The following is a 57265-nucleotide window of genomic DNA, read 5'->3' as shown; positions in this document are numbered from 1 at the left end:
TTCAAACTTTTCTTTTGCCATCTTAAAAATTTCCTATAAAAGAAATTAAAGTCCGATCCAGTATGAATCGGACCGAACTAAAATTATCTTACAGCGCGAGCTGCAATTATTGCCTCTGTAACGTTTTTGGCTGCTTCAGCATACTTGGAGAACTCCATAGAGTATGATGCGCGACCCTGCGTTGCAGAGCGAAGATCAGTTGCATAACCGAACATTTCAGAAAGTGGTACTTGAGCATTAACTTGCTTCAAGCCGCCAAACGCTTCTTCCATACCTTCGATCATACCACGACGACGGTTTAAGTCGCCTACTACATCACCCATGTTCTCTTCAGGGGTGATTACTTCAACTTTCATAACAGGTTCTAGGATAACTGGATCTGCGTCTAGCGCACCATCACGGAAACCGATTGAACCTGCAATCTTAAAGGCCATTTCGTTAGAGTCAACATCGTGGAAAGAACCATCGAATAACGTTGCTTTAACACCAAGTAACGGATAGCCAGCCAAGACACCTTGGCGCATCTGCTCTTGAATACCTTTATCAACCGCTGGAATATATTCTTTCGGAACAGCGCCACCTACGATTTCGTTCACGAATTCGTAAGTTGGAGATTCGTCGTCCGTAATTTCCATTGGTTCAAGTTTAAGCCAAACATGACCGTATTGACCACGACCACCTGATTGACGTACAAATTTACCTTCAGCTTCCACTGAAGCACGAATTGTTTCGCGGTATGCAACTTGAGGTTTACCTACGTTACACACAACACCAAACTCGCGTTTCATACGGTCAACAATGATATCAAGGTGAAGCTCACCCATACCAGAGATGATGGTTTGGCCAGACTCTTCATCTGTTTCAACACGGAAAGATGGGTCTTCTGCAGCTAGTTTACCTAGTGCTATACCCATTTTATCTTGGTCAGCTACAGTTTTCGGTTCAACCGCTACAGAAATTACCGGCTCTGGAAACTCCATACGCTCTAAGGTAATCACTGAATCACTCGAACAAAGCGTGTCACCCGTAGTCACATCTTTCAAACCGATTGCAGCTGCAATGTCACCCGCGCGAACTTCTTTAATTTCTTCGCGAGAATTAGCATGCATTTGTACAATACGGCCTAAACGCTCTTTTTTCGATTTAACAGGGTTATAAACTGCATCGCCCTGCTTCACTGTACCTGAATAAACTCTAAAGAAAGTCAATGTACCAACAAACGGGTCAGTTGCAATTTTAAATGCTAATGCAGAAAAAGGTGCATTGTCGTCAGCTGGTCGAGTTCCTTCGGTTTCGTCTTCGAGGATACCTTGGATCTCTTTTACTTCTGTAGGCGAAGGCATGTATTCAACAACCGAGTCAAGCACTGCTTGAACCCCTTTGTTCTTGAATGCACTTCCGCAAGTCATTGGCACGATTTCATTGGCCAGTGTGCGTTGACGTAGCGCAGCTTTAATCTCAGCCTCGCTTAAGTCACCTTCTTCAAGATATTTGTCCATTAGCTCTTCAGACGCTTCAGCAGCAGACTCAAGCATTTCTGCTCGCCATTCTTCTGCTAGGTCTTGAAGGTCTGCTGGGATCTCTTCATAAGTGAAAGTCGTCCCCTGGTCCGATTCGTTCCAGTTGATTGCTTTCATTTTGATTAGATCGATAACACCTTTAAATTCGTCTTCAGCACCAATTGGTAACTGAATTGGCACAGGTGTCGCACCTAAACGGTTCTTCACCTGATCCACAACTGCTAGGAAGTCAGCGCCTGTACGGTCCATTTTATTTACGAAGATCATACGAGGAACTTCGTATTTATTGGCCTGACGCCAGACTGTTTCCGTTTGTGGTTGTACACCTGATGAAGCACATAAAACCACGACAGCACCATCAAGTACACGTAATGAACGCTCTACTTCGATAGTGAAATCTACGTGTCCTGGTGTATCGATGATGTTAATACGATGCTCATCAAACTGAGCATCCATCCCTTTCCAGAAACACGTTGTGGCAGCAGAAGTAATGGTAATACCACGCTCCTGCTCCTGCTCCATCCAGTCCATAGTTGCAGCACCATCATGAACTTCACCGATCTTATGAGAAAGACCCGTGTAGAACAGAACTCGTTCTGTTGTGGTGGTTTTGCCTGCATCTACGTGAGCACAAATACCGATGTTACGGTAACGCTCAATAGGAGTTGTACGTGCCATAATATCCTCTTAAAAGGTGTTAGCAGACTACCAACGGTAGTGAGCGAATGCTTTGTTCGCTTCAGCCATACGGTGAACGTCTTCACGTTTCTTAACCGCAGTGCCTTTGTTGTCAGCTGCATCAAGCATCTCTTGAGCAAGACGAAGGCCCATTGACTTTTCGCCACGCTTACGAGAAGCATCAACTAACCAACGCATACCTAATGCGTTACGACGTACTGGACGTACTTCAACTGGAACTTGGTATGTAGAACCACCAACACGGCGAGATTTAACCTCAACCGCTGGACGTACATTTTCAAGTGCAGCTTCAAAGATTTCTAGGTGCGACTTGCCTGATTTCTCAGCAGCCACGTCTAACGCACCGTAAACGATTTTTTCAGCAGTAGATTTCTTGCCGTCTAACATTACTACGTTAACGAATTTAGCAAGAAGTTCTGATCCGAACTTAGGATCTGGAAGAATTTTACGTTGACCTATAACGCGTCTTCTAGGCATTTTATTTCTCCGGTATCTTCAGGTTCGCTTTACTTCAGCGACTCCCAAAACAAAATATAAAAATTAAAAATTTAAGTGCTTGGCCTTACTAACGGAGAACCATTAGCCCTTAGGGCGTTTAGCACCGTACTTAGAACGACCTTGTTTACGGTCATTTACGCCTGCACAGTCAAGTGCACCACGAACAGTGTGGAAACGTACACCCGGTAAGTCTTTAACACGACCACCACGGATTAGGATAACACTGTGTTCTTGAAGGTTGTGACCTTCACCACCGATGTATGAAGTTACTTCGAAACCGTTAGTTAAACGTACACGCGCTACTTTACGTAATGCAGAGTTTGGTTTCTTAGGTGTTGTTGTATATACACGAGTACATACACCACGTTTCTGTGGACAAGCTTTAAGAGCAGCAGAGTTGCTCTTTGTAACCTTGCTACGACGTGGCTTACGCACTAGCTGGTTAATAGTTGCCATTAAATAGCTCCTGATTAATTACTACTGAAAAATGAAAAATCTGCCCTATTTAAACATTCTTTTATTCGAACGAATAAATGGGTGGCGGAATTTTAATGAGCAAAGATTGAGCTGTCAACCAAAAAATAACGGGCAAGCCTGATTTCTCAGACTTGCCCGTTATTTTTAGCTATTTAGTGGGAAGAATTACTCTTCGCCACCTAATAGATCAGCGTTCAGTGCATCAGTTAGTGCTTGAGTTGCCTCTTCAGCGCTTACTGTTTGCTCTTCAACTGGAAGCTCAGCTTGCTTACGACGATTCATACGTTCTTGGTGATACGCGAAACCTGTACCGGCTGGGATCAGACGGCCTACGATTACGTTCTCTTTCAAGCCACGTAGCTCATCGCTCTTACCATTTACTGCTGCTTCCGTAAGAACACGAGTTGTTTCTTGGAATGATGCTGCAGAAATGAAAGATTCTGTTGCAAGAGACGCTTTAGTAATACCCATCAGCTGAATTTCATACTTAGCTGGGATCTTACCTTGCTTCTCTAAGTCACGGTTTGCAATACTAACGCGTGCCACTTCAACTTGTTCACCTGCTAAGAACTCAGTATCACCACCGTCTAAGATGATGCACTTACGTAGCATTTGGCGAATAATCGTTTCGATGTGCTTATCGTTAATCTTTACACCCTGTAAGCGGTAAACTTCTTGTACTTCGTTAACAATGTAGTTAGATACATCTGTTACACCACGAAGACGAAGGATATCGTGCGGAGACTCTGGACCATCGGCGATAACTTCACCTTTAGAAACCTGCTCACCTTCGAATACGTTAAGCTGACGCCATTTCGGGATCATCTCTTCGTATGCATCACCCTCTTCTGGAGTGATAACAAGACGTTTCTTGCCTTTTGTCTCTTTACCGAAACTCACAGCACCTGTGATTTCTGCAAGGATTGCAGGATCTTTTGGCTTACGCGCTTCGAATAAGTCAGCAACTCGAGGTAGACCACCCGTGATGTCACGAGTCTTCGAACCTTCTTGTGGAATACGCGCTAGAACCTGACCAGGTGCCGCTGTTGCGCCATCTGTGATTTCAATCGTTGTGAATGAAGGTAGACGGATCTCTTGAAGACCACGTTCTTCGTTTTCAATGATTAGCTTAGGCTCTTTCGCATTAACCTTAGATAGGTCTTTAACAACAACACGTGTTAAACCTGTAAGGTCATCAGTCTGCGCTTCTGTGTTGCTATCATCAATGTCAGAGAATGACACTTTTGATTCATGCTCAAGAATGATTGGGTGACTGTGCGGATCCCATGTTGCAACGATATCGTTACCTTTAACTTCTGCACCATCTTGTACAGAAAGTACAGCACCGTAAGGTACCTTATAACGCTCTTTCTCACGACCGTGATCATCAATGATTGTGATCTCAGTTGAACGTGAAGTGATAACAATCTTACCGTCAGTGTTTAATACGTATTTTGCATTGTGTAACTTCAGGCTACCGTTGTTTTTAACTTGTACGCTGTTTTCTGCTGAGGCTCTTGATGCCGCACCACCAATGTGGAACGTACGCATCGTAAGCTGTGTACCCGGCTCACCGATTGATTGAGCAGCGATTACACCTACAGATTCACCCGCGTTAATGATGTGACCACGTGCTAGGTCACGACCGTAACAGTTAGCACATACACCATAGTCATTATCACATGTGATAACTGAACGTACGCGTACTTCATCTACCGAGTGCTCTTCTAAAAGGTCACACAGTTTTTCGTCAAGCATAATGTTACGTTCAACAAGTACTTCGTCAGTACCTGGCTTTAGGATATCTTCAGCAACAACACGACCCAATACACGTTCGCGAAGCGGCTCAACAACATCACCACCTTCAATTAATGGCTTCATTGTTAGACCGTCTAACGTGCCGCAGTCCGCATTAGTGATAACTAAGTCTTGTGCAACATCTACTAGACGACGAGTTAGGTAACCCGAGTTCGCTGTCTTAAGTGCTGTATCGGCTAGACCTTTACGCGCACCGTGCGTCGAGATAAAGTACTGTAGTACGTTTAGACCTTCACGGAAGTTCGCCGTGATTGGTGTTTCGATGATTGAACCATCTGGACGAGCCATTAGGCCACGCATACCCGCTAACTGACGGATCTGAGCAGCACTACCACGAGCACCTGAGTCGGCCATCATGAATACCGAGTTGAAAGAAGGCTGTTCTTCCTCTTCACCCTGTGCATTCACAACGGTATCTTTCGATAAGTTCGCCATCATTTCACGTGAAAGGTTTTCGTTAACACGTGACCAGATATCGATTACTTTGTTGTACTTCTCACCCGCAGTTACAAGACCTGATTGGAACTGTTGGTTGATTTCAGATACTTCCGCTTCAGCTGCTTCAATGATGCCTGCTTTCGTCGGTGGGATTACCATATCGTTAATACCGATAGATACACCTGACTTCATAGCGTAATGGAAACCTGTATACATTACTTGGTCAGCAAACACGACTGTGTCTTTTAGGCCTAGACGACGGTAACACTCATTTAGAAGTGCAGAAATCTGCTTCTTACCTAATGCACGGTTGATAAGCTCAAATGGTAAGCCTTCAGGTGTGCTTAGAGAAAGGATCGCACGACCAACAGTTGTCTCTACAACAGAAGTCTGTTGTGAACGCTCACCAGTCTCTTCGTCGATAACAGTTTCTGTAATACGAACTTTAACGCGAGCATGAAGTTCAGCAACACCTGTACGGTAAGCTTTTTCAGCTTCTTTCGCATCTTTAAATACAATGCCTTCACCTTTGGCATTGATGCGATCACGCGTCATGTAGTAAAGACCTAATACAACGTCCTGTGAAGGAACGATAATAGGCTCACCGTTCGCTGGTGATAGAATGTTGTTCGTTGACATCATTAGGGCACGTGCTTCTAGCTGTGCTTCTAATGTTAACGGTACGTGTACCGCCATTTGGTCACCATCGAAGTCAGCGTTATATGCCGCACACACTAGTGGGTGTAGGTGGATTGCTTTACCTTCGATTAGAACAGGTTCAAACGCTTGGATACCAAGACGGTGAAGTGTTGGTGCACGGTTAAGTAGAACCGGGTGCTCACGGATTACTTCGTCTAGTACGTCCCATACCTCTGGTACTTCACGCTCAACCATCTTCTTCGCAGCTTTGATGGTTGTCGCCATGCCACGACGCTCTAGCTTACCGTAGATGAATGGCTTGAATAGCTCAAGTGCCATCTTCTTAGGAAGACCACACTGGTGAAGTTTAAGCGTAGGACCAACTGTGATTACAGAACGGCCTGAGTAGTCAACACGCTTACCTAGAAGGTTTTGACGGAAACGACCTTGCTTACCTTTGATCATGTCTGCAAGCGACTTAAGTGGACGCTTGTTAGAACCTGTGATCGCACGACCGCGACGACCATTATCAAGTAGCGCATCAACCGCTTCTTGTAACATACGCTTTTCGTTACGTACGATGATGTCTGGTGCAGCTAAGTCAAGTAGACGCTTAAGACGGTTGTTACGGTTAATAACACGACGGTAAAGGTCGTTCAGATCAGACGTTGCAAAACGACCGCCATCTAGTGGTACTAGAGGACGAAGATCTGGTGGAAGAACCGGAAGCACGCTCATGATCATCCACTCAGGGTTATTACCTGACTGGTGGAAAGATTCCATCAGCTTAAGGCGCTTAGTGATCTTCTTACGCTTAGTTTCAGAGTTGATAGTTGGTAACTCTTCACGCATTTCTGCGATAAGCTGACCTAGGTCTAGTTCTTTAAGTAGATCAAGTACAGCTTCTGCACCCATCTTAGCTTCGAACTCATCACCGTGCTCTTCAAGTGCATCTAGGTACTCTTCTTCGCCTAATAGCTGACCGCGCTCTAGCGTAGTCATACCTGGCTCAGTTACTACGAATGATTCGAAGTAAAGTACGCGCTCGATGTCACGAAGTGTCATATCTAGCATTAGGCCGATACGAGACGGTAATGACTTAAGGAACCAAATGTGTGCAACTGGGCTAGCTAGCTCAATGTGACCCATACGGTCACGACGTACTTTAGTTAAAGTAACTTCTACGCCACACTTTTCACAAATAACACCACGGTGCTTTAAGCGCTTATATTTACCACATAAACACTCATAATCTTTTACTGGGCCGAAAATACGGGCACAGAATAAGCCGTCACGCTCAGGCTTGAACGTACGATAGTTAATTGTCTCAGGCTTTTTAACTTCGCCGTAAGACCAAGAACGTACCATGTCTGGTGAAGCAAGACCGATGCGGATCGCATCAAATTCTTCGGTCTTATTTTGTTGCTTCAAAAACTTAAGTAAGTCTTTCACCTTAGCTCTCCTGTCGGAGTTAATCTCGAGGGCAAGCAATGCTTGCCCCTACATTCTTTCAGTCCGGGGAGCCGCAGCTTAGCTGCGGCTGTCGGATTAATTTTCTTCCAACTCGATGTTGATACCTAGTGAGCGGATTTCTTTCAACAATACGTTGAATGACTCTGGCATACCCGGTTCCATCTTGTGGTTACCGTCAACGATGTTCTTATACATCTTAGTACGACCATTTACGTCATCTGACTTAACCGTCAGCATCTCTTGAAGTGTATAAGCAGCACCGTATGCTTCTAATGCCCATACCTCCATCTCACCGAATCTCTGACCACCGAACTGTGCCTTACCACCCAGCGGCTGCTGAGTTACTAGGCTGTAAGAACCAGTAGAACGCGCGTGCATCTTGTCGTCTACTAAGTGGTTTAGTTTCAGCATGTACATGTAACCAACAGTTACTTGACGCTCAAACGCATCACCAGTACGACCATCATATAGCGTTACCTGACCGCTACGTGGGTAACCACCTAGCTCAAGAAGGTCTTTGATCTCTGACTCACGTGCACCATCGAATGCAGGAGTCGCGATAGGTAGACCACCTTTCAGGTTGTTCGCAAGACGACGAACTTCATCATCAGAGAAGCTAGCAATATCAACTTTCTGACGGCAATCACCTACTGCGTAAGCTTTTGCAATGAAATCGCGCATTTCGTGAATTTCACGCTGCTCTTTCATCATCTCTTCTAGCGTTTCACCGATACCACGTGCAGCCAGACCCATGTGTGTTTCTAAGATCTGACCGATGTTCATACGAGATGGTACACCCAGCGGGTTAAGTACGATATCTACAGTACGACCTTTGTCATCGTATGGCATATCTTCTACTGGTACGATTGTCGAGATAACACCTTTGTTACCGTGACGACCAGCCATCTTATCACCTGGTTGGATACGACGTTTAACAGCTAGGTATACTTTAACAATCTTAAGTACGCCTGGTGCTAAGTCATCACCTTGAGTGATCTTGCGACGTTTGTTTTCAAACTTCTTGTCGTATTCTGCTTTAAGCTCATCGTACTGTGCAGCAAGTTGCTCAAGATCAGCTTGTTGCTGTTCATCAGCTAGGCTTTGAGTTAGTAGCTTGTCAGTGCTTAATTCAGCTACTTTCTCTTCACTTAGACCCGCTTGTACAAGTAATGTACGTACGCGTGTTAAGATACCGCCTTCAAGGATTCTGAACTCTTCGTTGAAGTCTTTCTTCGCTTCACGAAGCTGCATTTCTTCAACTTCTAACGCTCGCTTGTCTTTTTCAACGCCGTCACGAGTGAATACTTGTACGTCGATCACTGTACCAGTTACAGAGTTTGGTACGCGTAGTGAGCTGTCTTTAACATCAGATGCTTTTTCACCGAAGATAGCACGTAGTAGCTTTTCTTCTGGAGTAAGTTGCGTTTCGCCTTTAGGTGTTACTTTACCTACAAGGATGTCGCCACCTTTTACTTCAGCACCGATGTAAACAACACCAGACTCATCCAGTTTTCCAAGTGCAGACTCACCTACATTCGGAATATCAGCCGTGATCTCTTCAGGACCAAGCTTAGTATCACGTGCGATACACTGAAGTTCTTGGATGTGGATTGTTGTTAGACGATCTTCTTTTACAACGTTCTCAGATAGTAAGATTGAATCCTCGAAGTTGTAACCATTCCATGGCATGAATGCCACGCGAAGGTTTTGACCTAGTGCTAAGTCACCTAAGTCAGTCGAAGGACCATCTGCTAATACGTCACCACGTACAACCGGCTCACCAACCATACAAGTTGGTTTCTGGTTGATACACGTATTTTGGTTAGAACGTGTGTATTTAGTTAAGTTGTAAATGTCGATGCCCGCTTCACCTGGGATGCGCTCTTCTTCATTTACGTTAACTACGATACGGCTTGCGTCAGCATACTTTACAACACCGCCACGCTTAGCAACGATTGTTACACCAGAATCTTTTGCTAGTGTACGCTCGATACCTGTACCTACTAACGGCTTATCAGCGCGTAGTGTTGGTACTGCTTGACGTTGCATGTTCGATCCCATTAGTGCACGGTTAGCATCATCGTGTTCTAGGAATGGGATTAGTGCTGCTGCAACTGAGATAACCTGCTGAGGTGATACGTCCATATATTGGATGTCATCACGACCCATAAATGTCGATTCACCTTTGTGACGACATGGGATTAACTCATCAATAAATTCATTGCTGTCGTTCAGGTTCGTGTTCGCCTGAGCGATTACGAATTGACCTTCTTCGATAGCTGATAGGTAATCAACTTCGTCGCTTACTACGCCATCAACAACTTTACGGTATGGTGTTTCTAAGAAACCATAGTCGTTAGTACGTGCGTATGTAGAAAGTGAGTTGATCAGACCGATGTTTGGACCTTCAGGCGTTTCGATAGGACAAACACGACCGTAGTGCGTTACGTGTACGTCTCGAACTTCGAAGCCTGCACGTTCACGTGTAAGACCACCCGGACCTAATGCAGAAATACGACGCTTGTGCGTTACTTCTGAAAGCGGGTTGTTTTGGTCCATGAACTGTGACAGCTGTGAAGAGCCAAAGAATTCTTTAACTGCTGCTGAAATAGGTTTCGCGTTGATTAGGTCTTGAGGCATTACATTGTCAAGATCACCTAAGCTTAAACGCTCACGAACAGCACGTTCAACACGTACTAAACCAACACGGAATTGGTTTTCAGCCATTTCACCTACAGAACGGATACGACGGTTGCCTAGGTGGTCAATATCATCCACTTCGCCTTTACCGTTACGAATATCGATCAATACTTTCATTACTGATACGATATCTTCTTTGCTCAGTGTACCTGGGCCTGTATCTGAATCATAACCTACACGGCTATTGAACTTCATACGACCTACAGTTGATAGGTCATAACGCTCTTCAGTAAAGAATAAGTTTTCGAATAAAGCTTCTGCAGCGTCTTTCGTTGGTGGCTCACCAGGGCGCATCATACGGTAGATTTCTACAAGCGCTTCTAAACGGTTTGTAGAAGAATCGATACGTAATGTATCTGAAATGTATGCACCACTGTCTACATCATTGATGTAAAGTGTGTCGATTTGCGCGTGACCTGCTTTAACAAGCTCAGCCATTAGCTCTAGTGAAAGTTCAGCATTCGCTTCTGCGATGATTTCACCAGTAGACTCATCGATGTAGTTCTTCGCTACTACACGACCAATGATGTACTCGTGTGGTACTTCAAGTTGTGTAATTTCTTTCTTTTCAAGAGTCTTGATATGACGAGCAGTAACACGACGACCGGCTTCAACGATCACGTCACCGTCTTTGTCTTTAATATCAAATGCTGCTGTTTCACCACGAAGACGTGAAGGAACAAGCTCCATTAATACTTTACCGTTAGCAACTTCGAACGTTGTCGTTTCGAAGAACATTGCTAAGATCTCTTCAGATGTAAACTCTAAAGCACGTAAAATGATAGACGCCGGTAACTTACGACGGCGGTCGATACGTACATAAAGGTTATCTTTTACATCAAATTCAAAGTCTAACCATGAACCACGGTAAGGGATAACACGTGCGTTATAAAGTACTTTACCTGAAGAGTGTGACTTACCACGGTCGTTATCAAAGAATACACCAGGTGAACGGTGTAGCTGAGAAACGATAACACGCTCTGTACCATTGATTACAAAAGTACCGGTATCGGTCATGAGCGGGATTTCGCCCATGTAAACTTCTTGCTCTTTAATGTCTTTAACTGTGCCTGGTGCTTCTTTATCCATTAGCACAAGACGTAATTTTACGCGAAGTGGAGCAGAATAAGTCACGCCGCGAATTTGACATTCTTTTACATCGAATACTGGCTCGCCAATACGGTAACTTACGTATTGGAGCTCAGAATTACCCGAGTAGCTTTTAATAGGGAAAACAGAGCGGAATGCAGCTTCCAGTCCATAGTCGCCTACAGCGTCAGGATTCAAGAATTTTTTGAACGATTCTAACTGTGTAGACAGTAAGAAAGGTATATCCAAAACTTGTGGACGTTTACCAAAATCCTTACGGATACGTTTCTTTTCAGAATAAGAGTAAGCCATGGGGTTCCTCAGCTTGCTGATCTTTGACCCAACCTGTTCTTGTAAGAACAGCATTACTGGCATCTAAGCCATGATAACAACATCTCATTGTTGCACTAAATGCCACTGCTATTAGCAAAAACTTAAGTTATTGAAATAAAAGTGAAATTTAGAGTTTTTTGCGTCTAGTAAATATGATCATACTAGAGCGCAAAAGGGCCGGTGATTAAATAATCACCAGCCCTTGCCTGATTGCTCAGGCAGCGAACCTAGCCGTAGCTAGATTACTTGATCTCAACTTCAGCACCAGCTTCTTCAAGATCTTTCTTAAGTGCTTCAGCTTCTTCTTTAGAAACAGCTTCTTTGATTGGCGCAGGAGCAGACTCAACAAGAGCTTTTGCTTCTTTAAGGCCAAGACCAGTTGCACCACGTACAGCTTTGATTGAAGCAACTTTGTTCGCGCCAGCAGCAGCTAGGATTACGTCGAACTCAGTCTTTTCTTCAGCAGCTTCAGCAGGACCTGCAGCAACAACAGCAGCAGCTGCAGTTACGCCGAACTTTTCTTCCATTGCTTCAACTAGTTCAACAACTTCCATTACTGACATTTCAGCAATCGCGTCAAGGATTTGGTCTTTAGTTACAGACATTGTAAATTTCCTAATTAATTACGAACCCATGAGGTTCAAAAAAATTTTTAAATGAGAAAGTGAATAAAGGCTTAAAATTAAGCAGCTTCTTCTTCTTTCTTAACGCGAACTGCTTCAATTGTTTTACACAATTTGCCAGCAGACGCTTCTTTCATAGCGCTCATTAAGCGTGCAACAGCTTCGTCGTAAGTAGGTAGCTTAGCAAGCATATCTACGTCAACGATATTGCCTTCGAATGCAGCAGACTTAAGCTCGAATAGCTCATTCTTTTTCGCGAAATCTGAGAAGATACGCGCAGCAGCACCTGGGTGCTCTGAAGAAAAAGCGATTAGGCTTGGGCCTACTAGAGACTCGTTAAGACACTCATAATCAGTACCTTCAACAGCACGTTTAGCTAGGGTGTTACGAACAACCTTCATCCAAACGCCTGCTTCACGAGCTTCTTTACGAAGAGCAGTGATAGCATCAACTGTCACACCACGAGAATCTGCAACTACTGCAGATAGAGCACCTTTGGCAACTTCATTAACTTCAGCAACAATTGCTTTCTTGTCTTGAAGGTTTAAAGCCATGGGTGTTACTCCTGGTTAATTAAAAACCTAATGGTTTTCAGTTCTACTCTTACCTCAACAAAATTGCTGAGGTGCTTTTTACGGCGAGAGCCAGAAGATTAGGAAAATCTAGCTGGGATTCACACCGTCTACGTAGGAATTATTAAGGCTTTCACCACCTACGGTCTTGGACGGAAACGCAATTTATCGTTTGATTGTAGACCAACTGGTTAACAATACACGAAATTATGCGCTTCAACCCGAATTCTTTACTTCGCTAGAGAACAAGTTCTCAACGAAATGGCGCAAAATTATAGTTCAAATTTTACGCCATGTAAATGCTAATTTCTAAATTACGCTACTTGCGTGTTTAGAGTAGCTTGGTCAACAGCAACACCTGCGCCCATAGTTGTTGAGATGCTTACTTTCTTCAAGTAAGTACCTTTCGCTTGAGAAGGCTTAGCCTTCTTAAGAGCAACAAGTAGTGCTTCAAGGTTTTGTTGTAGCTGTTCAGCAGTGAAGTCAACTTTACCGATAGTCGTGTGAACGATACCGTTCTTGTCGTTACGGTAACGAACCTGACCAGCTTTAGCATTTTTAACTGCTTCTGCAACGTTAGGTGTTACAGTACCAGTTTTAGGGTTAGGCATAAGACCACGTGGACCTAGGATTTGACCTAGTTGACCAACAACGCGCATTGCATCTGGAGAAGCAACAACAACGTCAAAGTTCATTTCGCCTTTCTTAACTTGCTCAGCAAGTTCTTCCATACCTACTAAATCAGCACCCGCTTCTTTAGCAGCTTCAGCGTTTGCGCCAGCTGTGAATACAGCAACGCGAACGTCACGGCCAGTACCGTTTGGAAGTACAGTTGCACCACGAACGTTTTGGTCAGATTTACGTGCATCGATACCAAGGTTAACAGCAACGTCAACACTTTCAGTGAATTTAGCAGTAGCTAGTTCTTTAAGAAGAGCAACAGCTTCGTTGATTTCGTACTCTTTAGTTACGTCAACTTTTTCGCGGATTACGCGCATACGCTTAGTTAATTTAGCCATTCTCAATTACCCTTCTACATTCAAGCCCATTGCACGTGCAGAACCTGCAATCGTGCGTACAGCTGCATCCATATCAGCAGCAGTAAGATCAGGACGTTTAGTCTCAACGATCTCTTCTAGTTGAGCACGTGTTACTGTACCCACTTTTTCTGTGTTAGGACGGCCAGAACCAGACTTGATGCCAGCTGCTTTCTTAAGAAGGTAAGAAGCAGGTGGAGTTTTCATGTCGAAAGTGAATGAACGGTCGTTGTAAACAGAGATGATTACAGGAACCGGAGCGCCTTTCTCGATAGACTCTGTACGTGCGTTGAACGCTTTACAGAATTCCATGATGTTTACACCGTGTTGACCTAGTGCAGGACCTACTGGAGGACTAGGATTAGCCATACCAGCAGCAACTTGTAGCTTGATTAGAGCTTCAACTTTCTTTGCCATTTTAAATAACCTCGTTAGTTGGGTCTTTGCCTTGTGCGCGCGAGGACGTGTACTCAAGCGGCTTCCCAAATTAAAAAAATCTGTGCTTTTGTTATACCAGATAACAAAAGGCCGCTGATTATAGATTAACCAGCGGCCTTTTTCAATCTCTTCGAAAAGAAATTATTTGTCTTTTTCTACCTGACCAAATTCAAGGTCAACTGGCGTAGAACGACCGAAGATAAGAACAGACACTTTTAGGCGGCTCTTCTCATAATCAACCTCTTCAACTACACCACTGAAGTCTGCGAATGGACCATCGTTTACACGTACCACTTCACCCACTTCAAACAATGTTGCAGGCTTAGGCGCTTCAGCATTTTCTTGAATACGGTTAAGAATACGGTCAGCTTCTTTCTTGCTGATTGGTGCTGGACGATCAGACGTACCACCAATGAAACCCATTACACGTGGCGTGCTGTTTACTAAGTGCCAGCTCGCATCGTTCATGTCCATTTCAACTAGAACATAACCTGGGAAGAACTTACGCTCAGATTTGCGCTTTTGACCAGCACGCATTTCAACTACTTCTTCAGTAGGGACTAGTACTTCACCAAAGCTATCTTCTAAGCCTTCGATCTTAATGTGCTCAATAATTGTTTGAGCAACGCGCTTTTCGAAACCCGAAAACGCTTGAATTACGTACCAGCGTAATTTCTTTTCTTTGTTCTCATCCGACATGGGATCAGATCTCCAATCCAGTTAAAAAGCCAACAATACGGAATAAAATGCCGTCTAAACCCCAAAGGATTAACGCCATTACCACTGTTGCTAGCATTACGATAAAAGTTGTATGCGTTGTTTCTTGACGCGTTGGCCAAACAACCTTGCGTACTTCAATTCTAGCCTCTTTTGCAAAAGCAATAAAAGTACGACCTTTTTCAGTAGTTGCTAGTAGACCTAAAGCGGCCGCCACTGCAACAACAACACCTACCGCACGCACTAACACAGATAGGTCAGCGTACATGTAATTACCTACCACTGCACCTAATAGCAATGCAATTGATACTAGCCACTTAACCGTATCCATCGAGTTTGACGGAGTTTCTACATTCGTGCTCATAAAAAATTTACCTTAAATACAGACACAACGACCCTGCATATGGCAGGGTAAATCCATTAATCCAAATCTACAAATAAGCGAGAGGTTCATCGAACGGCCACATTATTTTAGGTTTAGACTAGCTGTATGAATTGGCAGGGGCGGCAGGACTCGAACCCGCAACCATCGGTTTTGGAGACCGCTGTTCTACCAATTGGAACTACGCCCCTGCAAAGTGGATGCCCATTATACTGACGAACAAAGCGAAAACAAGAGTAAAAGATGCGCAAATTTTAATTTTGTCAAATCTTACGCTATTCTCACGCCAGCAATGGTTATAAATCAAACAAAAACATTCGCGCATTTTAACGATTATGCCAGCTGTAACAAGTCACCATGATGAAAATCACACAATAACCAGATTTGCTCAAATGGGTGGGTATCTGGAAAGCTTAATTGTGCCTGCACGTTTTTAAAATCATCGTAATGCCAAATCGGACTGGCGTTACGGATCAACAACCATGTCCGCTCTGATTGATAGCTTTTCTTGGCTTTTTGATTCAATAACCGTCCTAATGCCACTTTGAGCTGCTGTTCAGACGATGCCTGAGACATCACAGCCAATTCTCGTTGCATCGATAACGATAGCGGTCTGCCAAGTACAGCCATAGCTTCGGTTTCACTGGCATACAAATGCGCCACTTCAATGTCGAGTTTCTGATCACCTTGGTAACAGCTGACATCGGGTTTTCGTGGTTCATTATGCCAGATATGGCGCATAGGGGTGCCATACGCCTTTTCGTAACATTTTAAAAATAACTTGGCAGCTTGATGCTCAAGTTCTATTTTTTCTTGCTCGCTGTATCTATGCATCTAAGGTGTTATGAATATCTTTTAATAAGCCTGATGCACCGAACCTGAATTGCGCTGGCGTCAAACTACTGCATTCTAGTTTTTGTTCAGCAAGTCGTAAGTAAGCACTCGCATCTTCCACTATTCTTACTCCACCCGCCGCTTTAAAGCCCACTTCTCGGCCTGATGAATTAATTGCATCAAGCATAATTTCAGTTGCTTCTAAAGTGGCATTAACAGGCACTTTTCCGGTGCTGGTTTTAATAAAGTCTGCACCCGCTTCAATCGCTAAGCTACTTACTTTACAAATAAGCTCAGGCGCTTTTAGCTCACCACTTTCTATGATTACTTTGAGACAAGCATCATATTCTGTGCATAACAGCTTGCTCTTATGAACATACAGTTTGGTATTCTCTAGCTCGCCCTGTATCACTTCTTTATATGGGATCACTAAATCAATTTCGTCAGCCCCGTCTAATAAAGCTTGTTTTGTTTCATTAAGTACCGAGTCTAATGACTGCTCCCCATCATAAAAGTTTGTGACTGTTGCAACTTTAACTGACTGCCAGTTTCTTCTTGCCAGCTCTTTTTTTACTAAACCAACAAATTGTGAGTAGACGCAAATGGCAGCTGGCAGACCAATTTCAGGGCGCACACTATCTAGCAATGCCAATATTGATTGCTCAGTGTCGTTTTCATTTAAAGATGTGAGGTCCATTAGGGACAATGCTTGTGCTGCATCTTGTTGTATTGTCATGGTAGTTTCCCGTGTATGTGTAAGTCATTCACCATAGTTAAGTGAATGTATTGCCTCAATCCTAGGGCATTTGTCCGTTTAAGACTCTGCTCAAAATCAAATTTACCTGTTTAGCATATCTCATAACCAAACATAATAAGCTTAATTAGACAGCTAAAACTTAGCTCAAGGGCTTGTAAATAAAGCCTTAAACCAAATCAAACCCCCTTCTATAACTTTTAGTTATATAGATTAGGTTTTAATTATTTTTTCCTGTTTCAAAGCCGCTATATTCTGCTGCTCTGTAATGTTCTGCACGATAAAAATAGCAGAATGTGAATATAATTAAGGGGCAAATGGTGCAGTACTTACCAATCTTTACCAAACTTGATAACAAACCGGTGCTGATTGTCGGCGGCGGTGATGTTGCACTTCGTAAGGCGCGTGCATTTTTAAAAGCACGTGCGGATGTAACGATTGTGGCCCCTGAGTTCTGCCAAGAGTTACTCGATGCCGAGCAAGATGGCGAAGTTACGTTAATTAAAGACTATTTTAATGAGTCTCACCTTGCAGGCAAAATGCTTGTTATTGCTGCTACTGATGTTGAGTCTGTTAATAACACCGTATTTGAATTGGCAAACCAGCATAATATTTTCGTCAACGTGGTAGACGACCAGCCTAAGTGCTCGTTTATTTTCCCGTCTATTGTTGACCGTGATCCAATTACCATTGCAATTTCAAGCGCAGGCACTGCGCCGGTTTTAGCTCGACGTTTACGAGAGAAGTTAGAAACCCTTATTCCACAACATATTGGTCCATTAGCTACCCTAGTAGGCAGTTTCAGAGATAAGGTAAAGGCACGCTTTAAGCATTTTGCCGATCGCCGCCAATTTTGGGAAAGCGTGTTCGATTCAAGTGTGGTAAGTAAAGTACAAGTAGGCGATAACGAAGCTGCGACCGAACAACTACACGAAATGCTCGACGCCAAAGCTGAGCCAGAAGGCGAAGTATATGTGATTGGTGCAGGTCCCGGTGATCCTGAGCTACTAACACTTAAAGCGTTACAGCTTATGCAACAAGCCGATGTTGTGGTGTATGACTACCTCGTTTCTGATGAGATTATGGATTTAGTACGCCGCGATGCAGATTTAATTTGTGTCGGTAAACGCCTTAACTACCACAGTGTTAAGCAAGAAGACACCAATCAGATGTTGGTCGACCTTGCGAAACAAGGCAAAAAAGTCTGCCGAATCAAAGGTGGCGATCCGTTTATTTACGGCCGTGGTGGTGAAGAAGTACAAGTACTGAAAGCCCATGATGTACGTTATCAAATTGTTCCGGGTATTACTGCAGCAGCTGGGTGTAGCGCCTATGCCGGTATTCCTTTAACGCACAGAGATCATGCACAAGCAATCCAGTTTGTGACGGGTCACTGTAAAAAAGATGGTCAAGAATTAGATTGGCAAGGGCTTGCTAAGCCTAATCAAACAGTGGCAATTTACATGGGTGTGATCAAGTCACCGCATATTCAGGCTAAGTTACTAGAACATGGCCGTAGTGCTAGCACCCCAGTTGCAATCGTTGAAAATGGTACCCGTAAGAATCAACGCGTGGTTAGAACCGAATTAGGTCAATTGGCCGAACAAATTGAGGCACATGAGATTGTCTCACCAGCACTACTGATCATCGGAGAAGTAGCTGCTTTACATGAAGAGTTAGCTTGGTTTGGGCAAAGTGCACAGATCAGCAGTTTTGCTCAGCCACTGACCGATGTGGCGTAACGATTTTATTTTTAATTTTTAAGTAGGACGACGACAATGGCTTTAACACACCTTCAGCAATTAGAAGCTGAAAGTATAAAGATTATTCGCGAAGTCGCAGCCGAGTTTGAAAACCCAGTGATGCTTTACTCTATCGGTAAAGACTCATCGGTACTTCTACACTTGGCGCGTAAAGCATTCTTCCCAGCGAAAATTCCTTTCCCTCTACTACACGTAGACACAGATTGGAAATTCCGCGAGATGATCGAATTCCGTGACCGCTTAGCAAAAGAATATAACTTTGACTTAATCGTCCACAAAAACCCAGAAGGTATTGCCATGGGCGTGGGTCCGTTTACGCACGGTTCAGCTAAGCACACTGACGTGATGAAAACACAAGGCTTAAAACAAGCACTAGACAAATACGGCTTTGATGCTGCTTTTGGTGGTGCGCGTCGTGACGAAGAAAAGTCACGTGCAAAAGAGCGTGTGTACTCATTCCGTGATAAGCACCACCGTTGGGACCCTAAAAACCAACGTCCTGAGCTTTGGAACACCTACAACGGTCAGGTTAACCCAGGCGAATCAATCCGTGTATTCCCTCTATCTAACTGGACTGAGCTAGACATTTGGCAATACATCTATCAAGAAAATATCGAAATCGTGCCATTGTACCTTTCTGAAAAGCGCCCTGTTGTTGAGCGCGACGGTACGTTAATCATGGTTGACGATGAGCGTATGCCATTAAACGAAGGCGAAGTGCCTGAGATGAAATCAGTGCGTTTCCGTACGTTAGGCTGTTACCCACTAACTGGTGCGGTTGAGTCAGAAGCAAACACTCTGACTGGCATCATCGAAGAAATGTTGCTTTCTACCTCTTCTGAGCGTGAAGGCCGAGTAATTGACCATGATTCATCAGGTTCGATGGAGAAGAAAAAACGTGAGGGGTATTTCTAATGTCTACGGCAAATGAAGTAAGAGAATTAGGTATTGACGCTTATCTAGCGCGCCAACAAGACAAAAGCCTTTTACGCATGATGACTTGTGGTAGCGTAGATGACGGTAAATCAACGCTTATCGGTCGTCTATTACACGACAGCCACCAAATTTATGAAGATCAGCTAGCTGCACTTCATAAAGACAACGAAAAAGTGGGTAACGCAGGTGAAGAGCTAGACTTAGCACTGCTTGTTGACGGTCTACAAGCTGAGCGTGAGCAAGGTATTACCATTGATGTTGCGTACCGTTATTTCTCGACGGCGAAGCGTAAGTTCATCATTGCTGACACTCCAGGACACGAGCAATACACACGTAACATGGTAACGGGTGCGTCTACGAGTGACTTGGCTATCATCTTAGTTGATGCGCGCTACGGTGTGCAAATTCAAACTAAGCGTCATAGCTTTATCTGTGATTCATTAGGTATCAAGCAGTTCGTTGTTGCCATCAACAAGATGGACATCGTGGACTTTGACGAAGCTGTATTTGAAAAAATCAAAGCTGACTACTTGAAATTTGCTGAGCAGTTAAATGTATCTGACATCAAGTTTGTGCCTATGTCAGCGCTTAAAGGCGACAACGTCGTAACGCGTTCTGAGCACACACCTTATTACACAGATAAGCCTCTGCTTGAGCTACTTGAAGATTCTCCAGCAGCACAAGCAAACACAGACTTTGAAGCACGCTTCCCTGTCCAGTATGTGGTGCGTCCTAACCTTGATTTCCGTGGCTTCCAGGGCACGTTAACATCGGGCTCACTAACGGTTGGTCAAGCGGTTAAGGTATTACCATCTGGCAAGCAATCTAGCATCAAAGAGCTAGTGACCTTTGACGGTAACTTAGAGCAAGCGCAAACAGGTCAAGCATTTACCATTACATTAAACGATGAAGTTGATGTAAGCCGTGGTGATGTGATCGTGCCTGTTGACTCAACAGCTGCTGTAACAAACCAAGTACAAGCAAAACTTGTATGGATGCACGAAGAGCCATTAGTGCTAGGTAAGAGTTATAACTTCAAGCTAGGCAGCAAAAACACTGCTGCTATCGTGAAGAAGATTGACCATACCATTGATGTAAACACCTTAGAGCAAGGTCAAGCTGACAGCCTTCAGCTAAACGAAATTGCGATTGTGACGTTAGAGCTAACTGAAAGCATTCTGGCTGATGTATATCGCAACAACCACGAAACTGGCGCATTCATTCTGATCGACCGTCTATCAAACCTGACAATTGGTGCAGGTATGATTGAGGCGCTTCTTTCAGAGCAAGCAACGCAACACTCACAGTTTAGCGACTTTGAAGTTGAGTTTAATGCCCTAGTTCGCAAGCACTTCCCGCACTGGCAAGCGCTTGATATTACCAAGCTTAAATAAGCTGTTTATTACCTTATGAAATTCATGATGCACGTAGGCGGCAAGCAAATGAGACCAATGAGCATAGTTCGCCTATGTGATTTGGCGAATGCGCGAAGCCAACAACCGTGCATTGTGAAGGACAACGGGTAATTGCCTGTTATGTGGAATTTTAAATAATGTACGAACAGATCATATTAACAGGCATTATGCTGACATTGGTGGGTTGCCTCTTTGGCACTCGCCTCAATCCAGCTTGGTTATTTGTCGGTGCCATTGGCACCGGCTATTTAACGGGTCTCATTGAGTTAGAAGAGATGTTAGCCAACTATGCTAACCCGTCTCTTATCACCCTTATTCTGTTGATCTTGGTGTCGATTGCCATCGAGAAAACAACCCTAGTGCAAGGTCTTGCACAATCGTTAGCAAAAGGCACTCTTTCTAAATCAGTGATGAAGCTTGGCTTATCCACTGCGTTTTTATCGTCTTTTACTAATAATACCGCAGTGGTGGCGTCGTTAATTTCAGCGATAAAAGACAGCCCAACCCACTCGCCTTCCAAATTATTATTACCGCTGTCTTATACCGCCATTTTAGGGGGGACTTTAACCCTTATCGGTACCTCAACGAATTTAATCGTCAATGGTTTTGCCGTCGAAGCAGGCATGCAACCACTGGGCTTTTTTGATTTTACTTTAGTGGGCTTAGGCGCACTCAGTGTCGGCCTGATCACCATTATCGTGCTACTGAAGTATTTACCTGATCACGGTAAACAAGACCAAGAAGTGGTGCCTTTTTACCTTGAAGGCAAAGTCGAAGCGGGTTCAAAACTGATTGGCCGCACCGTAGAAGAAAACGGTCTGCGTGATTTAAAAGATTTATTCTTAGCTGAAATCATTCATGGTGACCGCCGTATTTGCGCCGTGACGCCTCAGCAAGTTATTCAACAAGGCGACATATTACTGTTTGTTGGCGACATCAAATCAGTGCCTTTACTACAACGCTTTGATGGTTTGAAAATCGTCCATGACAAGCATGAAAAAGACGTTGAGCATTTAGTCGAGGTGGTGATCAGCCAATCATCTCGCTTTGTTGGTAAAACTGTCAAAGAAGTGCGTTTTCGTGAACAAGTGCACGCTGCCGTTATTGCTATCCGCCGTGGTCATGACCGACTGCAAGGTGGTTTAGGACAAGTGCGCTTACAAGCAGGTGATTCTCTTATTTTAGCACCGGGCTCTGAGTTTTATCAATTACCTAACTTGAAGCGTGAATTCGTTTATATTTCGGGTCTTGATTTACAGACCCATCTTAAGTCGAAAAAGTCGAATTTGGTATTAGCGGGTTTTGTGGCCGTTATCGGGTTAAGCATTTTTGATGTGGTACCACTGGTTAAAGGGTTGCTGGTATTTTTAATCGCGCTATTTGCAATGGGCGCAGTAAAAGTGACAGAGCTAAAGCGCCGCTTCCCGATTGAACTACTTGCCATTGTCGGAAGCGCTATTGGTTTGGCCAAACTCATGATAGGCACCGGGCTTGCCACGCAAATTTCAGATGCGCTTTTTTATCTACTTGGCGACTTCGGTCCTTATGGCGCTTTTATCGCTATTTTTGTAATGACCGTGATTTTCACTGAGCTCATTACTAATAACGCTGCGGCAGCGCTGTCTTTCCCTGTAGCCTTTGCACTCGCCATTGGTTTTGATGTGAGCCCATTACCTTTTGTGATGGCAGTGGCATTTGGCGCATCGGCGAGCTTTATTTCACCATTTGGCTATCAAACCAACCTCATGGTGTACAGTGCAGGTAACTACCGTATTAAAGACTATGTTACGGTCGGCTTACCGCTTTCAATTATTTATTCAATCACGGTGTTGACCTTAATACCGCTGGTTTTCCCTTTTTAAATAGGTAATGCAATGGATGAAAATATCGTTTGGCATAACTATGCCGTAAACAAGTCACAACGCAGCGAGCAAAAAGGTCACAAACCAGTGATTTTATGGTTCACCGGTTTTTCAGGCTCAGGTAAAAGTACAGTTGCAGGCGCACTAGAAAGTGCCCTTCACCAGCAAGGTGTACACACTTATTTACTCGATGGCGACAACGTGCGCCATGGTTTATGTAAAGATTTAGGCTTCAGCGATGAAGACCGCGTCGAAAATATTCGCCGTGTTGGTGAGCTAAGCAAGCTTATGGTAGACGCCGGGCTTGTGGTACTCACCGCGTTTATCTCGCCATTCCAAGCTGAGCGCGACATAGTACGTAACCTTGTCGGTGACGGTGAATTCATCGAAGTCTTTTTAGATACACCGTTAGATGTTTGTGAGCAACGCGATCCGAAAGGCTTATACAAGAAAGCCCGCGCAGGTGAAATTAAACACTTCACTGGCATAGACTCAGACTACCAAGTGCCTGTTAATCCTGAGATCCGCATCGATACCAGCGCGAATAGCCTTGAACAATCAGTACAACAACTGGTAGCGTATCTGAAAGACAAGCAAGTAATTGGATAAGTAATGAATCAAACGGATCTGTTAGAAGAAATTTTACAACTGAGCGTTGAAGCAGGCGATGCCATTATGGGCATCTATGCGAAAGACTTTAACGTTGAGTACAAAGAAGATGAAAGTCCAGTCACCGATGCGGATCTGGCTGCACACAAAGTCATTGCAGCTGGCTTGCAACAACTTACCCCTGATATTCCGGTATTAAGTGAAGAGAGTGCTGGTATTGATTGGGCAACACGTCAAACTTGGAACCAGTATTGGCTAGTTGACCCAATTGATGGCACCAAAGAGTTCATTAAAAAGAATGGCGAATTCACCGTTAATATCGCGCTTATCAAAGCTGGTAAACCAATTTTAGGCGTGGTGCACGCACCTGCTTTAAATGTCAGTTACCTTGCTGCAGAAGCAGTCGGTGCATTCAAACAATGCGACGAAGCACGTATAGAACTCAAAATCACTAAGAAAGCCAATACTGGTCTTATCAAAGTAGTGGGCTCTCGCTCACACCCATCACCTGATTTAGCCGCTTATCTTGAGCAGTTTGATGACGTAGAAATGGTACCGAAAGGCAGCTCACTAAAACTTTGCCTTGTCGCAGAAGGCGAAGCAGATGTTTACCCGCGTTTAGGTCCTACGTCTGAGTGGGATACAGGTGCGGGTCATGCTGTGGCTGAAATTGCAGGCGCGACCATTACCCAAGTTGATGGTTCATCACTGACGTACAATCAAAAAGAAAGTTACCTTAATCCTTACTTTATCGTATCGAGATTAGAGGCTTAATCGTACTTGCTGGACTTATAGAACGAGTTACTCGCCCGATTAGTTTGTTCAAGTAACTTGCACAAACTAAATAAAAAAGCGAAGCACTTTTGAGTAAGGCTTCGCTTTTTTATTTCTGAGAGCGGCTTTGGTATTAAATCCCGTACAGCACCTGCATTGCTTTGTAGTCCACCCCAAATGTTTGCTGAACCCAACGGTTTACAAAGTCATTATCTGGTTCAATCTGGGCACAGCGTAATGCTTGCTCGGCGACAAATGACTGATTAACCATAGAGCAATACCTTTGCTGCCAAAGCTTATTTAGGTCACCACTAAAGTCAGCACTTAATTGCGTTAAATGCTGCTCAAACTTTTGTATTTGATTTAGATAGTCAGCACTGAGCGGAGTGACATCAGCTTCTGCAAACTCAATATTATGACTACGGGTGAGATTATCGTAAGAGCCTGATTCACTATTCGATAAACGCAATCCCAGTAAGTTACCTGAATAGCTTACATTCACTGAATAGGTTTCTTGATGCTCTTTTAACTGATAAGCAAATGCCTTTTCGACATCTGTCGCCAGCTTGTTATTTGCATCTTTTGGATCAGGCTTTAGTTCAGTTACTACATATCGCTTTTCAATCTGTCGGTAAGACGTTTGTTTGCGGTATTGTGCTTTGCCCTCCAAGGTGAGAGATAAAGCGGCAGAGCCTGTGTGACTAAACCAAGGGCTCGACTGAAAAGCTTGCTCAAGCTCTACTTGCGTATTACGCAGCGCATAGCGATGGGCCTGAGCATTGGATGTTTTAAAACGTTCACGCTTACTCACTTTCAAACCAGTAAAACGTGATTTATCAGATTTATCTAATGTTAAGCTCACAGGCTGTTGCCAAAGAGCACAGTATCGCTGCGTCAACTCATGTAAATAAAAGCGTTGACCTTGTACTTGCTCTGCCAGAGTTAAGCACTGTTGCTTACCGGCTTTATCTAACGTGTCTCTGTACTGCTGCAGTTCACCTGCAAGCTGTGCATTGGCAATTAAATTGCGATACTCATGCTCAAACCACTTAAATGGATCTGGTTGCGATAAACCCGCAAGTTGCTTGGCTTCGGTTTTTAGCCACCCTTCTACGGCTTTCACTTCTTCACGCTGTGTTGCTGCCTGAGCGCCCATAGTCTCAACATGCCATTGGTTTTGACTAGCCAATAATGACTCCAGTTTACTGGCAGCACCCCTATAATTCGCTCCCAAGCGCAGCATACGCACTTCAATCAAACCTCGGTCGATGATTTTACTTCGCGTTTCAGCAAGCCGCTGTTTTGCCTCTACGTCTTCAGGGTCCTCTAAAAGCGCTTTTTCGTAGAATTCTGCTGCTTGTTGGTACATGCCTTTGCCATACAGCTTGTCACCTTTCTCAACCAAGCTGGTGCAGGCCGAGAGCATCAGCGCTGCCAACAGCCCGATAGATATCTGTGATATTTTCATTCTCTTCCCTTTACTCTAGCCAAACTCATCGCCAAAAATGTACTCTGCACAGCAATATATATCAGCCTAAATTGAATGCCCAGTTTAACTGACTATGGCTAACCTTTGCTGAGCGCACAATGAACTGGCATCATCTATATTCAATGGGCGACTCATATAGTATCCCTGAGTTTGTTGACAGTGTAATTTCACCAATACATCTAGTTGCTCAGATTGTTCAATGCCTTCTGCAGTCACAACCAAATTAAAGCTTTTGGCGATAGCACAAATGGCTTCAATTAATTGTCTTGGTTTTTCGCCACTTTCTATTCCTTCTATAAACGCCCTATCTATCTTAAGACCGTCAACGGGTAAATGATTTAAGCGCGCTAAGCTTGAGTAACCCGTACCAAAATCATCTATATAAATACCAAACCCTTGCTCATGCAGTACTTCGAGCGGCTCAACCAGATTATCTTCGGTTGCCATCATCGCAGACTCAGTTAGTTCAATTTTAAACTGCTCAGGCTGCAAGGCTGAGTGAGTGAATTGCTGGGTCAACCAAGCCATAAATTGCGGGCTCTGTAATTGTAACGGCGAAACATTCACACTCATAAAAATATTGCTGCCACTATGTTGCTTCATAAACGCCATGGCTTTTGCAAACACCCATTGACCTAACATAGTGATCTTGGCGCACTCTTCTGCAATTGGAATGAACTCTGCTGGACTCACAAAGCCCAAGTTAGGACTTTGCCACCTTAGTAAAGCTTCAAAGCCTTTTAATATTTTGCCTCTTTGGCAATAGATTGGCTGGAAGTTTAAAGACAACTCTTGATCTAAATTGATATCTTGAAGTGCGCGCTCTATCTCAATTTTGCGCGCAGCCTGGCATGCAATATCTCGGGTGTAGATATGAAACGCATTTTTGCCACGTTTCTTCGCCTCATACATCGCAATATCGGCATCATGAAGCAATTTTTCAGCTTTAACATTAGTGCAAGGCGTTGTGAATGTGCGCACACCGATACTGCCGCTTACGCTATGTGTATGCTGTTTATAAGTAAATGGCTTACGGATCTCTGACAACATATCTTCAAGTATGCCTTCGAGTGGTCTTTCTAAGTTTTCTAAATCAAATAACACTGCAAACTCATCACCACCAAGACGAGCAATATCTGCAAAACTACCGAGCAATAGCTGCATACGTCCTGCAAACTCCACCAGCAATTTATCACCCGCTAAATGCCCTAAGGTATCGTTTATGAGTTTGAACCTATCTAAGTCGATATAGAGTAAGATGAATGTCTTTCCTCTACTTTCTCTGGCTTCATCGACCAACTTCAGAAAAGCCAAACGATTTAGCAGATCGGTCAAACTGTCATGACGCGCTTTATACTTAAGCTGCTCATTAAATAGCTTATCTTGAGTGATATCGGTGATCCTGCCTTCGTACAATACGGCATCAGGGTGATGTAACCAATGTCCACTCTGTCTTAGCCAAATCGTACCATGCTGCTCACTACGTGCTAACCAATCTAACTCTTTATGCTGTTGTTTATCTACAACCACTTGCTGCCATAAAGCTTTAACTTCTTCATCAAGTATAAAGTCTTCCAGCGCGACTCCCTCTAACGATGCCGACTCACCCACAAGCAGCTGCTTAAAGGCAGGATTGGCCTCGATTATCTGACCTCGATGATTGAGTACAAATAACCCTTCTCGACTATTCACGAACAAACTTTTATATTTCCGCTCTGCCACAACTTGCTGCTGTAGTGCTTGTAAGCGCTTGTCTGATTCTCGCAATACCTTTTGGTTCGCTTGATCTAAACTAGCGGTGCGCTCTATGACTAGGTTATTGATGGTTTGATTTCGGTTAGCGAGCGCTCTAAGTTGCAGCCATACTAAGATCCCGCAAATACTGGCAACAAAAACAAAACCAATAATAATGAGCTGCCTACTCGTTAAGAAATTGGGATTCAGCTGCTTCTTTGTATAAAGCTGTAACGTTAAAGTTCGACCATTAAAATCAATATCTCTAGACACTTTCGGTACTAAATCAGCGAGTTGATAAGTATCTTGCCAATCACTGTTAAACACCACACGCTCATCAGCTAATACTCTCAAGTGCTGCTGAGTATTTTGATACACTTGGCTAAACAAACCCTCAAGCAATAGCGATAACTCAAAACTCAAACCAATGGCTGTTTGCAACCCAAATTCTTGAGGACGAGGTAAGATCAAACTCCACTTATTGTCGTCTTGCCAACTGAGTGTTTGCAAGGTTTGCGTATCAAACAGCATATGATTAAAGGCTTCTTTCATCGCACAGCTTTCACCAAGTGTGTGTCCATAGTCAGCTAAAGGGGCAGCATTTACTATAGTGAAGAAACTATCTTCCGGTGAGGCTAAATCTGGTACTTGCACTCTAAAATCAAAAGAACCATTTTCTTGATATAACTTTTCAAGCCCTTCTACATCTGATGCTGTAATAGCGTGATACACCTCTAAGCTGATCGGCAGTTCGCTATTAGATAACTGCGAGTGAGCAACTTGGTGAAACAGAGATTGCGTCGATGTCGCTGGTAAAAACGCATCTATGGCATAAATAAGGTGACCTAATTGATCCAGCTTAGAGTTAAGTTGATACTCGTATTGAATGAGCTGTAAATCAGCACTTTGCGCTTCTTGTCTATGGTAATACTCATTTACGACAGCACCAACATAGGCCATTAAAGAGATAAAGAGTCCACAATAAATTGTCCCGGACTGAAGCGGTGAACGGAGAAAAGAAATAAATCGGGTCGCTATAGACATCGTATAAAAAAGCACTGTATCCTATATAGAACCGATAATAATTCTTATTTGCAATGAATAAAAGCTTTCTTTTAATTTTATCCCTTTTTATGGGACAAACAACCGCTGTATACGCTCAATCACCGCAAATTAATATTTATTCATTTAGAAAGTATGAATTGATCAAACCTGTATTAGCCCAATTTGAAGCCGAGTCCGGCATCAAGGTGAACCTAGTTAATGGTAAATCAAAGCGATTGCTTGCTCGTTTAAAACAGGATGGTGAAGCGTCTCAAGCCGATGTGATTTTGAGCTCAGATCTAGCACAACTTCACAATCATAAGGATTTATTACAACCCATAGAAAGCAGACAAACATGGCAAAATGTTTCCAGTGCACTATATGATGAAAACGGTTACTGGATCAGCATCTCAATGCGTACCCGTGCATTATTCAGCCTGTCAGAACAAACATCGCAACCGATCCCAAATTCATTTGCACAGTTAAAACAAGCAGATTATCAAAGCGCCTTGTGTATTCGTGATTGGCAACATAACTACAATGCAACCTTAGCCGCTGCATTGCTGACAACCGACAATAAAAAAGACAGTGATTGGTTAAAGCTCGGTAATAAACTGTTAGCCAAACGACCAAGTGGTGGAGATCGCGACCAATTACGCGCCCTAGCCCAAGGACATTGCAAACTTGCCTTCGCCAACCACTATTATTGGCACATGATGAAGCGCGCCGATAACAAGCGCGACCAAATGCTGGCGAAAAAGCTCAGCATTCACTTTTTACAAACTGAAGACGGCCTCACGCCAGTTTCTACCACTTCGGCCGCCATTGCTAAACACGCCCCGAATAAACAAAACGCAGAGCTATTTATCGCTTTCTTATTAACGCAAAAGGCCCAAGAAATTTATGCGCAAAGCTTACACGAATTCCCGGTATTGAATGACATGATGGCCAGTCATGTGCCTTTTAGGCCCAATCTACCGGCCATAAAACAAGGCCTGCTGCGCTTAGCTGATGCCAATAAATTATTGGCAAAACATTAGTCAGCAAATATCGCCTGCAGGTCACAATTGAATAAGCTAAATGAATAATCTCGGTGTCCTAGCACTTCATAGGTCACCGCAGGTTTGTAGCCCTGCAATGTTCTCACTTGATGTTGCTTTATCTGATAGACTTGTTGTTGAAATGTACCATCGTCGAAGTAACGCCTGAGCTTGAAAAAAGTCTCGTAAAACTCCCACTTAAGATCCAAACCTTTTAAATCAATCGGGCTATTCATCGCTGTCCATTGCCCGTTAGTTTTGATATGTATTTGAAAGTCTTGATCACCACAGTTATGGGCAAACAATAATTCAGGCAATACCCGCTCCGAGTAAGCACTCGGAAAATAGAGGCCTAGATTACCTTTTGTGTAATAGTGACCAGTATGACTAAATACCTGACTATCAAACCTATCGAAGCCCAGACCTTTGACTATACGTTCAACATTCTGAATATAAGCTTCTGTTACATCGCCCGGAAAATACAGTAAGTGTGGCGTGTTGTATTTATCAGGTGTAGCTAACTCAGTAAATTCATAGTTAATTTGCTGCTGCTCTAACTGTTGCTTTAATTGAAAGCGCTGTGTATCAGATAAACCTTCATGATAGATATGTACAACGGGCTGTTGGCAAGCTGAAAGCACTAACAAACCAATAACCGAGGTAGAAAGGTGTTTAAAATTCAATGGACTGGCTCCATGCCTATTTTTTAGGCCAGCCTACATAATATGTCTCTTAAATGTCAATTGCTGCGACTTAACCGCCCTAAGAATTACTGTTACTTAATATACCTTTGAGAGCCAAGTCTGAACTGAGTTGCGCGGATATAAGACTTCTTTAAACAATTTATGCTGTTGATGCTCCAGACCCTTTTCATGACTCGGTAACCCTGCCAACACTTTATTGTGATGGGCATTAAATCGTGCCACCAAACTTAGGCCGGTTTGACGCACGAGCGCTTTAGACTTCATCAAATGCACCCTTACATCCTCTGCGGTCATTAGCCCATTAGCATCTAGGTTCATTAACTCACGTCTTAGCTGACTTCTTACACCCATGCTCACCCTACTCCTAACTGTTTAAAAGCGATGCGCAAGTTACCTGTTATTTGCTGCAGAAAAATGACAAGCGCAATAAAACTTAAGACCGAATGGCTCGCGAAAAAGTTTCGTCATTCACCCCAGCTAAGCGTTATACTGTCGCAAAGACGACTTTTAAGGTTAGCAATATGTCTGAATACGAACCTGAATACATTGAAATTGAACTAGAAGAAGAACCTATAGAACTATGTAACCTACTCAAAGTACTAGATTTAGCCGAAACAGGCGGGCAAGCAAAACAGTTGATCGCCGATGGCTACGTAGGCGTTAACATGGAGCTATGCACAGTTAAACGAAAAAAAATGTACTCAGGTGACAGCCTACACTTTAATGGTGAAGATTTTTTACTGACCTTGGCTGAGGGTGTTACTCCTGCAGTAAAGACAGAGCCTACGCTGCCAACAGAAGAAGCCCCCACTAAACGCAAACGTAGTCGTAGCCGTAAAAACAAAAAAGACAGCGATACCGGTCGTCGTCCTATCTCTTTTGGTTAACCAACTCTCAATAAGCAGGTAAGTTAAGATGACCATTTGGTACCACCCGATCACACTTGAGCTATGCCAAAAACTGGATGCGGGTTTACATGGCAAAGGCTCGCTTATGAAAACCTTAGGGATCGAAATTTCTGAAATTGGTGATGACTACCTAGTTGCCACCATGCCTGCAACAGCCGGTCATCATAACCCAATCGGTATGGTGCATGGCGGTGCAAATGTCGCCCTTGCAGAAACGGTAGCCAGTTACGCCGCCAATTTTGCCGTCGATTTTGAACAATTTTATTGTGTCGGCCAAGAGATCAACGCCAATCACCTCAAGGCGTCGCGTAACGGTACCTTAACGGCTATAGCGAAACCCCTGCATTTGGGTAAACGTACCTCAGTATGGGAAGTTAAAATCACCAATGCAAAAGGCGAATTGTGCTGTATTTCGCGTATGACAGCGGCAGTTATTGAGCGAGCAAACAAACTACCTATTTAACCAAAGCTCAGGTTATTTAAAGCGTCATTTAGCCATTTCAGCGACACATGACCTGTTTAATATGCTTTATTTGATTTAGCACAATAATAGACAGAGTAGTTTATCGCGCACTACGTTTTTACAAGTTAGGCTCTAATTATCTCCTTAGTGGAATATGTATTTGGAGCCTATTTATGACCGCTAAAGAACAAATAAAACTGCTAAAAGTCTTCATCGTCATTGGTTTAATCCTCATCGTGACAGGCCACTTTATCATCAGCAAAGAATGGTTAACCCATTTAGGGCCACTTGGCTTTATCATAGGCGCGTCTTGCATTGCGATTGGCTTAATTTGCTCATTACCGACAAAGATTTATCTGACGATATTGCTAATGAGAAATGAAGAGCACTAAGCGCTGACATCATGCCTAACTGCTTGTTAAACTCATAGCACATTAAGTTAAGAGCATGATGTTTTGGATAAAATAGAAACCTTAGTAATTGGCGCTGGCGTCGTTGGGTTAGCAATCGGTGCAGAACTAAGCAAGTCGCAAAATGTGTTGGTGATAGAACAAAACACCCATTTTGGTGAGCATACATCAAGCCGTAATAGCGAAGTCATTCATGCTGGTATCTATTATCCAGAAAATAGTTTAAAAGCGTCGCTCTGCGTGCAAGGTAAAGCACACCTTTACAAACACTGCCAAGCATTTCGTGTGCCCGTCAAACCTATAGGGAAAGTATTAATTGCACAAAACCATGATGAAGCAGAAAAGCTCGAAGCCATACGCCTACAAGCATTTAACAACGGCGTTAACGATTTAATCTGGCTTTCAAAGCAAGCACTATCAAACTATGCGCCAGGCCTTAACCTATGTGAGGCACTCTACTCTCCTTCTACTGGTATCATTGATAGCCACCAGCTGATGTACTCTTTTATTACACAGATTGAACAAAATCAGAGTTTGTATGTTGCAAACACACGCTTTGTGAAAGCCATACCGGATGAAAATGGGTTTGTGGTCTATTTACACTGTGGTGGCGAAGAAATGCAATTGCATTGTAAAAACCTAATCAATACTGCGGGGCTATTTGCACAAGATGTTGCACGCCACATTGCAGGAATAGACCACGCTTTAATTCCTGAGCTGCATTACTGCCGAGGCCAATACTTTACCTATCAGGGTAAACACCCATTTAAGCATCTTATTTATCCCATACCTGAAAAGCATGGCCTTGGGATCCACGCGACCCTAGATATGGCTAATCAGCTCAAGTTTGGTCCTGATACCGAGTTTATCAATAACCTGAATTACCAAACTGACGCAACACAAAAAGCCAAATTTGTGTCAGCAATAAAACGTTACTGGCCCAACTTAGATGAAACCAAGCTACATTGTGACTATGCAGGCATTCGCCCTAAGCTCAATTTAAGCGGCCAGCAAGATTTCGTCATTCAAACTGAGCTGCAACATGGTATAGCGGGTCTAGTGAATTTATTTGGTATTGAGTCCCCCGGACTCACAGCCAGCATGGCCATTGCAAAACATGTCAAAAACGCGCTGCAAGCATAGAATTGAAATAAAAAAGCTTAATATTCATAAACATTCCTAAATATTCATGTTGGTATTTATGGGTGAATTACCAAGAATAAGGCGTCAATTACCACAACAACAGGAATCGGTTATGACACTCGGACAATATATCAAACAGCTGCGCACAGATATGGAATTAAGCCAACCGCAGTTTGCTGAACGTATGCAGGTAGAGCAAAGTTATTTATCAAAACTTGAGAATGATAAATCTACTCCCTCTAATGAGGTTTTTAGGCAACTGCTCAGTGCGCTATCAATGGATGTCGATGCATTTATGTCGGGTCTAAAAGACAAAGGCAATATGGCATCGCTAAGACAGATCCCCGACCTAGATGGCTGGTACGCCTCACAACAAGTTACCTCTGAGCATAAGCAGCGTAAATTACTTTATAGCGCCATGCTTTTAATTGCCCTAGGTTCTGCAGTCTTTTATGTCGGTTTTCAGACAATACTCTTACCTGAACGTTTATATGAATATCGCTCTGAAGGCGTTGTACTAGCAGGCGAGCCTGAAGATATTTTCTCTGTCTGGCATCAATTTACCGACTCTCATGAGCAAAGAGAAATTAAAAAACGAGAAATGCATCAAAGAGAGTCTATTGAGATAATACTCACCTATACCTATCAAGGGAGACAATTTACAACTTCAGCTGGAGATAACAAAAGATTGTATAGGCAGGTTGTTACATCAGAGAGAGAGCAAACCCGCCTAGGCAATGTACTGATGCAATTCTTCGGCTTACTGAGCACTATTGCTGGCTTGGTGCTACTTATCATTGAACCTAGACTGTCGCGTCAAAACCGGTAGTTTTTATGTTGATCTAAAGAAACGCTTACATACTTTAAATTGCACTTACTAGAACGATTTGGGATAGTAAAGAAAAACACAACCATATAGTATGAGCGTTTCTTCACACCTGTTATTTTTCTTCTCATCACTGGGCGCATTTAATGGCCTGCTGTTAGCGCTGTTTCTACTATTAAAGAAAGATAAGCAAGACACCGATAATTGGTTAGCTATATTGCTGATTTTGTTGAGTGTCAGAATTGGTAAGTCGGTGGCGTTTTATTTCACGCCTACGTTAGATAAGAGCATTTTACAGCTTGGGTTGACTGCTTGCCTGCTAATTGGCCCTTGTATCCTTGCTTATGTTGCACAATCGACCTTAAAAAACTTATCAATGAAGCGGCTCACAATCACATTGAGTTGCTTTACTGTTGCAACAGTGATCATTGGCATACTCTTCCCTTATCAAGATTATCTAGAGCTATGGCAATATTGGATCTACCGCGGTTCGAGTTATTTATGGCTGATTAGTTTAGTCGTAGCGTCTGTCATGTACGCTCGAAACAATACCCACAAATTAGCGTTATCAAGGCACTTATTAACACAACAGCCTGTTGTCGTATTAGCGGGTAGTTGGCTAATTTGGACGGCCTATTTCACCGCCTCTTATACTTCTTATATTATGGGGGCATTAAGCTTTTCACTGGTGTTATATCTTACCCTACTATTGGCACTTAAATCTAAATGGCAAGAGAAAGCCTCGACGACGCAAAGCAAGTATCAAAATAATAAGCTCAACACTGAACAAACTGCCCGCTACTCAAGCTTGCTGAATAATTTAATTGAGACTGAGCAGGTTTATTTAGACCCGCAACTTACTCTACCGCGACTTGCGAAGCGCATGGGCGTAACTCACACACAGCTCTCTCAATTACTCAACGATCACTACCAAATGAACTTTAAGCAGTTCATTAATACACAACGCATAACCAAAGCAAAAGAAAGCTTGAAAGCCTATCCTGATATGCCTGTAGAAGAAGTGGCAGAGCGATGTGGGTTCAGCGCGTCATCTACGTTTTATAGTACCTTCAAGCAACAAACAGGTATGACCCCAAACCAATATCGAACTACTGAAATATAAGGCTGGACTCTTAGAATATAACCTAGCTTATTGTTATATATAAATATAATTTAACTTTGTGCAGACATTATTTATGGAGCACAAAAATGAAATGGCTATATCTTATTTTAATCACCACCTTTTTAAGCCCAACTATTGGTTGGGCTAATAATCGCCTAGCAGACAACTCAGCGGTAAAACAGGTTATTCAAAACTATCTTGACGGTACAAGTAACGCGGATCCAACATTTATAAAGTCGGCTTTTCACCCGCAGGCACAGCTATTACTTAACCACAGTAAAAAACCTTTTTGGCAAGTATCAGCGTCTGAATACGCGAGTTGGTTTAGTGAAAAATCAAAGTCTAGAACTGGTCATTTATTATCGCTAAAAGTAGACGGTGATACAGCGGTCGCTAGAGCCAAAATCACCACTGACAAGCCAGTAAAACAGTATATTGATCAGTTCTTATTAAAACGGTTTGATGACAAATGGCTAATCGTCAGTAAAACGGCCACCCAAATTGAAACTGAGGAAAACAAAAAGCAGCTAAAACTTGCTGCTGGCAAGCGCGTTCTGTTTATTGCCTCAAGTGCCGATTTTCATGGTAATTCAAAGCTGGCAACTGGCACCAGCTTTTCAGAGCTAGTTCATGCCTACGATGTGTTTATCAAGGCTGGTTATCAAGTAGACTTCGTAACCCCGAAAGGTGGTCAATTACCACTTGCGTACATCAATACTTCAGACCCTATGCATCGCAAACATATCTACGACCGAGACTTTATGTATGCGCTTGCTAACACGGCAAAGCCAGAGCAAATCGATGCCAGCCAGTATTTAGCCGTGCACTATGTTGGTGGTGGAAATGCCATGTATCAAGTTGCTGAAAATAAAACACTTCAAGAAATTTCAATGCAGGTATACGAACAAAACCAAGGCATAGTCTCATCGGTGTGTCATGGCACTGCAGGCATTGTGAATTTAAAACTGAGTAACGGTGAGTATTTAGTGTCTGGTAAAACCATCAGTGGTTACCCTATTGCTTTTGAAAAAAACGATGCCGCTTATTATCAAGAGTTTCCATTTGAAATCGAAACGCTCATAAAGCAAAGAGGTGGCGCATTTAAGTATGGTGAACCCAATCAGTCTTATGTTGAAGTTGATGGAAGAATAATAACTGGTACTAACTTTCAGTCATCTAAGGCTGTCGCAGAAGCAATGGTGAATGCATTAAATAAGTTGTAGACCTAATACAAGTGCCATAACTATGGCACTTGATTTTACATCATCTGAGCAACGTATTAGTTCCACATACCTGAACGTGAATACATGTATTCAGCATCAGCACACCAGTTTACATCAGCCCATGTGTAATCTTTATAATAGATCTTATCTACACATGCCTTCATGTAACCTTCTTCGATTTTGTATACATCAACAACACATGTCGTACCTGTACACTTACTTGCACTTGAACGATCATAAATACCACTGAACGTCCATTCAACACGTGCAACTTCTTTTGAAGTATTCACCTTAAACGCAACTTTAGGTGAGAATTGTGGGTTTGACTCAGCCCCCCAACAACGGTTTTGCGTATAGTTATCGTACTTCATTGTATCTACATAGCATGATACAGAGTTAGCGTAAGAGTTAACTGAGAATAGGCCTGCAACAAGCGCCATCAAAGCGATTAGTTTTTTCATTTTAATTGTCCTTATTAATATTTTAATTTCGCTCAATAATGAGCAGGGAATAACCTACCATCAAGAAAAACAAAAATAAACACTTTATTTACATTAATTAAACACCAAATAAACCTTACTCTTTCTCGGTGTTTATCTATCAATTTTAAAGCTACACTCTTTAAAATTAATTACATTGAGAGAAGATATCATGATCGAACAAGGCCAAGCTCTACCTAATGTTGTGCTAACCGAACTGACTGCTGATGGCATGAAAAATCACCAAGTGACTGAATTGTTTGCAGATAAAAAAGTTGTGTTATTTGCTGTACCTGGCGCTTTCACACCAACGTGTTCAGCAGCTCACCTACCAGGCTATGTGGTACTTGCTGATCAAATCAAAGCAAAAGGCGTTGATATTATTGCTTGTGTCTCTGTAAACGATGCATTTGTAATGAAAGCTTGGGGCGAAGCACATAATACCAGCGAATTAATGATGCTAGGTGATGGCGATGCGGCATTCACTAAAGCCATCGGTCTAGATAAAGAAACAGGCAGTTTTGGCGGTGTGCGCTCACAGCGTTATGCCATGATCATTGAAAATGGTGTGGTTACTGAGCTTGCAGTAGAAGCGGCTGGTGAATTTGAAGTATCAAAAGCGGAAGCTATTTTAGAAAAGCTGTAATTTGCTTTAGAAACTGAAAAGCTGAGCAGCAAAAATGGGCACGTATTCACGCGCCCATTTTTATTTGATTAACCAGAGCTTTGGTTAATTATTTGATTAATATCTAAAAATTAATAGAGAAATCATCCGCATCTAAATGAGCAGGAAAGCTTTTTCTAAATTGCTCAAGTTTCTCTTTGCTAAGCTCAGAAATCACAATTCCAGGCTTATTATCTTCACCTTGAGCCAAAGCTTCACCAACAAAGTCATAGGCTGCCGTTCCACCATTATGCGCAACGCCATTACCATCATCACCTACACGGTTACTGGCTAACACATAACATTGATTTTCAATGGCGCGGGCTTGTAACAAGGTATCCCAGATACGGCGGCGCGCCGCAGGCCAGTTTGCCACATTAACCATCACATCATAGTCGTTACGGTTACGCTGAAACACCGGGAAGCGCAGGTCATAACAAATTTGCGGCAAAAATCTAAAACCTTTAATTGTGAAGACTTTACGGCTATCGCCTGCACGCACATAGTCACCTTCTTTGCCTAGGCAAAATAAATGGCGCTTATCATAAAGTTCAAAGCTGCCATCAGGCCAGCACCAATAAAAGCGATTGGCTTTCTTGCCTTGTTGCTCAACCAGCACAGAGCCCGCAATCACCGTATTATGCTCTTTAGCTTGAGTTTGCATCCAGTTAAAAACAGGCCCCTGTTCGGCTTCTGCAACATCTAAATTAATCGCAAAACCCGTCGCAAAAGTTTCAGGTAAGAGAATTAAATCAACCGACTCTATGTGCTGCAATTGCGCTGTTAGAATGTCTAGATTTTGCTGCGGCTGTAACCAGACAATATCACTTTGCACTAAAGCAACTTTTAAACTTTCAGAGTTTATAGCTGACATAATTTCTCCGCAGCAGTCACAAGGGTTGAGTCTTCTTTAGCAAAACACAAGCGGATCACTTTGTCATTTGGTGCTTGGTTATAAAATACACTTAATGGGATCGCAGCAACGCCCACTTCTTTGACAAGGTATTCGCAAAACGCCACATCGTCTAATTCTGAAATATCGCTATAATCGAGTAATAAGAAATAAGTGCCTTCGCTTGGCAAAATTTTAAAACTACTCGGTGCGAGCGCTTCGATTAACAAGTCGCGCTTTTGCTGATAAAACGTGCTTAACTCGTCAATATGCTCAGGCTGCTCGCCCATCGCATCGGCGATAGCCAACTGGGCTGGCGTGAAACTCGAGAAGTTTACATACTGGTGGATTTTACGAAATTCCGTCATCAATGCCGCAGGCGCAACACAGTACCCCATTTTCCAACCAGTACAGTGGAATGTTTTACCAAAACTCGACACCACAAAACTGCGGGCAAATAAGCTTTCATCACGTAATGCACTTAGATGTGCTTGTCCATCAAAGCAAATATGTTCGTACACTTCATCGCTGATCAAATATAAATCGTGCTGCTCGAGTAAATGTTTTAACGCCTCGATGTCTGCTTGCTTTAACGTCTTAGTGCTTGGGTTATGTGGGGTGTTGATAATAATGGCTTTGGTTTTATCTGTAATTGCCCCAGCCACTTGCTGCCAATCAACTTTATAATCTGGTGCGGTTAGCGCGATATGCACGGTTTTACCGCCTGCTAACTCAATCGCTGGCTTATAAGAGTCGTAAGCGGGGTCAAATACAATCACCTCATCTTCAGGGCTGACTAATGCCTGAATGGCCACATATAAGGCTTCAGTTGCACCCGATGTCACCGTAACAGAGTGCTCTGCATTCACCGCCAGGCCATACTTGCGCTCAACCAACTGCGCAATTTGCTGTTGCAAAGCAGGTACACCACTCGATGGCGCGTATTGGTTAAAACCACTTTGACTGTAATGTGCCAGTCGCTCTTTTAACAGCGTTGGTGCGTCAAATTCAGGAAAACCCTGAGATAAATTAAGTGCTTGATACTGATTAGCCAAACCAGTCATTTGCGAGAATATACTCACGCCTAAATTAGGTAATTTACTTTGCACAAGGGCCCCTTTTTGTTGATGGTGCTTTCGCACGAGCGATGCTATCATTGCCAAAAATAGATGTATAGCCGTCTAAAATTATTTTTAAGATTCTTTATTATGCAGAATAATGCCGCAAAAAGCGCACTGATAGAAGCCGGTCGTTGGGTAAGCCAAAAAGGCTGGGTACCCGCGACAGGTGGAAACTTCTCAATTAAAACAGAAACAGGCTTTGTTGTGACTGCCAGTGGTTACGATAAAGGCCACTTAGCACCTGAGCACTTCTTAGAACTTAATCAACAAGGCGGCATTACAGCTGGCCATGGTAAACCCTCAGCTGAAACAGCCCTGCATTTGAAACTGTATCAACTTCAGCCTGATACTGAATGCGTACTGCATACTCACTCAATCGCCGCCACTGTGTTATCACGCTTTATTAAAGGTGACGCCTTATCTATACAAGGTTATGAGATGCAAAAATCGTTACAGGGTATTCGCAGCCATGAAGACGTATTAAAAATTGCCATTTTCGACAATGATCAAGACATCGATAGACTGGCTGAGCTTGTCGCACAGCGCCATCTAGCTGAGCCTGTAGTTCACGGCGTGCTGATCCGCGGTCATGGCTTATATGCCATAGGTAATAGCGTGGCAGAAACCCGTCGCCATATTGAAGGGCTAGAGTTTTTATTCGCCTGTGAATTAGAACGCATTAGTTTAAGTGCAAAATTATGAACAAATTTGTGCAAACACCTAAAGCTGTTCTAAAGCTTTTATTTGCCAATTTGCTTAAAAGTAATAAATTGGAGTCAGCGTTATGATCAAAGCCATCATCACCGATATTGAAGGCACCATTACTCGTATTTCATTTGTGAAAGACATTCTGTTCCCGTATGCCGCTCAACACCTTGCGCAATTTGTCGAGCAAAACCAAGACAAGCCTGAAGTCGCAGAGCAAATACAGGCGGTAAAAACCGAAATCGCACTGCCTGACGCGCCATTGAGTACAGTCATTGATGCCCTACTTAGCTGGATAGCCGAAGATAAAAAAATCACGCCACTTAAACAACTGCAAGGTTTGATCTGGCAAACAGGTTACCTGCAAGGTGACTTTACCGGCCACATCTACCCAGACGCACAACAGTTTCTTGCTGAACAAAAAGCCGCTGGCCGTGAGTTGTATGTGTATTCATCGGGCTCAGTAAAAGCACAACATTTGTTATTTGAATACTCCGATTTTGGCGATATTCGCCCGTTATTCACTGGCTATTACGACACCAAAGTCGGCGGTAAAAAAGAGCAAACGTCTTATGAAAATATCTTAGCGCAGATCCCTTTTTCAGCCAACGAAGTGCTATTTCTAAGCGATGTGTTAGCGGAGTTAGACGCAGCGAAAGCCGCAGATATGCATACCTTACAGCTGTGGCGCGATGACCAAGCTCGTAGCGAAACACACCCATTTATCGAAGATTTTACACAATTTAATGAAGCGTTATTTGTATGAGTAATTTAACTATCTACCGTCATGATGAGCCTGCGCAAGCAATCTTCCAAAGCGCAGACTTTAAAGCCATTCAAACCGAGCTAAACAAAGCTGGCGTGTTATTCGAGCAATGGCAAGCAAATGCCGAAATTGCAGCCGAAAGTACACAAGAAGATATTATTTCAGCCTACGCGGATGACATTGCCCGTGTACAACAAGATGGTGGCTACCAAACCGTAGACGTTATCTCGTTAGCCAAAGGCAACCCAAATGCCACCGAATTAAGACACAAGTTTTTATTCGAGCATACTCACAGCGAAGATGAAGTGCGCTTCTTTGTTAAAGGTCAGGGGCTATTTTGTTTGCATTTAAACGAGCGCGTTTATCAAGTGCTATGCCAGCAAGGTGATTTAATTTCTGTACCAGCAAACACCCAGCATTGGTTCGATATGGGCAGCGACCCTGAGTTTACCGCCATTCGCTTTTTCAATAATGAAGCGGGTTGGGTTGCACAAAGCACTGACAGCGACATTGCCACACAATTTTCTATTTTAGATTAAGCAAGCTTAGACGTCCCACACTGAGATGAATAAAAAGAGAGAGCTGATGTTGACCACACTACTCTCTTTTTTAATTTATTACGCTGTCTTTATCGAATTTTATACCAATCCTCTTAATTAAGCGGTCTATTTTGAGGCAAGAAAAACTAGTCGATAACGAGGCGTAAATTTTGCTATTTAGTTGTTCTAAATTAGAAATTTTCAACGAAGTTAGCGTTAGTTTTAATCCCTCAAAATGATTGAGGATTGGTATTAACATTCTTCAACGCACCTGCTGCCACTTGGGCCTGATCATATACACCAGTATTGAGCACCCAACCCGTTACGAGCTTTGCAGGGGTGACATCAAATGCAGGGTTGAATACTTGTGCATTGTTTGGCGCCCACTGGCAATCTCCAAAGCTACCACTGACCCCTGTTACCTCTGCCGCAGCACGTTGCTCAATAGGGATATGCTGACCATCGGGGCAATCAACATCTAGGGTGGTTGTAGGCGCAACGACATAAAACTCGACGCCATGGAAGTGCGCTAATACCGCCAAGTTGTAAGTCCCCACTTTATTGGCAAAGTCACCGTTTGCAGCAATGCGATCTGCACCAACAAAGATTTTATCAACTTTACCAGCCGCCATTAGGCTAGCCGCCATATTGTCACAAATTAAGGTGTATGGAATTTGCCAACTTTCAAGCTCAAACGCGGTTAAACGACCACCTTGTAGTAATGGTCTGGTTTCATCAACCCAAACATGAATATCACCATGCTGTTGATGCGCGTGATAGATCACCCCAAGCGCTGTGCCGACACCAGCTGTGGCCAACGCACCGGTATTACAATGAGTTAAAATTTGCTCGCCGGGTTTCACCAGCTCAGCGCCCAGTTTCGCCATTGCATCACATAGCACTACATCTTCATTGAATAAACGCTCAGCCGCTGTGACTAACGCATCGACAAAGGCTGTTTGTTTTAGCGCATCGCGCATCTGCTTCATACAGTGCATTAAGTTAACAGCAGTCGGTCGTGTGGCCTCTAGCTCATCGATCGCTTGGGCTAATTCAGTTTGACTCACACCTTGCTCGGCAAGATGTGCTACCAACAAAGTAGCTGCCAAGCCAATTAAAGGCGCGCCACGCACTTTTAACGACAAAATTAATGCTTGCATTTCAGACACACTATTACACAGGTGCCAATGTTGCTCATGCGGCAGAAGGTACTGATCTAAAACGTATAGTTTTCCATCTTGATATTTAAGGCTGCACGCCAGCAAATTTTGCATGTAAGTCACTCCAAAATGATAACCGCTAGATTTTACATAAAGACACAAAGAAGTATAGACATCTAAACATTTAAAAATATAGAATGCCGCAATTATGTTCTTCACTGTGATAAAAGAGTATGGCTGACTACATTGCTTTTGATAACGCACAAGCCCTGAATTATATCGAGCAGCTTGGCGAGTTTTTTGAACCAAACGCACAACTCACTTGTAACGAGTTTGGCGACGGTAATTTAAATTTGGTGTTTCGTATTGCGGATCAAAATGGCAGCAGCATTATTCTTAAGCAAGCCTTACCCTATGCCCGCTGTGTGGGTGAGTCTTGGCCGTTAACCCTAGATAGAGCGCGTATTGAAGCATCCGTTCTAAAAAAGCACGGGTTAGTGTGTGAGCAACATACCGCCAAAGTACTACACACCAACGATGACCTTGCCATTACTGTACTTGAAGATTTAGGCCATATGGCCATTTTGCGTGGTGAATTAAACCAAGCAAAAACGTTCACGCGTTTAGGTTCAGATGTCGCGACTTATCTAGCAACAAGCAGTTTTTATTACTCAGATTTCTACTTAAAGCCTGCGGAAAAGAAAGCGTTAGTTCAAGAATTCACAAACCCTGAACTATGTTCGATCACAGAAGACTTGTTCTTTGATGACCCGTATCGAGTGTCTGAGCGCAATAACTACCCGGTCGAGCTGGAAGCTGATTTACAACGTTTACAGCAAAGCCCTCAATTACTTCGCCAAGTTGCACAATTAAAGAGTTTATTCTTCTCTGCACCACAAAGCTTATTACATGGCGATGTGCACACCGGCAGTATTTTTGCGGACCAAAACAATACCAAATTAATCGATCCAGAGTTTGGCTTTTTCGGCCCAATTGGTTTCGACTTAGGCTCCTTCATCGGTAACTTATTACTTAACTACTGCGCGCAAAATGGTCGTATTAAAGAAACTCCTAAACGCCGTCAAATGCAGTCTTATCTATTGACTCAAATACAACTGTGTTTAAATGATTTTGAAAGTATTTGGTTAACATTAGCAGCGCAACATACCCGCGATTTAGCACTACAAGCACCTGGTTATGCACAACAGTTTGTAGAGCAAATCATTCAAGACGCATTGGGTTACGCTGGCACTGAATTAATTCGCAGAACCATAGGTCTTGCGCATGTAATAGACATTGATGGTATTGAAGATGACAGCACGCGTCTGCAAGTGCAAAAGCAAACCTTATTACTCGGTGAGCAATTAATTTTGCATGCTGAAGAATGTGAAAATAAAGAGTCGGCTTACCAACTGATTGTAAGTTTAGTTCAATAAAAATCGATTTTCCTGACAAATAAAAAAGCCTTAACGATGAAGTTAAGGCTTTTTTCATACAAATTCTAATAGTTTATTTTATTAGCCATTACTTGTGGTATTGACCACTGAACTCATGTACTGAGTTGATGAATACGCCTGCGTTCTCAGGGTCTACGTCTGGAGTAATACCATGACCTAGGTTGAATACGTGACCAGAGCCTTCACCATAACTTGCTAGGATGTTTTGTACTTCTTCACGAATACGCTCAGGGGTACCATGAAGCATTGCTGGATCCATGTTGCCCTGAAGCGCCACTTTATCACCAACACGACGACGCGCATCACCAATATCAATCGTCCAGTCTAGACCTACCGCATCACAGCCGGTTGCTGCAATTGCTTCAATCCATTGCCCACCATTCTTTGTGAATAAGGTTACTGGCACTTTACGACCGTCGTTTTCACGAATTAGGCCATCAACAATCTTGTGCATGTATTGCAGTGAAAACTCTTTATAATCACGTGGGCTTAACACACCACCCCAAGAGTCAAAGATCATAAGCGATTGTGCACCTGCTTTAACCTGTGCGTTTAGGTAATCAATGACTGAATCAGCGACTTTATCTAACAATAGGTGCAGTGTTTTTGGCTCAGCAAAAGCCATCTTTTTGATTTTGCCAAAAGTTTTGCTCGAACCACCTTCAACCATGTAAGTAGCTAGCGTCCAAGGAGAACCTGAGAAACCAATCAATGGTACTTCACCTTTCAGCTCGCGACGAATGGTGCTTACTGCATTCATTACATAGCCAAGCTCGTCTGTCGGGTCAATATTTGGGATCTTTTGAACATCTGCTAAAGAGCTGATTGGGCGTTCAAATTTAGGGCCTTCGCCGGTTTCGAAGTACAGACCTAAGCCCATTGCATCTGGAATCGTTAAGATGTCGCTGAACAGAATTGCCGCGTCTAACGGGTAACGACGAAGTGGTTGCAAAGTAACTTCACATGCCAATTCTGCGTTTTTACACAAACTCATAAAGTCACCAGCTTGCGCACGTGTTGCGCGATACTCTGGTAAATAACGTCCAGCCTGACGCATCATCCATACTGGCGTTACATCAACAGGTTGTTTCATTAACGCACGTAAATAACGATCGTTTTTCAATTCGCTCATAGCGTATCTCGATTCCAAAGCCTAAAAAATTGCGCAAATTGTATCACTAATTATGCGCAGGCTCTATCTAAACGCCCAAGCAAAGTGAATTGTCATGATCTAGATTAAATCACTAAAGCTTCAACCACTTATGGAAAGACAAGCAAAAAAATTTAAAAACATCTTGTTAAACTATTTGCAACAACAAAAAAAGCTTGGTATAACTTGCCCCGCGTTAAAAAAATAACAACAAAACACCTTTAATAATAAAAATAATTTTAAATTTAAAAAATAATAAAAACTGCTAAACCTATTAATAAACCACCTTCGGGTGGTTTTTTTATACCTTATCGATTCAACATATAAAGCCAATGATTTCAGCAGATTACTAAATCACCTGTATAAAAAACGAAAAAAATGGTTGACCTTTGAGCAAGATTTTCTTCTTATAGAGCTATAGGAAACGCGAAAGGAGGTTACTATGCTATCAAGATTTGAAGAAGCACAGCAGAAATGGGGTGGCAGTCACAGTGTCATCGATGCATGGTTAACTGAGCGTCAAGAATTGTTATTACAGTTTTGTAAATTAGCAGGTTTTGCGCCATACGACAAAAAAGATCATGCACTACCTGACCAAGTGCAGATCCAAAGCTTTTGTCAGATCATGATGGATTATTTATCCGCTGGTCATTTTGAAGTGTACGACAACATAGTACAGGCCTGTAAAGAAAAAGGCCCAAAGAGCGTCGCTCTGGCGAATGCACTTTACCCTCGTATCTCTGAAACAACAGATGTTGCGCTGGATTTCAATGATAAGTATGCGGAAGCGTCTCAAGACGCAAGCTTAGGAAGTTTTGATACAGACCTATCTAAATTAGGTGAGGTGTTAGAGTTACGTTTTGAGCTTGAAGACGAGCTAATTGAAAACTTTTACGCAAACCATACTGATTAGAAAAGAATTAAGACAATCTTTAGACAAAAAAAGGGTTCCAATGGAACCCTTTTTTATTAAGCCTTTAGCATAAAGGCCTAATTAATCATATTACTCAGCTGCTGCCGCTTTTTTCTCTTGCTGGATCTCAAGTAACTCAACTTCAAATACTAGCGTTGAGTTTGCAGGGATCTTACCAAGGTCACGTTCACCGTAAGCAAGCTCTGAAGGAATCGTAAATTTAAACTTAGAACCTTCGTGCATTAGCTGAAGGCCTTCAGTCCAACCTTTAATTACTTGCTGTAGACCAAATGTCGCAGGCTCGTTGCGTGAGTATGAGCTATCGAACTCAGTACCATCGATTAAAGTACCTTTGTAATGTACTTTTACTACATCTGTTGCAACTGGCTTTTTACCGTCACCTTGAGTGATCACTTCATATTGAAGGCCAGACTCAGTCACTGTTACACCTTCTTTCTTAGCATTGTCAGCTAAGTATTGAATGCCTTTTTCTTTGCTTTCTTTTGCTAACGCTTCTGCTTTTTCAGCTTGCTTAGCACGAACCGTCGTATCAAGCGCAGTTAATACTTCACGAATTTTCGCTTCATCTAATTTTGCTTCACCCGCTAATGCATCTTTAAAACCACGCATTAGCAGTTCTTGGTCAAGCTCTACACCGATCTCTTTTTTATCAGCAAGGTCTTTTTGTAAGAAATTACCAACAGACGCACCAATACCATAAGCTTGTTGTTGTAGTTCTGTTTCTAGTTTTACTTCTGCTGGTTTTTGTTCAGCTTCTGCTTTTTGATTACACGCAGTTAGCGCCAATACCGACGCTGCAATTAAAGACAGTTTAATCGTCTGTTTCATTCTATTTCTCCGGCTCACTTATTGTGGCCTTTACTATTTACTTGAAAGGTTAAATTTATGTATCCACATTATCATTCATATGCTTCGATGCCAATCCTCATGCGGCTATCATCATCCAAGCTTCACAACGCGACTTTCCGGCTTTGATGCGCTACTATCAATAAAAAGCGCCATTATATGGACATGAGCGCAAGTGTACCCTTTGTGAAACAGAGCGTTAAGGGAAAAAGCCTAAACTATGCAAAGTATTCGACTCTTTCTTACTACTGCAATCTGCACCTTGCTGCTGGCGTGTACTCCTTCAGCAAAACAAGCGTCACATACCGTAGAGCATGCTGTGCGAGGTTCGTTTGCAGCCGCTATCTCTGCAGACGGTCGATACTCTTTGATTTCATCGGTCGAGCATGGCGTTAGCCTATGGGACAATCAAAGTCATGGCTTAAAATACCAATGGCAGCATTCTGCAGATCCCGAAAACCTAGTCCATTCACTCGCCATCGCCTATGACAACAGCTTTGCTGTGACTGCCGCCAACGATACATTTGCCGTTTGGAATATTCAAACCGGTAAAAACCAAGGCTATTATCAAATAAAAACAGCCACGATCCGCGATATCGCAATTAGCAATCAAGGCCGCTATGTAATGTATGGTCGCAGTGATAATGTCATCGTCCATCTCGACTTAGTCAACGGTAGACGCTTAGAGTTCCTCGGTCATCAAGAAAAAATCAATAGCATTGCGCTATCACCTAACGGCCATTTCGCGTTAAGTGGCGGTAATGATTACACCGCCTATTTTTGGGACACTAAAACTGGGCAAGTACTTCATCGCTTTAATCATCCCAGTCGCGTCACCAAAGTCGCCTTAGATGCCAGTGGTCAATACGCATTTACCGCCGATAGTTTAAAAAAAGCCAGTGTCTGGCAACTCACTTCAGGTGATCTCGTATCACAATTACAGTATATTGCTCGCCAGAAAATCTTTAGCGCCGTTCGCTTCAATGAAAGTGCGACACTCATTGCCACAGGTTCACCTAATCGCGAATTATCGCTTTGGCGCGTGAATGACGGCCAACAACTAGATACCTTTTTAGTGAAGCCAAGAGAAGGAAGCCGCCCAAAATCAGCGGTGGTATTTGATGTTGCTTTTACTGATAACGAGCGCAGTTTAACCACCGAGAGCTCAAGTGGTTTACTAGAAATATTTACCGATTTGGATACACAATGACAGAATTAGAAAACCGCGTAATGGAGTTAGAAGCAAAGATTGCTTTTCAGGACGATACCATCGAAACACTGAACGATGAACTTCGCACCCATCAAAAGCATTTAGCCAAAATGCAGCGCCAGTTAGAGTTATTAGCACAAAAAATGAAAGAAGGGGGTGACAGTGGGTTAATGCCTCAACATCAAGAGCCACCACCGCCGCATTACTAACCGAGTACCTGGTTAATAATTAAATACGTTTAAGCCAGCGTTACTCTGGCTTAAAAACACCAATTACTTGCTCAAATTGGCGTGTTGATGCTTGTACCGCATCTTTTGGTTGCGTCATCTTATGGCCACACTCAACACATTCTACTTTTTCTACATCATGCTCTTTATATAGCATCATGACATCTTGCTTATTACACTCAGGACATACTGCCCCAGCAATAAAGCGTTTCTTCTGTTTCATCTTCGTCTCGACCCGCGATTAAGTTATGCCCTATTCTATCTCAATACCTGATTTATACGAAACACGTTCACTCTGTTTGCAGAAATAATACCGACCTTCAAGTGGAAGATAGAGTTGAGCCCCATAAAGCACTTCATGCTATGATAGCTGTATTATTTATTGTTGCTGTAACACTATGATCCAACTGTCAGATATCGAGCTACTTCGCGGTGGCAAAACCCTACTTAAAAACGCCAGTGCAACACTTTTCCCAGAGCACAAAGTCGGCCTTGTCGGCGCCAACGGCTGTGGTAAATCATCTTTGTTTGCATTGTTAAAGGGCGAACTACAGTTAGATTCGGGTGAGTTTCAATTCCCAAAAGATTGGTCGATTGCCTCGGTAAAACAAGAAACCCCAGCGCTTGAGATCAGTGCCCTTGATTATGTACTGCAAGGTCACCCTGAATATTACGCCTGCCGCATTGCACTGCGTGACGCTGAAGCGAGCGATGACGGTGCAAAGCAAGCGCAAATACATCAGCAAATTGAACACCTAAAAGGCTACAGCATTGAGGCAAAAGCCGGTGAACTATTGCACGGCTTAGGATTCAGCAACGAACAAATCGATAACCCTGTGAGTGCCTTTTCGGGTGGTTGGCGTATGCGCTTAAACCTTGCTCAAGCACTCATTCACGATGCAGATTTACTGCTACTCGATGAGCCTACTAACCACTTAGATCTAGATGCAGTTTACTGGTTAGAGCGCTTTTTACGTGCGTACACCGGCACACTGGTGCTCATTTCTCACGACCGCGAGTTTTTAGATGCAGTGGTGGACCAAATTTGGCATATCGACCGTAGCCTTATTAATGTTTACAAAGGCCATTACTCTCAGTTCGAACGTCAAAAAGCAGAGCGCATGGCGCAGCAACAAGCCTTGTTCGACAAGCAACAAGAGCAAATTGCTCACTTAGAAAAGTTCATTACCCGCTTTAAAGCCAAAGCCAGTAAAGCCAAGCAAGCACAGAGCCGTGTTAAAGCCCTAGAGCGTATGGAAAAGCTTGCCCCGGCACATGCTGATTCACCATTCGATTTTGAATTTGCCGAGCCAAGTGCACTACCCAACCCATTGATGACGCTAGATAACGCACAAGCAGGCTATGGCGACATCACCATCTTGCATCAAATTAAGCTTAACCTAGTGCCAGGCAGTCGTATTGCACTACTTGGTCGCAATGGTGCGGGTAAATCAACCCTGATCAAATTGCTTGCAGGCGAATTGCAGCCACAATCTGGCGAAGTCTTTCAACATCAAGGGTTGAAAATTGGTTACTTCGCGCAGCACCAACTTGAGTCACTAGATTTACAAGCGAGTGCTGTGACACATTTACAACGCCTAGCACCCGATGCGCCGGAACAATCTCTACGTGACTTTTTAGGTGGCTTTGCCTTTAACGGTGACCGTGCCTTAGAGCCAGTAGCACCGTTTTCTGGAGGCGAAAAAGCCCGTTTAGTTCTAGCCATGTTGGTATTCCAAAAACCAAACTTATTACTACTCGATGAGCCAACCAACCACTTAGACCTAGAAATGCGTCATGCCCTTGTTATGGCGCTGCAGGGCTTTGAAGGCGCGATGGTAACGGTATCGCACGATAGACACATGCTAAAAAATACCGCCGACGAATTTTATCTGGTAGATAACGGCAGCGTATCGCAATTTGGCTATGACTTAGATGAGTACTATCAGTGGTTACTGAATGCTAATAAAGCCGACAACAAAAAAGAGCAAGTAGAAGTTAAAGCGCACTCAAGCAGTAATCGTAAAGAAGTTAAACGCCTTGAAGCTGAGTTTAGAAAGTCAGTTCAACCTTTAAAAAAAGAAATCGATAAGCTTGAAAAGCAACTAGATAAGTTTTCAGAGCAGTTATCTGACGTTGAAAGCCAGCTTGGCGACAATGATTTATACAGCGATGAAAACAAAGCTAAGCTCTCCGAGCTGCTTGGCAAACAAGCTGAGTTAACGCCAAAAGTGAACCAAATAGAAGAAGACCTATTAATGGCGCTTGAAGAGATGGAAGAGAAGCAAGCTGCATTTGAGGCAAGCCTTGCCTAATGTCTAAACTCACGCCCGATACATTTTGGCAATTTGCATGCGATGTATATAGTAAAAATGGCGTGCAACCTTTGCTGCTCGAATTTCAAGACGAGCAGCAAAAAAACGTGAATCTGTGTTTATTATTAATGTTCCTCGACAGCCTAAGGCTACAACTAACGCCGACTCAGTTTTCAGCGCTCGACAATGCCGCTGCGCTCAGTGATGCTCAGTTACTAAACCCACACCGCTTAACTCGACAAAACCTAAAAAAGCATCATTCGCATCGCACTGACTATGCGGTTATTCGCAAGCAATTGCTTGAAAATGAGTTAGCTCTTGAGAAATTACAGCAAAGCTTATTATTAGACGCGCTACCGAGTTCAATCAGCGTTAACAGCGACGCTGACAACCTAGCTCTTTATTTTTCTGAGCAAGATAAAAAACGCCTTTTCCAGTGCCTTTAGCGGCAAAAAAACATGATCAAGATCAAGCTCTGACCCTAAGCCCAGCTGACCAGAAAACAAACTTGATCTCGATCATATCAAGCCCACCATCCCTCACCTATGATTACTTCATCGAGTGATTAGGAGGCCAAGGCCATGAACGTATTCTTTAGAGATTTTTTTAGCGACCCAGTGTTGTTTCTTTCATTTGGTATCTTGGGCACAGTGATTGTGCTATGCGCTTACTACGTTTATTACTTCATGAAGAAGATTAACGAGTCAGAAGCTCCTGAATAACTAGTTTTTATACTAACCCACTTAATTAAATGATTTATTTTGTGGATTAGTATGAGTGGTCTTGCCTTTGACCCACTTTAAATAAAGGCATTTGTTCCCCGATAGAGACGAATTAAGCACGACGCACAAAGCACCTTACTAACCTAGTTAGTCGGGTGCTTTTTATTTGTGAAGCAGAAAGGTTGTGTACAAATATTCGACACTTTCTCACCCATTCTCAGCTTTATCTCGACAGTTCTGGTTATTTAACCCATCACAACTCTTTGCTACACTGCCTGCGAGCAAGTAAATAAGAAGAATTATGAGTTATCAGTTTGAAAGTGCTTGGTGGATGTCGAATCGTCATGCACAAACTATCTTACCCCGTTTTTTTAGACCCTTTCAGCGCGTTGATGTGGAGTATGAAGAACTGACTACACCTGACGGTGATTTTTTAGAGTTAGCCTGGAGTCGCACAGGCAAAAAAGATTCACCTCTTGCCATTGTGCTACATGGTCTAGAGGGCAACCTTGATAGCTTTTATGCCAAAGGCATGCTTAAAGCCTTGACCCTGCAAGGCTTTGATACTGTGCTCATGCACTTTAGAAACTGCTCACGTTTACCTAATCGTTTGCCGCGCGCTTATCACAGCGGAGAAACCGGTGACTTACAGTTTTTAATTCAAACATTAAAAACACGCTTAAACCCAAGTTCTTTATTTGCTGTTGGCTTTTCTCTTGGTGGTAATGTGCTTGCCAAATATTTAGGTGAGCAAGGTAAGCAAAGTGACCTCAGTGGTGCTGCGGTTGTTTCAGCGCCCCATCATCTTTCTTCTTCGTGTCAGGTGATCAGAAAAAGCTGCTTTGGTTTATATCAAAAGTACTTGTTGGACCGTTTAAAGAAATCATCTGCAAGAAAATACCCGCAGATCGGTGAAGCGATAAAGCTAAACAAGCAAGAATTAGCCAACATTAACGACTTGTGGCTGTTTGATGATCAATTAACAGCCCCACTACATGGCTTTGAGGGTGCTGAAGATTATTATGCACAAGCAAGTGCTCAGCCTTTCTTAAAACACATTGCGACACCCACTTTGCTGATCCATGCCGAAGATGATCCTATGCTGTCTCTCGAAGCGGTCCCTAAAGCCGAGCAAGTCAGCGAGCAAGTCACTTTGGCGGTGTCTAAAAAAGGTGGTCATGTCGGCTTTATTGGTGGTAAGAATCCATTCAAACCCGAGTTTTGGCTTGAAAAAGCCGTCCCCCATTATTTTCAATCTCTCCTTAAAGGTCAGAAGTAGATGCTCATTCCATATCAGCAACTTGATCCAAATACGCTTAATAATCTCATTGAACATTATGTACATCGCGAAGGCACCGACTACGGTGACGCTGAAGTAAACACTGAAACAAAAGTGGAACAAGTGAAAGCCCAGCTCAAATCGGGTGAAGCCCTTATTGTGTTCTCTGAACTCCATGAGTCGGTCAATATCGTCTCAAAAGCCCAATTCAACGCCATGCAAAGTGAAGAATATACCGAAGGCTATGACACTGATTACGCGTAATCAGTGTCAATCTAAGCTCACTTACAGATAGCAATAAAATACTTATTATACCAATCCTCAATAATACTCAATCATTTTGAGGGACTAAAACTAGACCGCTTAATTAAGAGGATTGGTATTAAAACGCTGCAAAGCTCATTTGTTTTTTCAACGCAGAAGCTTGGCGGCGAGATATGTCGACTTCTGAGCCATTACTCAGGGTCGCAGTTAACCCATAGTTGATACTCTCTTCTAGATGCACCACCGCATCCAAACGAATTATTTCACTACGACTTGCGCGTAAATACACACTAGGGTCAAGTTTTGCTTCTATTTTACTCAGCGAACTATGAATGTAAGACTTGCCAAATTCGGTGTAAATTGCCGCATGGTTGCCAACACTTTCAAAACGTAATATGTCTCTCAACAAGATGATTTTCATTTTGTCTGCAAATTTCACCATCAATTTAAAATCATCTTCAAGCTGTGTGCTTTCTGTTTCTGATAGCAGACTTGTGAGCTTTTCAATGGCTTTCTCTAACCGCGCTGGGGCTGCAGGTTTTAGTAGATAGTCTACTGCATTGAGCGAAAAGGCATCAACGGCAAACTCGTTATAAGCTGTACAGAAGACGATAGGAATTTCACCTTTTAACTGCTCAGCGAGCTCAAGCCCTGTCCCTCCCGGCATTTCAATATCTAAAAATATTGCGTCTGGCTCCAAGTCATCGACTAGGGCTTTTCCCTCGATAATATTTTGCGCTTCACCCAGTACTTCTATTTGCTTATGCTTTTTTAATAAACGCTGTAACTCTGCACGCGCCAAAGGCTCATCGTCAATGATGAGCACTTTAATTGTTGCTTTAGGCTGCATGAGGCACCTCCATAATGGCTTTAAATTCCTGACGTTCTTGTGAAATCAGCAGCTTTGCCTGTTGTCCAAACATAAGCTCTAACCGAGATTGAATATTTGCCAGCCCCAACTGGGTACCACTTTTAGTTCTAGTTGCATCAAAAGGATTTATGACTTGTACCAACACTTTGCCTTCACGCTCTGTTACATGGATCTGCAGCTCTCCTCCGTTAGGAAGATGTGCAATACCATGCTTCACTGCATTTTCAACGAGTGTAAGTAGAGACATGCTTGGCAAGGTTGCTTTAAGTAAATTCTGTGGGCAATCAAAGTGGACTTTGAGCCGCTCACCAAATCTCACTTGTTCAATAGCGAGGTAGTTTTCACAAATTTGCCACTCATCCTCAACGCTGACATGTGTCCGTAAGTCTGTTGTCAGGTTATACCTAAACAACTCTGAAAGCTGCGTGACGATCTCTGCGGCTTTATCTTGGTCTTGGTAGATCATGCCGCGAATAGTATTCAACGAATTAAATAGAAAATGTGGGTTTATCTGATTTTGTAAGCTGGCGAGTTGCTGCTCTTTTAACTGCGTTTTTAACATACGCTTTTCTCTTCTAGCAATCACGGCTAAATAACAGCCAGACCAAAGCCAATACATTGAACATTTAACAAAAATGGCTATCCACTCTACTCTTTTATTTTCGTGAAATTCAATTTTGCTACCTTGCACTTGCATAGACACTTCATCACTGGGTAAGCCAGAAGGAGCAACTGTCTGAACCACAAACTCATAAGAAAGGTGATAAAGTGCTGCTGCAACCACACTCACCAGCAACAAGATTGGTAGGGTCGGCCTCTTCATACCACGCTTTCGAGCAAACCATTGGCCGCCATTTCTAATAACCAAATGACTGAACAAAATAAAAAAGCTTGATGTAAGCAGCGCCCTGATAAAAAGGGAGCTTATCTGCTGGCTCGTAAACTCACTAAAATCGATGGTCGCTAAAATGCTGCTATTCAAAGCCAGAATCGCGATGAAAGCGGCTAACTGGCACAGCCAATACTTCTTCATGGGTACAATGCTCCTTGTTTCGATGCGATGAATTGTACCCATGCGCGTTTTCATTACCAACTTAGAACTTTGAAAAAATTGAAATAAACAGTGAATCATTGTCACCCACACTGCTAAACCCCATACCCACTGAGTAAGCATCTTTCTTAGTTGATTCTACAGCGATGCGATAACCCAATTCGTTTTGCTCGCCATTTCTATGAATTGCTGCGCCATTAAGTACAAAATTCTTTTTAAAGTTGTAACGTGCACCTAAACGCGTGACATCATAGCTGCGAGTAAAGCTTTGCGGTTGACCTGACACCTCTTGTTGTAACATCGCTGACTCTAAATAAACGTGCAACTTGTCAGAGTGAGCGAAATTCAAACCCAGTGTGATATCAGCCTGAGCAAGCTGAGCATCTTCATCACTGCGGTTGATTTGATAATGCATGCGGCCATAAATATTTAAACGCTCATCATGCGCTTTTAGCAAGTTACCAAAGTTAGTCTGATAGCTTATACCTAGGCCACTGCCTTCAAAAACATTATCAATCTCATTACTTTGCATACTGATATTAAAGCCCTCTTTAAGCTCCAGCTTGACCACAGCTTCTACCTTTTCCTCTTGTTGTGTTTGGGTGTTTTCCGTTGCAATGGCTGCACTTGATGCTGAACCTAAAATAGCAGCAATCAAAGTACGGCGGATTGTTTTAGCATTGAATGTAGACATGTTGTTTTCCTTAATTTTTAATTTGTTTTGGCTGTGTGCCTCTGTTGGGTATAACTATATGGAAAACACCCCATGGCAATTTGCGAAATGTGACAAGTGGTCAGAAAAGAGGATAAGCGGAGAATATACAGGACGAAGATATTGTTGTTACAATCAAAGCACTTAAAACAATAAAAGACTGAACCATGAAAGCGACTTTTACTCTTGCAGCACTCGCGTTAGCGATTGCCAGTGCAAACTTATCAGCAGCAGAAAAGCAATACACAGCATCAGAGCGTGCCGAGCGTATTGCCAAACAAAGCATTCTAATCGATACCCATATTGATGTGCCTTACCGTATCGCCGACAAGTGGGATGATGTTAGTAAGGCAACTGAAGGCGGTGACTTCGACTATCCTCGTGCGAAAAAAGGCGGCTTGAACGTACCATTTATGTCGATTTATATTCCTGCTAGTTTGGAATTCGAAGGTAAGGGTAAAAGCTACCAGTTAGCGAACCAATTAATTGATGGCATGGAAGCGTTGGTGTTCCGTGCGCCAGACAAATTCGCGATGGCTTATTCATATAAAGATGCATATAAGCACTTCAAACAAGGCAAAATGTCCATTGCCATGGGTATGGAAAATGGCTCGCCGATGGAAGGCGACATGAAAAACCTAAAGCATTTCTATGACCGTGGTGTACGTTATATCACTTTGGCTCACTCACAAAGTAACCATATTTCTGATTCTTCATATGATATCCGCCGCAAGTGGAAAGGCTTAAGTCCGTTCGGTAAAGACCTTGTAAAAGAAATGAATAATATCGGCATGCTGATTGATGTTTCTCATATTTCTGATGATGCGTTTTATCAAGTTATGAAGCTATCTAAAGTGCCTGTGATCGCATCGCACTCATCATTGCGTAAATACACGCCAGGCTTTGAGCGAAATATGGATGATGAGATGTTATTAGCTCTGAAGAAAAATGGTGGCGTGATCCAAATTAACTTCGGCTCTAGCTTTGTGACCAGTGCATCGCGTGGTTGGTACGACAAACGTAACGCTGCTAAAAAAGAAGCCGAAGACAGTGGTAAAGCAACGACTGATTTCGCAGCAGCTTACCGTGCTAAAAATCCATTTCCGTTTGCAACACTAGAGCAAGTACTTGATCACATTGACCATGTAGTCAAACTTATTGGTATCGATTATGTTGGTATTGGCTCTGACTACGATGGCGTAGGTGACTCACTGCCAATCGGTTTAAAAGATGTATCGACTTACCCTAACCTAGTGCAGGGGTTATTAGACCGAGGCTATAACGAAGTGCAAATTAAGAAAATCTTAGGTGGCAACACCATGCGCGTATGGCGTCAAGCTGAAGAATACGCAAAACAATACTAGTGCAAAAGTTTAATGACAGAGTGCGCAGCA

At 43.0% G+C, this 57265-nt stretch carries 55 protein-coding genes and 1 tRNA gene; 28 read left to right on the top strand and 28 right to left on the bottom strand.

The annotated features are described in order from the left end of the window. Positions 1–83: 83 nt before the first annotated feature. The 14 genes from fusA to deoC all read right to left on the bottom strand — a co-directional run bounded on the left by fusA (position 84) and on the right by deoC (position 17023). A complete protein-coding gene (gene fusA / locus C1E24_RS17135; protein ID WP_138483561.1) occupies positions 84–2198 on the bottom strand; it encodes an elongation factor G in 2115 nt (704 codons plus the stop codon). A 27-nt stretch (positions 2199–2225) separates the two neighbouring features. Then, the gene (rpsG, locus tag C1E24_RS17130; protein WP_058028514.1) at positions 2226–2696 is read right to left on the bottom strand and encodes a 30S ribosomal protein S7; all 471 of its coding nucleotides are present in this window, start codon (positions 2694–2696) and stop codon (positions 2226–2228) included. Positions 2697–2798: 102 nt separating this feature from the next. Beyond that, the gene (gene rpsL / locus C1E24_RS17125) at positions 2799–3173 is read right to left on the bottom strand and encodes a 30S ribosomal protein S12 (protein ID WP_010387308.1); all 375 of its coding nucleotides are present in this window, start codon (positions 3171–3173) and stop codon (positions 2799–2801) included. Positions 3174–3359: 186 nt separating this feature from the next. Beyond that, entirely contained in the window at positions 3360–7541 is a 4182-nt protein-coding gene (gene rpoC / locus C1E24_RS17120) for a DNA-directed RNA polymerase subunit beta' (protein ID WP_138483559.1), read from the bottom strand. A 96-nt stretch (positions 7542–7637) separates the two neighbouring features. Next, entirely contained in the window at positions 7638–11663 is a 4026-nt protein-coding gene (gene rpoB, locus C1E24_RS17115) for a DNA-directed RNA polymerase subunit beta (protein WP_058028512.1), read from the bottom strand. A 263-nt stretch (positions 11664–11926) separates the two neighbouring features. After that, positions 11927–12289 (bottom strand): 50S ribosomal protein L7/L12, encoded by a 363-nt coding sequence (rplL, locus tag C1E24_RS17110; RefSeq protein ID WP_138483557.1) that lies wholly within the window; start codon positions 12287–12289, stop codon positions 11927–11929. A 77-nt stretch (positions 12290–12366) separates the two neighbouring features. Continuing rightward, entirely contained in the window at positions 12367–12861 is a 495-nt protein-coding gene (gene rplJ / locus C1E24_RS17105; protein WP_058028510.1) for a 50S ribosomal protein L10, read from the bottom strand. A 332-nt stretch (positions 12862–13193) separates the two neighbouring features. Continuing rightward, positions 13194–13898 carry a 50S ribosomal protein L1 gene (gene rplA, locus C1E24_RS17100; protein ID WP_138483556.1) on the bottom strand — a complete coding sequence of 235 codons (705 nt, stop codon included), beginning with the start codon at positions 13896–13898 and terminating at the stop codon, positions 13194–13196. A 6-nt stretch (positions 13899–13904) separates the two neighbouring features. After that, on the bottom strand, positions 13905–14333 hold the full coding sequence (rplK, locus tag C1E24_RS17095; RefSeq protein WP_010387320.1) for a 50S ribosomal protein L11: 429 nt from the start codon (positions 14331–14333) through the stop codon (positions 13905–13907). A gap of 162 nt (positions 14334–14495) precedes the next feature. After that, the gene (nusG, locus tag C1E24_RS17090) at positions 14496–15053 is read right to left on the bottom strand and encodes a transcription termination/antitermination protein NusG (RefSeq protein ID WP_130256507.1); all 558 of its coding nucleotides are present in this window, start codon (positions 15051–15053) and stop codon (positions 14496–14498) included. A gap of 4 nt (positions 15054–15057) precedes the next feature. Next, a complete protein-coding gene (gene secE, locus C1E24_RS17085) occupies positions 15058–15435 on the bottom strand; it encodes a preprotein translocase subunit SecE (RefSeq protein WP_138483555.1) in 378 nt (125 codons plus the stop codon). A gap of 132 nt (positions 15436–15567) precedes the next feature. After that, positions 15568–15644 (bottom strand) — tRNA-Trp (locus tag C1E24_RS17080). Positions 15645–15786: 142 nt separating this feature from the next. Further along, complete coding sequence (locus tag C1E24_RS17075) at positions 15787–16287, bottom strand: hypothetical protein (protein ID WP_138483553.1); 501 nt, start codon at positions 16285–16287, stop codon at positions 15787–15789. After that, a complete protein-coding gene (gene deoC / locus C1E24_RS17070; protein WP_138483551.1) occupies positions 16280–17023 on the bottom strand; it encodes a deoxyribose-phosphate aldolase in 744 nt (247 codons plus the stop codon). The genes C1E24_RS17075 and deoC overlap by 8 nt, the downstream gene beginning before the upstream one ends. Before the next feature lie 338 nt (positions 17024–17361). Between deoC and cysG the strand changes: the two genes are divergently transcribed. The 6 genes from cysG (at position 17362) to cysQ (ending at position 24400) form a co-directional block, all read left to right on the top strand. Then, entirely contained in the window at positions 17362–18783 is a 1422-nt protein-coding gene (gene cysG, locus C1E24_RS17065) for a siroheme synthase CysG (protein ID WP_138483565.1), read from the top strand. A 36-nt stretch (positions 18784–18819) separates the two neighbouring features. Continuing rightward, positions 18820–19719, top strand: coding sequence for a sulfate adenylyltransferase subunit CysD (cysD, locus tag C1E24_RS17060; RefSeq protein ID WP_058028504.1), 900 nt, complete (start codon positions 18820–18822; stop codon positions 19717–19719). After that, positions 19719–21134: a sulfate adenylyltransferase subunit CysN gene (gene cysN / locus C1E24_RS17055; protein ID WP_138483549.1), complete on the top strand. Its 1416-nt coding sequence runs from the start codon at positions 19719–19721 to the stop codon at positions 21132–21134. The genes cysD and cysN overlap by 1 nt, the downstream gene beginning before the upstream one ends. A gap of 158 nt (positions 21135–21292) precedes the next feature. After that, positions 21293–23017, top strand: coding sequence for an SLC13 family permease (locus C1E24_RS17050; protein ID WP_138483547.1), 1725 nt, complete (start codon positions 21293–21295; stop codon positions 23015–23017). Between the two features lie 12 nt (positions 23018–23029). Next, entirely contained in the window at positions 23030–23626 is a 597-nt protein-coding gene (cysC, locus tag C1E24_RS17045) for an adenylyl-sulfate kinase (protein ID WP_138483545.1), read from the top strand. Positions 23627–23629: 3 nt separating this feature from the next. Next, positions 23630–24400: a 3'(2'),5'-bisphosphate nucleotidase CysQ gene (gene cysQ, locus C1E24_RS17040; RefSeq protein ID WP_138483543.1), complete on the top strand. Its 771-nt coding sequence runs from the start codon at positions 23630–23632 to the stop codon at positions 24398–24400. Between the two features lie 133 nt (positions 24401–24533). On the opposite strand, the gene C1E24_RS17035 is transcribed toward cysQ, so the two are convergent. Both C1E24_RS17035 and C1E24_RS17030 read right to left on the bottom strand, forming a co-directional pair. Continuing rightward, a complete protein-coding gene (locus C1E24_RS17035; RefSeq protein WP_138483541.1) occupies positions 24534–25868 on the bottom strand; it encodes a tetratricopeptide repeat protein in 1335 nt (444 codons plus the stop codon). A gap of 84 nt (positions 25869–25952) precedes the next feature. Continuing rightward, positions 25953–28667: a putative bifunctional diguanylate cyclase/phosphodiesterase gene (locus C1E24_RS17030; RefSeq protein WP_138483563.1), complete on the bottom strand. Its 2715-nt coding sequence runs from the start codon at positions 28665–28667 to the stop codon at positions 25953–25955. An 89-nt stretch (positions 28668–28756) separates the two neighbouring features. On the opposite strand from C1E24_RS17030, the gene C1E24_RS17025 reads away from it, so the two are divergent. Further along, entirely contained in the window at positions 28757–29707 is a 951-nt protein-coding gene (locus tag C1E24_RS17025; RefSeq protein WP_240722042.1) for an extracellular solute-binding protein, read from the top strand. Here C1E24_RS17025 and C1E24_RS17020 read toward each other — a convergent pair. After that, positions 29704–30390: a hypothetical protein gene (locus C1E24_RS17020; RefSeq protein WP_138483537.1), complete on the bottom strand. Its 687-nt coding sequence runs from the start codon at positions 30388–30390 to the stop codon at positions 29704–29706. The genes C1E24_RS17025 and C1E24_RS17020 overlap by 4 nt on opposite strands. A gap of 96 nt (positions 30391–30486) precedes the next feature. After that, positions 30487–30762, bottom strand: coding sequence for a hypothetical protein (locus C1E24_RS17015; RefSeq protein ID WP_138483535.1), 276 nt, complete (start codon positions 30760–30762; stop codon positions 30487–30489). Between the two features lie 170 nt (positions 30763–30932). Between C1E24_RS17015 and C1E24_RS17010 the strand changes: the two genes are divergently transcribed. The 7 genes from C1E24_RS17010 (at position 30933) to C1E24_RS16980 (ending at position 36507) form a co-directional block, all read left to right on the top strand. Beyond that, positions 30933–31298, top strand: coding sequence for an RNA-binding S4 domain-containing protein (locus C1E24_RS17010; protein ID WP_138483533.1), 366 nt, complete (start codon positions 30933–30935; stop codon positions 31296–31298). Positions 31299–31326: 28 nt separating this feature from the next. Further along, positions 31327–31782, top strand: a complete 456-nt coding sequence (locus C1E24_RS17005; RefSeq protein WP_138483531.1) for a PaaI family thioesterase — start codon at positions 31327–31329, stop codon at positions 31780–31782. 173 nt (positions 31783–31955) lie between these two features. Continuing rightward, the gene (locus C1E24_RS17000) at positions 31956–32174 is read left to right on the top strand and encodes a hypothetical protein (protein ID WP_138483529.1); all 219 of its coding nucleotides are present in this window, start codon (positions 31956–31958) and stop codon (positions 32172–32174) included. Positions 32175–32237: 63 nt separating this feature from the next. Further along, positions 32238–33335 carry an NAD(P)/FAD-dependent oxidoreductase gene (locus C1E24_RS16995; protein ID WP_138483528.1) on the top strand — a complete coding sequence of 366 codons (1098 nt, stop codon included), beginning with the start codon at positions 32238–32240 and terminating at the stop codon, positions 33333–33335. Positions 33336–33447: 112 nt separating this feature from the next. After that, on the top strand, positions 33448–34164 hold the full coding sequence (locus tag C1E24_RS16990) for a helix-turn-helix domain-containing protein (protein WP_171040920.1): 717 nt from the start codon (positions 33448–33450) through the stop codon (positions 34162–34164). A 91-nt stretch (positions 34165–34255) separates the two neighbouring features. After that, positions 34256–35284, top strand: a complete 1029-nt coding sequence (locus C1E24_RS16985; protein ID WP_138483524.1) for a helix-turn-helix domain-containing protein — start codon at positions 34256–34258, stop codon at positions 35282–35284. Positions 35285–35370: 86 nt separating this feature from the next. Continuing rightward, entirely contained in the window at positions 35371–36507 is a 1137-nt protein-coding gene (locus tag C1E24_RS16980; RefSeq protein WP_138483522.1) for a nuclear transport factor 2 family protein, read from the top strand. Positions 36508–36563: 56 nt separating this feature from the next. Here C1E24_RS16980 and C1E24_RS16975 read toward each other — a convergent pair whose 3' ends face one another. Next, a complete protein-coding gene (locus C1E24_RS16975; protein WP_138483520.1) occupies positions 36564–36968 on the bottom strand; it encodes a hypothetical protein in 405 nt (134 codons plus the stop codon). Between the two features lie 190 nt (positions 36969–37158). Here C1E24_RS16975 and C1E24_RS16970 point away from each other — a divergent pair, with 190 nt between their 5' ends. After that, positions 37159–37632: a peroxiredoxin gene (locus tag C1E24_RS16970; protein ID WP_138483518.1), complete on the top strand. Its 474-nt coding sequence runs from the start codon at positions 37159–37161 to the stop codon at positions 37630–37632. A gap of 103 nt (positions 37633–37735) precedes the next feature. Here C1E24_RS16970 and C1E24_RS16965 read toward each other — a convergent pair whose 3' ends face one another. Further along, a complete protein-coding gene (locus C1E24_RS16965) occupies positions 37736–38524 on the bottom strand; it encodes an amidohydrolase (RefSeq protein ID WP_138483516.1) in 789 nt (262 codons plus the stop codon). After that, entirely contained in the window at positions 38512–39699 is a 1188-nt protein-coding gene (locus C1E24_RS16960; protein ID WP_138483514.1) for a methionine aminotransferase, read from the bottom strand. The genes C1E24_RS16965 and C1E24_RS16960 overlap by 13 nt, the downstream gene beginning before the upstream one ends. A 51-nt stretch (positions 39700–39750) precedes the next feature. Here C1E24_RS16960 and C1E24_RS16955 point away from each other — a divergent pair, with 51 nt between their 5' ends. From C1E24_RS16955 to C1E24_RS16945, 3 genes are all read left to right on the top strand, one after another. After that, positions 39751–40365 (top strand): methylthioribulose 1-phosphate dehydratase, encoded by a 615-nt coding sequence (locus C1E24_RS16955; protein WP_138483512.1) that lies wholly within the window; start codon positions 39751–39753, stop codon positions 40363–40365. Positions 40366–40447: 82 nt separating this feature from the next. Beyond that, the gene (mtnC, locus tag C1E24_RS16950; protein WP_138483510.1) at positions 40448–41134 is read left to right on the top strand and encodes an acireductone synthase; all 687 of its coding nucleotides are present in this window, start codon (positions 40448–40450) and stop codon (positions 41132–41134) included. Then, entirely contained in the window at positions 41131–41673 is a 543-nt protein-coding gene (locus C1E24_RS16945) for a 1,2-dihydroxy-3-keto-5-methylthiopentene dioxygenase (RefSeq protein WP_138483508.1), read from the top strand. The genes mtnC and C1E24_RS16945 overlap by 4 nt, the downstream gene beginning before the upstream one ends. A gap of 230 nt (positions 41674–41903) precedes the next feature. On the opposite strand, the gene mtnA is transcribed toward C1E24_RS16945, so the two are convergent. Continuing rightward, a complete protein-coding gene (gene mtnA, locus C1E24_RS16935; protein ID WP_138483504.1) occupies positions 41904–42947 on the bottom strand; it encodes an S-methyl-5-thioribose-1-phosphate isomerase in 1044 nt (347 codons plus the stop codon). A gap of 119 nt (positions 42948–43066) precedes the next feature. On the opposite strand from mtnA, the gene mtnK reads away from it, so the two are divergent. After that, complete coding sequence (mtnK, locus tag C1E24_RS16930) at positions 43067–44269, top strand: S-methyl-5-thioribose kinase (protein ID WP_138483502.1); 1203 nt, start codon at positions 43067–43069, stop codon at positions 44267–44269. An 88-nt stretch (positions 44270–44357) separates the two neighbouring features. Here mtnK and hemE read toward each other — a convergent pair whose 3' ends face one another. Continuing rightward, entirely contained in the window at positions 44358–45422 is a 1065-nt protein-coding gene (gene hemE / locus C1E24_RS16925) for a uroporphyrinogen decarboxylase (RefSeq protein ID WP_058028479.1), read from the bottom strand. Positions 45423–45882: 460 nt separating this feature from the next. Here hemE and rsd point away from each other — a divergent pair, with 460 nt between their 5' ends. Continuing rightward, positions 45883–46353: a sigma D regulator gene (gene rsd / locus C1E24_RS16920; protein WP_138483500.1), complete on the top strand. Its 471-nt coding sequence runs from the start codon at positions 45883–45885 to the stop codon at positions 46351–46353. Between the two features lie 90 nt (positions 46354–46443). On the opposite strand, the gene fkpA is transcribed toward rsd, so the two are convergent. Beyond that, positions 46444–47202 (bottom strand): FKBP-type peptidyl-prolyl cis-trans isomerase, encoded by a 759-nt coding sequence (gene fkpA, locus C1E24_RS16915; protein ID WP_138483498.1) that lies wholly within the window; start codon positions 47200–47202, stop codon positions 46444–46446. A gap of 238 nt (positions 47203–47440) precedes the next feature. Between fkpA and C1E24_RS16910 the strand changes: the two genes are divergently transcribed. Then, a complete protein-coding gene (locus C1E24_RS16910) occupies positions 47441–48430 on the top strand; it encodes a WD40 repeat domain-containing protein (RefSeq protein ID WP_138483496.1) in 990 nt (329 codons plus the stop codon). Further along, positions 48427–48639, top strand: coding sequence for a SlyX family protein (locus C1E24_RS16905; RefSeq protein ID WP_138483494.1), 213 nt, complete (start codon positions 48427–48429; stop codon positions 48637–48639). Before C1E24_RS16910 ends, C1E24_RS16905 begins: the two co-directional genes overlap by 4 nt. A 40-nt stretch (positions 48640–48679) precedes the next feature. Here C1E24_RS16905 and C1E24_RS16900 read toward each other — a convergent pair whose 3' ends face one another. Next, the gene (locus C1E24_RS16900; RefSeq protein ID WP_058028474.1) at positions 48680–48880 is read right to left on the bottom strand and encodes a YheV family putative zinc ribbon protein; all 201 of its coding nucleotides are present in this window, start codon (positions 48878–48880) and stop codon (positions 48680–48682) included. A 175-nt stretch (positions 48881–49055) separates the two neighbouring features. Between C1E24_RS16900 and C1E24_RS16895 the strand changes: the two genes are divergently transcribed. The 5 genes from C1E24_RS16895 to C1E24_RS16875 all read left to right on the top strand — a co-directional run bounded on the left by C1E24_RS16895 (position 49056) and on the right by C1E24_RS16875 (position 53237). Next, the gene (locus C1E24_RS16895) at positions 49056–50972 is read left to right on the top strand and encodes an ATP-binding cassette domain-containing protein (RefSeq protein WP_138483492.1); all 1917 of its coding nucleotides are present in this window, start codon (positions 49056–49058) and stop codon (positions 50970–50972) included. Beyond that, positions 50972–51418: a TIGR02444 family protein gene (locus C1E24_RS16890; RefSeq protein WP_138483490.1), complete on the top strand. Its 447-nt coding sequence runs from the start codon at positions 50972–50974 to the stop codon at positions 51416–51418. The genes C1E24_RS16895 and C1E24_RS16890 overlap by 1 nt, the downstream gene beginning before the upstream one ends. A 135-nt stretch (positions 51419–51553) precedes the next feature. Beyond that, positions 51554–51694, top strand: coding sequence for a DUF3149 domain-containing protein (locus tag C1E24_RS16885; protein WP_083496476.1), 141 nt, complete (start codon positions 51554–51556; stop codon positions 51692–51694). Between the two features lie 301 nt (positions 51695–51995). After that, positions 51996–52973 carry a hydrolase gene (locus C1E24_RS16880; RefSeq protein WP_138483488.1) on the top strand — a complete coding sequence of 326 codons (978 nt, stop codon included), beginning with the start codon at positions 51996–51998 and terminating at the stop codon, positions 52971–52973. Next, positions 52974–53237 carry a YheU family protein gene (locus tag C1E24_RS16875; RefSeq protein ID WP_058028470.1) on the top strand — a complete coding sequence of 88 codons (264 nt, stop codon included), beginning with the start codon at positions 52974–52976 and terminating at the stop codon, positions 53235–53237. Between the two features lie 118 nt (positions 53238–53355). On the opposite strand, the gene C1E24_RS16870 is transcribed toward C1E24_RS16875, so the two are convergent. The 3 genes from C1E24_RS16870 to C1E24_RS16860 form a co-directional block, all read right to left on the bottom strand. After that, positions 53356–54087, bottom strand: a complete 732-nt coding sequence (locus tag C1E24_RS16870) for a LytR/AlgR family response regulator transcription factor (RefSeq protein ID WP_138483486.1) — start codon at positions 54085–54087, stop codon at positions 53356–53358. Continuing rightward, the gene (locus C1E24_RS16865) at positions 54077–55141 is read right to left on the bottom strand and encodes a sensor histidine kinase (RefSeq protein ID WP_171040919.1); all 1065 of its coding nucleotides are present in this window, start codon (positions 55139–55141) and stop codon (positions 54077–54079) included. Before C1E24_RS16865 ends, C1E24_RS16870 begins: the two co-directional genes overlap by 11 nt. 61 nt (positions 55142–55202) lie before the next feature. Then, on the bottom strand, positions 55203–55853 hold the full coding sequence (locus tag C1E24_RS16860) for a hypothetical protein (RefSeq protein ID WP_138483482.1): 651 nt from the start codon (positions 55851–55853) through the stop codon (positions 55203–55205). A 185-nt stretch (positions 55854–56038) separates the two neighbouring features. On the opposite strand from C1E24_RS16860, the gene C1E24_RS16855 reads away from it, so the two are divergent. Then, positions 56039–57235: a dipeptidase gene (locus tag C1E24_RS16855; protein WP_138483480.1), complete on the top strand. Its 1197-nt coding sequence runs from the start codon at positions 56039–56041 to the stop codon at positions 57233–57235. Positions 57236–57265: the final 30 nt, after the last annotated feature.

This window comes from Pseudoalteromonas phenolica (genome assembly GCF_005876835.1).
Lineage (GTDB): Bacteria > Pseudomonadota > Gammaproteobacteria > Enterobacterales > Alteromonadaceae > Pseudoalteromonas > Pseudoalteromonas phenolica_B.
Note: the sequence above shows the minus strand (reverse complement) of the source record. Positions and strands in the feature narration are given on the sequence as shown.

Bases quoted from the DNA above. Each gene is read 5' to 3' on its own strand.
- cysC (WP_138483545.1), top strand. From the start codon at position 23,030: ATGGATGAAAATATCGTTTGGCATAACTATGCCGTAAACAAGTCACAA.
- C1E24_RS16970 (WP_138483518.1), top strand. From the start codon at position 37,159: ATGATCGAACAAGGCCAAGCTCTACCTAATGTTGTGCTAACCGAACTG.
- C1E24_RS16900 (WP_058028474.1), bottom strand. From the start codon at position 48,880: ATGAAACAGAAGAAACGCTTTATTGCTGGGGCAGTATGTCCTGAGTGT.
- C1E24_RS16965 (WP_138483516.1), bottom strand. From the start codon at position 38,524: ATGTCAGCTATAAACTCTGAAAGTTTAAAAGTTGCTTTAGTGCAAAGT.
- fkpA (WP_138483498.1), bottom strand. From the start codon at position 47,202: ATGAAACAGACGATTAAACTGTCTTTAATTGCAGCGTCGGTATTGGCG.
- C1E24_RS16945 (WP_138483508.1), top strand. From the start codon at position 41,131: ATGAGTAATTTAACTATCTACCGTCATGATGAGCCTGCGCAAGCAATC.
- C1E24_RS17025 (WP_240722042.1), top strand. From the start codon at position 28,757: ATGGGACAAACAACCGCTGTATACGCTCAATCACCGCAAATTAATATT.
- mtnK (WP_138483502.1), top strand. From the start codon at position 43,067: ATGGCTGACTACATTGCTTTTGATAACGCACAAGCCCTGAATTATATC.
- rplJ (WP_058028510.1), bottom strand. From the start codon at position 12,861: ATGGCTTTAAACCTTCAAGACAAGAAAGCAATTGTTGCTGAAGTTAAT.
- C1E24_RS16985 (WP_138483524.1), top strand. From the start codon at position 34,256: ATGAGCGTTTCTTCACACCTGTTATTTTTCTTCTCATCACTGGGCGCA.
- C1E24_RS17075 (WP_138483553.1), bottom strand. From the start codon at position 16,287: ATGCATAGATACAGCGAGCAAGAAAAAATAGAACTTGAGCATCAAGCT.
- C1E24_RS17005 (WP_138483531.1), top strand. From the start codon at position 31,327: ATGACCATTTGGTACCACCCGATCACACTTGAGCTATGCCAAAAACTG.
- C1E24_RS17050 (WP_138483547.1), top strand. From the start codon at position 21,293: ATGTACGAACAGATCATATTAACAGGCATTATGCTGACATTGGTGGGT.
- C1E24_RS17000 (WP_138483529.1), top strand. From the start codon at position 31,956: ATGACCGCTAAAGAACAAATAAAACTGCTAAAAGTCTTCATCGTCATT.
- rplK (WP_010387320.1), bottom strand. From the start codon at position 14,333: ATGGCAAAGAAAGTTGAAGCTCTAATCAAGCTACAAGTTGCTGCTGGT.
- mtnC (WP_138483510.1), top strand. From the start codon at position 40,448: ATGATCAAAGCCATCATCACCGATATTGAAGGCACCATTACTCGTATT.
- C1E24_RS16860 (WP_138483482.1), bottom strand. From the start codon at position 55,853: ATGTCTACATTCAATGCTAAAACAATCCGCCGTACTTTGATTGCTGCT.
- C1E24_RS16880 (WP_138483488.1), top strand. From the start codon at position 51,996: ATGAGTTATCAGTTTGAAAGTGCTTGGTGGATGTCGAATCGTCATGCA.
- C1E24_RS17035 (WP_138483541.1), bottom strand. From the start codon at position 25,868: ATGAAAATATCACAGATATCTATCGGGCTGTTGGCAGCGCTGATGCTC.
- mtnA (WP_138483504.1), bottom strand. From the start codon at position 42,947: ATGCAAAATTTGCTGGCGTGCAGCCTTAAATATCAAGATGGAAAACTA.
- fusA (WP_138483561.1), bottom strand. From the start codon at position 2,198: ATGGCACGTACAACTCCTATTGAGCGTTACCGTAACATCGGTATTTGT.
- hemE (WP_058028479.1), bottom strand. From the start codon at position 45,422: ATGAGCGAATTGAAAAACGATCGTTATTTACGTGCGTTAATGAAACAA.
- C1E24_RS16960 (WP_138483514.1), bottom strand. From the start codon at position 39,699: ATGATAGCATCGCTCGTGCGAAAGCACCATCAACAAAAAGGGGCCCTT.
- rplA (WP_138483556.1), bottom strand. From the start codon at position 13,898: ATGGCTAAATTAACTAAGCGTATGCGCGTAATCCGCGAAAAAGTTGAC.
- C1E24_RS16865 (WP_171040919.1), bottom strand. From the start codon at position 55,141: ATGAAGAAGTATTGGCTGTGCCAGTTAGCCGCTTTCATCGCGATTCTG.
- C1E24_RS16905 (WP_138483494.1), top strand. From the start codon at position 48,427: ATGACAGAATTAGAAAACCGCGTAATGGAGTTAGAAGCAAAGATTGCT.
- cysN (WP_138483549.1), top strand. From the start codon at position 19,719: ATGTCTACGGCAAATGAAGTAAGAGAATTAGGTATTGACGCTTATCTA.
- C1E24_RS16885 (WP_083496476.1), top strand. From the start codon at position 51,554: ATGAACGTATTCTTTAGAGATTTTTTTAGCGACCCAGTGTTGTTTCTT.
- C1E24_RS16890 (WP_138483490.1), top strand. From the start codon at position 50,972: ATGTCTAAACTCACGCCCGATACATTTTGGCAATTTGCATGCGATGTA.
- C1E24_RS17010 (WP_138483533.1), top strand. From the start codon at position 30,933: ATGTCTGAATACGAACCTGAATACATTGAAATTGAACTAGAAGAAGAA.
- C1E24_RS16855 (WP_138483480.1), top strand. From the start codon at position 56,039: ATGAAAGCGACTTTTACTCTTGCAGCACTCGCGTTAGCGATTGCCAGT.
- nusG (WP_130256507.1), bottom strand. From the start codon at position 15,053: ATGTCGGATGAGAACAAAGAAAAGAAATTACGCTGGTACGTAATTCAA.
- C1E24_RS16910 (WP_138483496.1), top strand. From the start codon at position 47,441: ATGCAAAGTATTCGACTCTTTCTTACTACTGCAATCTGCACCTTGCTG.
- C1E24_RS16975 (WP_138483520.1), bottom strand. From the start codon at position 36,968: ATGAAAAAACTAATCGCTTTGATGGCGCTTGTTGCAGGCCTATTCTCA.
- rpoB (WP_058028512.1), bottom strand. From the start codon at position 11,663: ATGGCTTACTCTTATTCTGAAAAGAAACGTATCCGTAAGGATTTTGGT.
- C1E24_RS16895 (WP_138483492.1), top strand. From the start codon at position 49,056: ATGATCCAACTGTCAGATATCGAGCTACTTCGCGGTGGCAAAACCCTA.
- C1E24_RS17030 (WP_138483563.1), bottom strand. From the start codon at position 28,667: ATGTCTATAGCGACCCGATTTATTTCTTTTCTCCGTTCACCGCTTCAG.
- C1E24_RS16875 (WP_058028470.1), top strand. From the start codon at position 52,974: ATGCTCATTCCATATCAGCAACTTGATCCAAATACGCTTAATAATCTC.
- cysQ (WP_138483543.1), top strand. From the start codon at position 23,630: ATGAATCAAACGGATCTGTTAGAAGAAATTTTACAACTGAGCGTTGAA.
- C1E24_RS17015 (WP_138483535.1), bottom strand. From the start codon at position 30,762: ATGGGTGTAAGAAGTCAGCTAAGACGTGAGTTAATGAACCTAGATGCT.
- C1E24_RS16870 (WP_138483486.1), bottom strand. From the start codon at position 54,087: ATGCAGCCTAAAGCAACAATTAAAGTGCTCATCATTGACGATGAGCCT.
- C1E24_RS16990 (WP_171040920.1), top strand. From the start codon at position 33,448: ATGACACTCGGACAATATATCAAACAGCTGCGCACAGATATGGAATTA.
- rplL (WP_138483557.1), bottom strand. From the start codon at position 12,289: ATGTCTGTAACTAAAGACCAAATCCTTGACGCGATTGCTGAAATGTCA.
- secE (WP_138483555.1), bottom strand. From the start codon at position 15,435: ATGAGCACGAATGTAGAAACTCCGTCAAACTCGATGGATACGGTTAAG.
- rpsG (WP_058028514.1), bottom strand. From the start codon at position 2,696: ATGCCTAGAAGACGCGTTATAGGTCAACGTAAAATTCTTCCAGATCCT.
- deoC (WP_138483551.1), bottom strand. From the start codon at position 17,023: ATGACAATACAACAAGATGCAGCACAAGCATTGTCCCTAATGGACCTC.
- rsd (WP_138483500.1), top strand. From the start codon at position 45,883: ATGCTATCAAGATTTGAAGAAGCACAGCAGAAATGGGGTGGCAGTCAC.
- rpsL (WP_010387308.1), bottom strand. From the start codon at position 3,173: ATGGCAACTATTAACCAGCTAGTGCGTAAGCCACGTCGTAGCAAGGTT.
- cysD (WP_058028504.1), top strand. From the start codon at position 18,820: ATGGCTTTAACACACCTTCAGCAATTAGAAGCTGAAAGTATAAAGATT.
- C1E24_RS16980 (WP_138483522.1), top strand. From the start codon at position 35,371: ATGAAATGGCTATATCTTATTTTAATCACCACCTTTTTAAGCCCAACT.
- C1E24_RS16955 (WP_138483512.1), top strand. From the start codon at position 39,751: ATGCAGAATAATGCCGCAAAAAGCGCACTGATAGAAGCCGGTCGTTGG.